Raw genomic sequence first — 56,339 nt, 5'->3', positions numbered from 1 at the left:
GGCCGCCAGCTCCTCGCAGGTCGCAAGGTTCGACTTGCCGAAGGCGCTGTCTTGATAGACCACCGCGATCGACTGGATGCCGAGGGTCGAGAGGTGGCTGATGATCTTGCGCAGCTCCAGGTCGTAGCCCGCGCGCACGTGGAACAGGTAGCGGTTGGTCTTGGTGCGAAACGAGGTGGTGCCCACCAGCGGCGCGAACATCGGCACGCCGGCTTTCTCGGCCAATGGCATCGCGGCCGCGAGGTTGCCGGTGGCGACGTAGCCGGTGAGCGCGAAGACCTTGTCTTCATCGATCAGTTTTGCAGTGTTGACGGCCGTCTTCGCGGGGTCGTAGGCGTCGTCATACGTGACCAGTTCGATCTTGCGGCCATTGACGCCGCCCGACTTGTTGACGCGATCGAAGTACAGCTTGATGCCCGCGCGGTAGTCGACGCCGAAGTCCTTGGCCGGGCCGCTGAACACGGCCGACTGGCCGATGCGGATGGTGGTGTCGCTCACACCGTTCGTGCCGTTGTCCGCGCGTGCCGACCGCAGCAAGCCCGGGCCGAGCGCCAGGGCCGCGCCGCCAGCCACCACCGCGCGCCTTGAGATCGAAAGCTTCATGCGTCGTTTGTCTCGTTGTCTTTTATGGTTTTGTCGCCGCTGCAGGTTGCCGACCCTGCGTGCCTCAGGCGGTCTGGATGTCGCCGGACTGGATGCGCTTGACGCCCTTGGCGGCCATCTGTTTCCACGCGGCGGCCAGCGAGCCATTGAGGTCGATGCCACGCGTCGCGTCTTCGATCACATAGGCCTCGAAGCCGGCCTTGCGCGCGTCCATCGCGGTCCAGGCCACGCAGAAGTCGGTGGCAAGGCCGGTGACGAACACGGTCTTGATGCCGCGCGCCTTGAGGTAGCCGGCCAGGCCGGTGGCCGTCTTGTGGTCTGCTTCCTCGAAGGCCGAGTAGCTGTCCATCTCCTTGTGGAAGCCCTTGCGGATGATGAGTTGCGCGGTCGGCACCTTCAGCTCCTTGCCGAGCGCGGCGTCTTCCGTGCCCTGCACGCAATGGTCCGGCCACAGCACCTGCGTGCCGTAGCTGAGCTTGGTGGTCTCGAAGGGCTTCTTGCCGCTGTAGGTGCTGGCGAACGATGCGTGGCCCGCCGTGTGCCAGTCTTGCGTGACGACGATGTTCTCGAACGCCGGTGCCAGCGCGTTGATGACCGGAATGACCTCGTTGCCGCCCTTCACCGCGAGCGTGCCGCCGTCGAGAAAGCAGTTCTGCACATCGACCACGATCAGCGCCGCCTTGCTGCCGGGCTTGATCTTGCCGGCCGCGAAAGCGCTGAGGCCGAAACTGCCGAGGCCGCCGACCAGGCCGAGGGCGGCGGCGGATTTCACAAGGGTTCTGCGTTGCATGGCGTGGACTCCGGTGGGTTGAGGAAGAAATTCAGGGACTGAAAAATTCAAACGCTCAGGTAGGCACGGCGCACTTCGTCGTTGGCTGCCAGCTCGGCCATCGTGGCGTGGTAGCGGATCTGCCCCTTCTCCAGCACGTAGGCGCGATCGGACACGAGTTCCGCAAAGTGCATGTTCTGCTCCGACAGCAGGATGCTCACGCCCTGCGCCTTCAGCTCCAGGATCATGTTCGCCATCTGCTCGACGATGACCGGCGCCACGCCCTCGGACGGTTCATCGAGCAGCACGAGGTACGGGTTGCCCATCAGCGTGCGCGCCACGGTCAGCATCTGCTGCTCGCCGCCGCTCATGCGGCCGCCGGGGCGGTTGGGCATTTCGCCGAGATTGGGGAACAGCTTGAACAGGCGCTCGGGCGACCACAGCGGCGCGTCGGTGCCGTCGGCCCAGCGGCGCGCGGGCTGCTTGCCGACTTCGAGGTTTTCCATCACCGTGAGGTCGGTGAACACGCGCCGGTCTTCGGGCACGAAGCCCAGGCCCAGGCGCGCCGCGTGGTGCGGCTCGCTCTTGGAGATGTCGTGGCCAAGAAAGCGCACCGCGCCGCGACGCTTGGCGAGCATGCCGATCAGCGCCTTCAGCGTGGTGGACTTGCCCGCGCCGTTGCGGCCCATGAGCGCGACGACTTCGCCGCGACGCACATCAAGGTCCACGTCATAAAGAATCTGCGCGGCGCCGTACCAGGCGCACAGGGCCTTGGCTTCCAGCAGGGGTTCGTGCGTGCTCATGCCGCTTCTCCAATAGCTGCCGCTTTTTCGGCGATCTTCTTCTCGAAGGTCTTGCCGGTGCCGAAGTACACCTCCTGCACCTTGGGGTGGTCGCGAATTTCCAACGGCTTTCCCTGCGCGATGAGGCGACCGCGCGCCAGCACGATCATGCGGTCGGCATACGCGAACACCACGTCCATGCTGTGCTCGGTGAACAGCACGGCCATGCCGCGCTGGATCACGAGGTCCTTGGTCAGCGCCATCAGCGAATTGCGCTCCTTGGGGGCCATGCCGGCGGTGGGCTCGTCCATCAACAGCAGCTTGGGGCTGTTGGCCATCGCGATGGCGAGTTCGACGCGCTTCACGTCGCCATAGGCGAGCACGCTGCAGGGCCGGTCAGCCTGCGACTTCATGCCGACCTGGTCGAGCAGCGCCAGTGCTTCGTCGCGCTTGTGGTCGGCCGCGCGGCTCCACATCGAGAACAGCTTGCGGTCGTGCGAGAGCAAGGCCATCTGCACGTTCTCGACGACGGTGAGCGACGCAAACGTCTCGGCGATCTGGAAGGTGCGGCCCACGCCCTTGCGCCAGATCTCGCGCGGCTTGCGGCCCACGAGTTCCTGGCCGTCGAGCGTGATCGAGCCCTGGTCGGCCTTGAGCTGGCCGTTGACCATGTTGAAGGTGGTGGACTTGCCTGCCCCATTGGGGCCGATGAGTGCGAGCAGCTCGCCGGGCGGCAGCTCAAAGCTGATGCCGTCCACGGCCTTGACGCCGCCGAATGATTTGCCGAGGTTGGTGACTTTGAGGAGGCTCATGCTTTCACCTCCTTGACCTTGGCTTCAGCATCCGCATCGGGCTTGGGTGCACGCCACCGATCCGTCAGTTGCTTGATCGAGCCCGCGATGCCCTGCGGGAACAGCAGCACCAGGATCAGGATGATCGCGCCGAGCATTGCGCGCCAGTAGTCGGTGTTGCGCGCCACGGTGTCGTGCAGCCAGGTGAAGGTGATGGCGCCGACTACCGGGCCCGCCAGCGTCTGGATGCCGCCGAGCAGCACCATCACGAGGCCATCGACCGACTTGCCGACCGACAGGCTCTCTGGCGAGATGCTGCCCTTCGAGAAGGCATAGAGCGCACCAGCCAGACCGGCCACCGTGCCCGCGATCACGAACGCGGCCCACTGCATGCGCTTGACGTCGATGCCGATGGCATCGGCGCGCAGCACCGAGTCGCGGCCCGCGCGCAGCGCATAGCCGAAGGGCGAGAACAGCACGCGCCGCAGCCACCACACGCCGAAACCGACGAGCACCAGCGTGAGCCAGTAGTAGGCCTGCTTGTCGGAAAGCCACTCGGAAGGCCATACGCCCGTCAGGCCATTGCTGCCGCCTGTGAAGCTGTCCCATTGATAAGTGATGGCCCAGGTGATCTGCGCGAAGGCCAAAGTGAGCATCGCGAGGTACACGCCCGAAAGCCGTACCGCGAACCAGCCGTAGACCAAGGCACCGAGCGCCGCCACGATTGGCGCGGCGATGAGTGCAACTTCCATCGGCAGGTGCAGCGCACGCACCAGCAACGCGGCGCCGTAGGCACCAAGCCCGAAGTACGCCGCATGGCCAAACGAGTGCATGCCCGCCGGACCCATGATGAAGTGCAGGCTGGTGGCGAAGAGCGCGGCGATCAGCAGGTCGATCATCAGCACCAGCGTGTAGGGTGAGTTCACCGTCAGCAGCGGCAGCACGGCGAGCATCAGTGCCAGCACGGCGGCAGCGACAAGGTAGGCATTGCTCGGTCGGCGCAGCGGCTCTTCCTGCATGCCCACGTAGCGGCTCGGTGCCTGCGGTCGACCGAACAGGCCCCAGGGGCGCCACACCAGCACGATGGCCATCACGAGAAAGTCGACCATCAGCGTGAGCTTGGAGAAAGACACGTCGATGCCGAAGATCTGCACCACGCCCAGCCAGATGCACACGGCCTTGATCTCGGCGATGAGCAGTGCCGCCACATACGCGCCAGGCAACGAGCCCATGCCGCCCACCACCACGACCACGAAGGCGGCGCCGATGGTGTTCAGGTCCATCTCCAGCGTGGCGGGTTCGCGCGGCAATTGCAGTGCGCCGCCGAGGCCGGCGAGCAAGGCGCCGAGCGCGAACACGGCCGTGAACAGCCAGGCCTGGTTGACGCCCAGCGCGCTGACCATTTCGCGGTCTTGCGTGGCGGCGCGCACCAGCGTGCCGAAGCGCGTGCGCGTCAGCAGCAGCCACACGAGGCCCAGCACGAGCGGGCCGACAACGATCAGGAACAGGTCATAGGTCGGAAACTGCCGGCCCAGGATTTCGATGGAGCCCTTGAGGCCCGGCGCACGCGGGCCGAGCAGTTCATCGGGGCCCCAGAGCCACAGCACCGCATCCTTGATGACGAGCACCAGCGCGAAGGTCGCGAGCAACTGGAACAGCTCGGGCGCCTTGTAGATGCGACGCAGCAGCAGCACTTCGATGAGCGCGCCGAGCACGCCGACCGCCACCGCCGCGATCAGCAGCGCGGGCCAGAAGCCCAGGCTCGAACCCAGCTTGTCGACGAGCGTGTACGCCAGGTAGATGCCGACCATGAAGAACGAACCATGGGCGAAGTTGACGATGCGCGTCACGCCGAAGATCAACGAAAGGCCGGCCGCCACGAAGAAGAGCGAGGACGCGCCGGCCAACCCGTTGAGCAACTGAACAACGAAGCCTGAGAAACTCATTCAAAAATCCTTGGTGGACGCGGTATTCATTCGCGAGGGCCGCCGCGCGCGGCCGCCCGAAGCGGCCGGCCCGCCCCCGGTAGGGGGTTGGCGAAGCGACACGAAGTGCGCGCAGCCTGGGGGCGAGCAACAATCAATCCGCAGGGCGCATCTTTTTCACTTCTTCATCCGAAGGCTGGAACTTGGCGCCGTCGAGGTAGACGTAATCGACCATCACGCCCTTGCCGCCGTCGTTCTTGGTCTTGCCCACGTACGCGCCCATGGTGGACTGGTTGTCCTGCGCGCGGTAGCTGATCTTGCCGAAGGGCGAGTCGACCTGCAGGCCCTTGAAGGCGGCGACGAGTTTTTCGGTGTCGGTGCTGCCGGCCTTCTTGATGCCGGCGGCGATCGAGTGGATGGCGCTGTAGCCGACCACCGAGCCCAGGCGCGGATAGTCCTTGAACTTGGCCTGGTAGGCATCGAGGAAGGCCTTGTGCTCGGGCGTCTTGACGCCGTTCCACGGGTAGCCGGTCACGATCCAGCCGTTGGGCGCTTCGTCCTTCAGCGGGTCGAGGTACTCGGGCTCGCCGGTCAGCACGCTGACGACTTCACGGTCCTTGAACAGGCCGCGCGTGTTGCCTTCGCGCACGAACTTGGAGAGGTCGGCGCCGAACAGCACGTTGAAGATCGCGTCGGGCTTGGCATCGGCCAGGGCCTGCACCACGCTGCCCGAATCGACCTTGCCCAGCGGCGGCGCCTGCTCGGCGACGAACTCGACGTCGGGCTGCGCGGCCTTCAGCAGCGTCTTGAAGGTGGCGACCGACGACTGGCCGTATTCGTAGTTGGGGTAGACGATGGCCCAGCGCTTCTTCTTGAGCTTGGCGGCCTCGGGCACCAGCATCGCGACCTGCATGTAGGTGGAGGGGCGCAGGCGGTAGGTGTACTTGTTGCCGTTGCTCCAGACGATCTTGTCGGTGAGCGGCTCGGCGGCCAGGTAGAAGAATTTCTTTTGCTTGGCGAAGTCGGTCAGCGCCAGGCCGGTGTTCGACAGGAAGGCGCCGGCCAGCACGTCGACCTTTTCGCGCGAGATCAGTTCTTCGGCCACGCGCACGGCATCGCCGGGGTTGGCGTTGTCGTCGCGGCTGATGAGTTCGATCTTCTTGCCGTTGATGCCGCCCTTGGCGTTGATCTCGTCGACCGCCAGTTCCATGCCCTTCTTGTAGGGCTCCAGGAAGGCGGGCTGCGCCTTGTAGCTGTTGATTTCACCGATCTTGATCACGCCCTGCGCATGCGCGGGGACAAGGGCCGCTGTGGCCAGCGTGACGACGGAAGCGGCGCAGAAAACATGGCGCAATGGAATCATCGGGAAGCTCCTTGGGTTCGAACAGAAAACACGATGCTGTGATGGCGGGAAGGCGGTTCAGCGAAGACCGTCTTCGCCTTTGATCTCGCTGGCCTGCAGGCCGCCGATGCGCGGCAGCGGACGGCCGCTGTCGGTGACGGCCACGGCGACCACGATTTCGTTGGCGCGCGGTGCGTCGGACACGCGGGCTTCGATGGCGTCGAAATGGCTGCGCACGAAGGCGGCGTCCTTGTGGCCGAGCGGCACGTCGATGGCGGTACCGAGCGTGCCCTGCTTCTTGGCCGAAGGCACGAGCGCGGCGCCCTTCTCGACGGCCACGCGCAGCGGTGCGCCGAGCTTGGGGTGCAGGATGGCGGCGGCGTGTTCAAGCTCGCCGCGTTCGCCGACGATGGCGGCCTTGCCGTAGCTCTGCGCCTGGCCTGGCTCGATGCCGAGCGCCTTCACGGCCTTCTGGCCGAGCAGTGCGCCAAGCTCTTCGCCGATGGCGATGAGTTCGTCGAGGTTCTCGCTGTAGCGGCCGGCGTAGGGGTTCTCGATGACGGCGATGGCTACGGCGCGGCGTGTGGGCGGCGAGACGTCGCGGCCCATTTCCTTGCGGGTTTCATCGACCTGGATGACGAGCTTGCGGATGTTGGCGGTCATGTTCTGTGTTCCTTGTCTCTGTGTGTGCGGGTTCAGCGCAGGCCGTCCCACTTGCTGATGTCCTTGGCGAGCAGGCCACCGACACGAGCATGCACGCGGTAGCCGGTGCTCATCGCGAGGATGAAGACGATCTCGTCCGCAGCGGGCGCACCCGGCACGCGCACTTCGATCGCGTCGAACTGGCCGCGCACGTAGCTGGCGTTGATGTTGGTGAGCGGCACGTCGAGCGCGGCGCCGGGCGGGCCGACCTTCTTGGTCGAAGGCACGATGGAAAGTGCATTGGCGGGCTGGCCGGTTTTCTCTTCGGCCTTGCCCGCTGTGTAGGCCGCGCGGCTGCCCTTCCAGCCGAGCAGTTCGCGCATGGCATAACCGCCGGGCACATGCCACAGCGCACCGTGTTCCAGCTCGCCATCGGCACCGACGATGGCGCCCTTGCCGTAGGTGGCGATCTGGTCGAGCGGCACATCCATGGCGGCGTGCAGCTTGTGCGCCATGTCGACGCCCACCGGGTCGAGCAGCGCCATCATCGGCAGGATGTCGGGCTCGTAGCGGCCGGCGAAGGGGTTGGTCAGCACGGCGCCGATGGCACCACGCACCAACGGAGTTTCGGCACGTGGTCCGAACTCGTGGTGGATGTGCTCGACATGGGTGAAGACGCGACGGATTTCGATCATGAAAAAGAACCTTGCTTTTCGTTAAGCAAATACTGAACCAACTGTCTTGGGCAGCTTGCTCTTGAGCGCCTTCGAGCATAAGGGCTCGACAAGTCGCCACTGCCCCTGACAAACGAGTAGAACGGCCCACACGAGCCCGCCTTTTTGCAGCACCTTCGCGCAGATCGCGCCCGTATCGAGTGCGCTCTTGACCTGCGACGGTGCGAGCGGCGGCACGTCGACGGTGACGAGGGTGTCGCCCAGGTCGCTGTTGTCCTTGCATTCGCTGGCGGGACGGCGGCGGATGGCTGCGTCGTCGACATCGACGGCATTGGCGATCACGGTGGCGGCCGCATCGGCCTGCGCGGCGGTGGCGGCCAGCACCGTCACGCTGTCGGCGATGCCCAGCGAAAAGCTGCGGCCGCGCCAGCCGCTGGTGGCCACGCCGCGCACGGGCTGGTCGGCGTGCAGCTCGAACTGGCCGTCGGTGGTGAGCAGGCCGCTGTTCTCGCGCCAGTCGAAGCGAGCGATGTCGGCGAAGACACCGACGCGCGCGCTCTGGCCGGGCGCGAGGTGCAGCGCGATGTCGCCGCCATTGTTGATCCACGCGCGATCGATGCCGGGGCGCTCGTAGAAGGGCATCAGCTCTTGCGCGACGGCACCCGCGACCGCCGCCATCGGCGTGATGAACATGGGCGAGAACGCGGCGCAGGCATCCCACATGCGGCGTGCGACAACGCCGCGCGGGCGCAGCTTGTCGGTGACCGGCAGGCGCAACAGCGGCAGCTCTTGCACCAGCTCTTCGAGCACATGGGCGAAGCGTGCCCAGGCCGCGTCGTGCGCGGCCGCGACGGCATACGGGTCGCCATGCGCCTCGGCCACGATGTCGATCGGGCCGTGGTTGAAGTGCCAGCGGTCGTTGTCGAGCGCTGTGCGTTGGGCGGTCATGGCTCGCCCCCAGGGGTCGCGCATTGCTCCCTCCCCCGCTGGGGGAGGGTTGGGGTGGGGGCAAGCGGCGTACCCATCGGGCGCCCTGCCCGCCCCCATCCCAGCCTTCCCCCAGCGGGCGAAGGGGCAAGAGCCATGGCGCGCATCGACGCGGGCATTTTTCAACCCAGCATCGGCGCGTGGCCGAGCGGCCACGGATTGGCCTCGTCCACAACGAGCCACTGCCGCGCAACCGGTGCGCCGTCTTCCTGCCACGCCCCGCGCGCAAGCGCCTGTTCGAGCGAGAAGATGTGGCCCATGTGACCACCGAGCGCCTCGTAGTCGTCGCGCCGCATGCTGAACTCGATGGGCGCCACGATGGCCGGCGTGGGCACGGTGCCGAAGCTGTTGTCGGGCATGCGCATGACATCGGCCATCACGGTGATGCCGCCGCCGGGCCACACATAGGCCGGCGCACCGCCGCAAGTGACGTTGACCAGCGCGCGCTTGATGGCGCGCGTCAGCAGCACGGGGTTTTCGGTGACGCCCGCGCGCAGGCTGCCGCCGGCGCCGCCGAGAAACAGCACGGTGCACAGCGAAGGCTCGCAGTTCTCGCCGATGCGATCGACGATGCGGCGCACTTCCGCCGGCATCTCCTGCTCGATGGGCTTGAGCGCCTCGTCGAGCACGTACCACTGCGCATGCTCGCCAGTGGTCGATGTCATCAACAGACGCAAGCCGGGGCGCGCGACACCCTCTTCCCAGCCTTCGATGATCGCGAGCGGATCGGCGATGTCGGTGCCACCCCAGCCGTTGCCCGGGTTCGCCACCTGGAAGTAACGCCCTGGCGTGGACTTGCGGCCCAGCATCTGGATGCCCGAAGGCGCCATGTCGAGGCAACGGCCGGCCTGGTGCTCGGTGAGCACGCCGGTGATGTGGTCGTCGACCACCACCACCTCGTCGGCCACGCCCGCGAACTGGCGCGCGAAGATGCCGACCGCCGCCGAGCCGCAGCCCACGCGCATGCGCTGCTCTTCGACGCCGTTGACGATGGGCGCCTTGCCGGCCTGGATGACGAGGGTGGAGCCACCATCGATGGTGCACTCCACGGCCTTCTTGTTGCCCAGGAACTGCATCAACTCGGCCGTCATGCGGCCCTCTTTCTTGCTGCCACCGGTGAGGTGGTGCACGCCGCCCAGCGACAGCATCTGCGAGCCGTATTCGGCCGTGGTGACATGGCCCACGACTTCGCCGCGATACCGCACGTTGGCCTGCTCGGAGCCGAGGAAGCGGTCGGTGTCGATCTTCACCTTGAAGCTGCAGTAGCTGAAGATGCCTTCGGTGACGACGGTGACCATGTCGACGCCACGGGCTTTGGAAGCCACGATGAAGGGGGCAGGCTTGTAGTCGGGGTAGGTGGTGGACGAGCCCACGCCGGTGACGAAGACTTCGTCGGCGTGCAGCAGGTCGCCGTTCCAGTCGGGTGCTGCGTCGGCCGCATCGGCTGTGGAAGCCTCTTCGGTTGAGCGATTGAAAGGCACCAGCGCGGGTGCATCGGCCGCGATCGCGCGGCGAAGCAGCACCACGGGGTCGACGCGCACCAGCACGCCGTCCTTGTTGGCATAGCGGTCGCAGGCGCCCGTGCGGCCGTCGGAGATCTGGCACAGCACCGGGCAGGCGTTGCACTCGACCTTGGCCGTGCTCATGCGCTCGTTGCGCGGCGGCGCCTTGCCGAAGGCGTTGCTGCCGGCTTCGGCGACCACCGGCATGTCCATGCCGGGCAATCCGTCTGTCTTGGTGTGTTCTGTCATCGGGGCGATCTCGTGGGCGTGTGTCGGGCAATACCGTGCGGCGAGGGTTGCAACAAACGTGCCGTCTGCCCGCTTGTGCGGCGACTGCCGTTTGTGTAGCATTCCCTACACTTTCATGTTGCGTTCACTACATTGGAGATCAATGTAGCAAACGGGCCCGATGCTTGCAATGGTGTTTTCTCGTGGGATTTATCGGGGTTTTTCCGACCAACGACAATTGGCGGGCTGGAGCCGGTTGACGGCCGCCGCCCTGCTGGCGAGCATTCCGGCTCCGTATTTTTCTGTTTCCAACCAACTGAGTTCCGTATGAGTGCATTCAGCGAAGAACGCGTCCTGAGCGTCCACCACTGGACCGACCGCCTGTTCACCTTCACCACCACGCGCGACCCGGCGCTGCGCTTCTCGAACGGTCATTTCACGATGATCGGCCTGAAGGTCAACAACAAGCCCCTGCTGCGCGCGTACAGCATCGTGAGCCCCAACTACGAGGAGCACCTCGAGTTCCTGAGCATCAAGGTCGAAGAAGGCCCGCTCACCTCGAAGCTGCAGCACATCCAGGTGGGCGACACCGTGATCGTGGGCCGCAAGCCCACCGGCACGCTGCTGATCGACTACACGCTGCCGGCCAAGCGCCTGTACCTGTTCGGCACGGGCACCGGCCTTGCACCGTTCATGAGCATCATCCGCGACCCGGACACGTATGAGAAGTTCGAGCAGGTCATCCTGGTGCACGGTGTGCGCCAGGTCGACGAACTGGCCTATCACGACCTCGTGACCGACCACCTGCCCAAGCACGAGATCCTGGGCGAGATGATCGAAAAGCAGTTGCTCTACTACCCGACGGTCACGCGCGAAGAGTTCCGTAACCAGGGCCGCATCACCGACCTGATCGAGAGCAACAAGCTCACCGACGACCTGGGCCTGCCGCCGCTGAACGTCGAGGAAGACCGCGTCATGCTGTGCGGCAGCCCCGGCCTGCTGGTGGACCTGAAGCACATCCTCGAAGCGCGTGGCTTCAAGGAAGGCAACACCTCGACGCCGGGCGACTTCGTCGTCGAGCGCGCCTTCGCAGAGAAGTAAGCCAAGAGACGCCGCGCGCACGATGGCCGAAAGCCGCTCCACCGCCAAGCCCAAGCCCCAGCGCCGCACCGGTGTGCGCGAGGCGGCGGCGCAGGCCACGCGCGACAGCATCCTGAAGTCGGCGACCAAGGTGTTCGCCAAGTACGGCTACGACGGCGGCAGCGTGGAGAAGATCTCCAAGGCCGCCAAGTCGTACGACCGGATGATCTACTACTACTTCGGCAGCAAAGAGGGGCTGTTCATCGCGGTGCTCGAAGGCATCTACCAGCGCATGGACGATGCCGAGGCCGCCATCGCGCTCGATGCGAGCCGCCCCGTGGAAGCCCTCACCGAAGTCATCCGCTTCGTGCTCGGCTACTACCGCAAGAACCCCGAGTTCGTGACGCTGCTGAACACCGAGAACCTGCACAAGGGCCGGCACATCTCGAAGTCGCTGCGGGCGCGCGAGTACTCGTCGCGGGCGGTGGCGATCATTTCCGAAATCCTTGCCAGCGGCTCTTCGCAGGGCCTGTTCCGCAAGGACCTCGTGGCGCGCGACATCTACCTCTTGATCGCGTCCACCGGCTATTTCTACACCTCCAACCGGCACACGCTCACGGCCTTCCTCGGCGAGCCGCTGGAGTCGGCCGAGGCGATCACGCACTGGGAAGACTTCGTGATCGAGACCGTGCTGCGCACCGTGCGCGCCGACGACATACAAGACAACAACACCCCACCCCACGACGAGGACACCACGAAATGGCAGAAATCGCAGCCGGCGCAAAGTCGGGCAAGGTCGTCATCAAGAACATAGGGCTGCTGCTCTCGGGCGACATCGACAAGCCCATCCTCGACGCCGACACCATCGTGGTGAACGACGGCCTGATCGTCGCGGTCGGCAAGGAGAAAGACTGCGACCTCGAAGGCGCGCAGACCGTCATCGACGCGCGCAAGACCTGCGTGGCCCCCGGCCTGATCGACAGCCACGTGCACCCGGTGTTCGGCGACTGGACGCCGCGCCAGGGCCAGATCGGCTGGATCGACTCGACCATGCACGGCGGCGTGACGACCATGATTTCGGCGGGCGAGGTGCACCTGCCCGGCCGGCCGAAAGACATCGTGGGCCTGAAGGCGCTGGCCATCACCGCACAGCGTGCCTTCGACAACTTCCGCCCCGGTGGCGTGAAGGTTCTTGCCGGCGCGCCAGTCATCGAAAAAGGCATGGTCGAGAGCGACTTCAAGGAACTCGCCGAAGCCGGCGTGGGCCTGCTCGGCGAAGTGGGCCTGGGCTCGGTGAAGGCCGGCTACGAGGCCAAGGAGATGGTGGCGTGGGCGCGCAAGTACGGCATCCAGAGCACGATCCACACGGGCGGGCCGTCGATTCCCGGCTCGGGCCTGATCGACAAGGACGTGGTGCTCGAAGCCGACGCCGACATCATCGGCCACATCAACGGCGGCCACACCTCGCTGCCCGAGGCGCATGTGTGCGAGCTGTGCGAGAAAAGCTCGCGCGCCATCGAGATCGTGCACAACGGCAACGAGAAGGTTGCCATTGCAGCGGCGAAGGCTGCCCTCGAATTGAAGTGCCCGCACCGCGTGATCCTCGGCACCGACGGGCCGGCGGGCTCGGGCGTGCAGCCGCTGGGCATCCTGCGCATGGTGGCGATGCTGTCGTCGATCGCGAACATTCCGGCCGAGCTGGTGTTCTGCTTCGCGACAGGCAACACCGCGAAGATCCGCAAGCTCAACTGCGGGCTCATCGAGGTGGGCCGCGATGCCGACTTCGTCTTCATGGACCGCGCGCAGCATTCGCCCGCGCCGGGCCTGCTCGAAAGCGTGCAGCTCGGCGACATTCCGGGCGTGGGCATGGTGATGATCGACGGCCTCGTGCGTTGCGGCCGCAGCCGCAACACGCCGCCCGCGACCGAGATTCCGGTGGTGGTGTCGGGCGCGCACTGAGAGCGTCAGCGCGTCCTCTTTCTCCTTCCCCCTCTGGGGGAAGGTTGGGATGGGGGCAGGCAGAGCGCCCGATGGATGCGCCGCGTGCCCCCACCCCAGCCTTCCCCCAGCGGGGGAGGGAGCAAGACGACTACTTCGCGCGAAACACCAGATAACGCGCCGACAGAAAGTTGGCGCCCATCCCCGCGACGCTGCCCACCGCCACGCCCAGCGCGGCGGCCCAGCGGCCTTCGACCCAGTGCAGCGTCAGCACATAGGCGCCGTAGTTCAGCACGGCCCCCGCGACCATGGTCGCCAGGTAGCTGAAGTACTCGCGCCAGATCGAACCCTGTGCCGAGACGCGCGCGGCAAAGGTGTAGCGGCGGTTGAAGGCCCAGGTCGTGGTGGCGGCCGCCAGGAACGAGATCACCCGCGCCACGTACCAGCCGAGCATCGGCGCCAGCAGGTACAGCAGCACCACGTCGACCACGAGGCCGATCACGCCGACCACGGCGAACGAGAGGAACTCCCGGCCGATCTTCATTACCGTTGCTGCGTGGTGCGGTCGCGCACGCCCGGAATGGCCAGGTAGCTCAGGCGCTTGGCCTCTTGCCGGCCGAGCGTGACGGTGTGCATCACGATGCCGCACACGAAGGACAGCATCGCTGCCAGCATCGCGCCGGTGGACAGCACGGCCGTGGGCAGCCGGGGCACCAGGCCGGTGTGCATGAAGGTCATGAGCAGCGGCACGGCCAGCGCGACCGATGCAATCATGAGCAGGGCCGCGATGATCGAGAAGAACTGCAGCGGCCGTTCGCTCACGAAGAGCTTGCAGATGGCCTTGAGGATGCGCCAGCCGTCGCGGTAGGTCGACAGCTTGCTGTGCGAGCCCTCGGGCCGCGTGCTGTAGGCGGTGCTTTCCTCGGCGTAAGGCATGCGCAACTCGAGCGCGTGCACCGTGAGCTCGGTCTCGATCTCGAAGCCGCGCGACAGCGCTGGAAACGACTTCGCATAGCGCCGCGAGAACACGCGGTAGCCCGAGAGCATGTCGGTCAGGCCGCCGCCGAAGAGCTGCACCACCGCGCCGGTGAGCAGGCGATTGCCGAAGCGATGGCCCTTGCGGTAGGTCAGCGCGTCCTGGCCGTCGTCGACGCGGTTGCCGACCACCATGTCGAGGTTGCCGTCGACCAGCCGGTCGATCAGGCGGCGCGCGGCGCCGGTGTCGTAGGTGGCGTCGCCGTCGACCATCACGTACACGTCGGCTTCGACGTCGGCGAACATGCGCCGCACCACGTTGCCCTTGCCGGGCGAAGCCACGCGCGTGACGATGGCGCCCGCCGCGCGCGCCACAGCGGCGGTGTCATCGGTCGAGTTGTTGTCGAAGACATGGATCTCGGCCTCGGGCAATGCCGCGCGAAAGCCCTCGATCACCTGCGTGATGGCCAGCGCTTCGTTGAAGCACGGGATGACGGCGGCGATGCGCAGTGCGGCGCCGCTGCGACTCACGAAAGTTTCGGCATCGGTCATGGTGCTGCGCTCGGAAGGATGCTGTAGGCCCGGCTGCCGTCTTTGTCGAGCAGCAGGTGGAAGTGGGTGTCGAAGCCGGGCCGCGCGGTGAAGATCGGCACCATCTCCGGCGACATGACGATGGCGGCAAAGCCCTGCTGGGCCAGCTTGCGCGCCATGTCGGCGGGCGGCAGCAAGAGAAAGTCGGCGTAGCGCCAGGGGCCGAGCGTGTCGCCCCAGATCGGGTTCGGGCCGTAGTAGATCGCCTCGCTCAGCGCGATCTGGTAGACCCGGCCGGTGGCGTTGCGGCGCATGTAGTCCATGACGGCATAGCCCGGCACGTTCTTGCGCAGGAAGGCTTCGCGCGCTTCGGGCTCGGGCGAGATCATCGACACCTTGAGAGCCGTCTGGCGTACCGACACGGCCGCCAGCACGGCCAGCAGCAGCACGGCCACCCAGTCGCCGACGCGGGCGCCGGAGCGCGCGGTGTTGCGGCTCATGGCGCCGGTCGATGCGGTGTTGGCTTCAGCGGCTGGCGTGCGCTTCGCACCGAAGATGCGGCGCACACCCGCTGCGATCCATCCGAACAGCACCTGCCAACCCACCGCCGCCGTCATCGCGAGCAGCGGAAACGAGGCCATGAGGTAGCGCGGATAGCGCGAGGTCACGGCCCAGACCACCACCGAGTACAGGCAGAACCAGCCCGCCGCGCGCACTGCGCCAGAGCGCTTCCAGAACACGCTGAAAGGCGCCAGCACCACGAACCAGATGAGCGCATTCGGCATGGCCGCATGAGCGCGCACGTCGTCGACCTGCCGCACGTAGTCTTCAGGCACCCACTCGGTGAAGCCGAACACGCGGGCGCCGATGGGAATGAAGGGATCGCCGGTCATGACGGCGTTGCGCGCATACCAGTACACGCACGGAATCACGAAGCACAGCAGCGCGAGCGCCCAGACCTTGGGCCTGCGCTCGTGCCAGACGACGAACAGCGCGACCAGCGGCAGGAAGACCAGCGCCTGGTACTTCGAGCCGGCCGCCAGCCCCAGAAAGAACGCAGCCAGCGCCAGCCAGCGGGCACCGCTGTGCACGGGCTCGGATTCGCGCCACCACCACAGCGACACGCAGGCCGTCAGCACGAAGAGCGCCACGCCCATGTCGATCAGCGCGTTCGAGTAGTCGCCAAGCCCCAGCCAGATGGCAGCACCGACGAGGCCGGTGAGCCGGCTGGCATGCAACGTGCCCAGGCGCAGCACCATCACCACCGACAGCGCACCCGCGAGCCCGTTCAGGAAGTGCGGCAGCACGTCGTCGCCCACCTGCAGCGCGGCGGCATAGAGCAGGTTGTAGTTGTACGGGAACCAGGGGTAGCGCAGCCACGCATGGATGCCCAGCGAGCCGTTCTGCGCGACCTCGCGCGCATAGGGCAAGTGGTACATCAGCTCGTCGAAGGCGGCGGGCGGTGCGAGCGGCGCGACGAGTGCGGGCAAGGCGACCAGCGCCAGCGCGACCATCGCGACGCGGTCGAACCATGTCCATGGCGCGACGACAGCACCGGCGCGCAGCACACGCCGCTCGCGCAACCACGCGGGCAGTTGCAGCGCGGCGGCCACGACACCGGCCGCGACCAGCGCGAGCGTCGCCTCGACCTTGAAGACACCGAAGATGGCCAGTGCCTGGAACACGCAGATGAAGAAGCCGACACCCAAAGCCACGGCCACGGCGGCTTCGAGCCACGCGTCGCGGCGCGGCGGTGGCGCCAGGCGGGCCAGCACGGTGCGACCGGCACCCCAGCAGCTGACAACGAAAACCACCAGTGCCGCGTAGTGCGCGGCTGCAAACATCAGCTTCTGAATAACAACTCCCGGTGCCGGTCGGCCACGCCGGCCGGCAGGTTCAAAGGACGTTCAAAGATTGGGCGCCAGCAGGCGCTCGAGATCGGATTCGCTCTCCTTGCGCCGCGCGGCCTGGTCCTGCAACTGGTCGTGCCCGATCTTGCCGACGTTGAAGTAGGTCGAGTCGGGGTGGCTCAGGTAGAAACCGCTCACGCTGGCGGCGGGCATCATAGCGAGGCTTTCCGTCAGGGTCATGCCAATGTCCGCGCACGCCAGAAGGTCGAACATCGGGCGCTTCACGCTGTGGTCGGGGCAGGCCGGATAGCCGGGCGCGGGACGGATGCCGCGGTATTTCTCGCCGATCATGTCCTCGTTGCTCAGGCCTTCTTCGGGCGCGTAGCCCCAGAAGTCGGTGCGCGCGCGATGGTGCAGTGCCTCGGCGAAGGCCTCGGCCAGCCGGTCGGCCAGGGCCTTGAGCATGATGGCCGAGTAGTCGTCCAGGTCGTCGATGAAGTACTTCTCTTTCTTCTCGACGCCCAGGCCGGCGGTGACGGCGAACACGCCCACGTAGTCCTTCAGGCCGCTGTCCTTCGGTGCGACGAAGTCGGACAGGCAGCGGCTGGGGCGCATGACGCCGTCGATGACCTGCTTTTCGGTCTGCTGGCGCATGCCGTACCAGGTGAGCGCAACTTCGCTGCGCGTCTCGTCGGTGTACAGCTCGATGTCGTCGTCGTTCACCGTGTTGGCGGGCCAGAAGCCGACGATGCCGCTGGCGCTGAGCCAGCGGCCTTCGATCAGCCGCTTGAGCATGCGCTGGCCGTCGGCGTACACGCGCACGGCCTCGGTGCCGACGACTTCGTCCTTCAGGATGGCGGGGAACGGGCCGGCCAGGTCCCAGGTCTGGAAGAACGGGCCCCAGTCGATGTACTTGGCCAGCTCGGTGAGGTCGAAGTTCTTGAAGACGCGGCGGCCGATGAACTTGGGCACCGGCGGCGTGTAGTTCGACCAGTCAATGGGCGTCTTGTTGGCGCGCACCTTGGCCAGCGGCCACATCGGCACCTGCTTCTTGTTGGCGTGCTGGGTGCGCACCTTCTCGTAGTCGGCGTTGATCTCGTCGATGTACGCGGTGGCCTGGTCGCTCAGCAGCGACTGCGCCACGCTCACGCTGCGCGAGGCGTCGGGCACGTAGACCACGGGGCCTTCGTAGTGCGGCGCGATCTTCACGGCGGTGTGCACGCGGCTGGTGGTGGCGCCGCCGATCATCAGCGGGATCTTCTTGATGCGGAAATGGTCGTCGCGCTGCATCTCGCCGGCCACGTACTGCATTTCTTCGAGGCTCGGCGTGATCAGGCCCGACAGGCCCACGATGTCCGCGCCCTCGACCTTGGCACGCGCCAGGATTTCGTGGCACGGGACCATCACGCCCATGTTCACCACTTCGAAGTTGTTGCACTGGAGCACGACGGTCACGATGTTCTTTCCAATGTCATGCACGTCGCCCTTCACGGTGGCGATGATGATCTTGCCCTTGGTGCGCACGTCGCGGCCAGCGGCCTCGTCGCGCAGCTTTTCTTCCTCGATGTAGGGCAGCAGGTGGGCCACGGCAGACTTCATCACGCGCGCCGACTTCACCACCTGCGGCAGGAACATCTTGCCGGCGCCGAACAGGTCGCCCACGATGTTCATGCCATCCATGAGCGGGCCTTCGATCACGTGCAGCGGACGGCCGCCCTTGGCCAGGATCTGCTGGTAGGCCTCTTCGGTGTCCTCGACGATGAAGTCGGTGATGCCGTGCACCATGGCGTGCGACAGCCGCTGGTTGACGTGCACCGGGGCCTCGGGCGTGCCGCGCCATTCGAGGCGCTTGCTCTCGTCCTTGGCGCCGCTCTTGGCGGTCTCGGCGATCTCGACAAGGCGCTCGCCGGCATCGGGGCGGCGGTTGAGCACCACGTCTTCCACGCGCTCGCGCAGGATCGGCTCCAGGTCGTCGTACACGCCGACCATGCCGGCGTTGACGATGCCCATGTCCATGCCCGCCTGGATCGCGTGGTACAGGAACACGGTGTGGATGGCTTCGCGCATCGGGTCGTTGCCGCGGAAGCTGAAGCTCACGTTCGACACGCCGCCCGACACCTTGGCGCCCGGCAGGTTCTGCTTGATCCAGCGCACGGCTTCGATGAAGTCGACCGCGTAGTTGTCGTGCTCCTCGATGCCGGTGGCAATGGCGAAGATGTTCGGGTCGAAGATGATGTCTTCGGGCGGGAAGCCCACCTCGTCGACCAGGATGCGGTAGGCCCGCTCGCAGATCTCGATCTTGCGCGCGTAGGTGTCGGCCTGGCCCTTCTCGTCGAAGGCCATGACCACGGCGGCGGCGCCGTAGCGGCGCACCAGCTTCGCCTCGTGCTTGAACTTGTCCACGCCCTCCTTCATGGAGATGGAGTTGACGATGCCCTTGCCCTGGATGCAGCGCAGGCCGGCCTCGATCACGTCCCACTTGGAGCTGTCGACCATCACCGGCACGCGCGCGATGTCGGGCTCGCTGGCAATGAGGTTCAGGAAGCGGACCATGGCGACCTTGCTGTCGAGCATGGCCTCGTCCATGTTGATGTCGATGACCTGGGCGCCGTTCTCGACCTGCTGGCGCGCGACGGCCAGGGCCTCTTCGAACTGGCCGTTCAGGATCATCCGCGCGAAGGCCTTGGAGCCGGTGACGTTGGTGCGCTCGCCGATGTTGACGAACAGCGTGCCCGCGCCGATGGCGACCGGTTCGAGACCGGACAGCTTCATGGGAGGGGGAACAAAAGCGGAAGAGGGAGCGGGAATCTGGGACATGGCCTCACCTGCGGAAAAGTCAAACAGGCGAGCGTCGTTGTCGCCCCAAGCCTGACGGTTTGCCTCTGTGGCAAGCCGCTGCAACGCTCCTTGGGAAGTCGCGTATTTTAGGTCGATTCGGCCAGCCCCGGGGAAAACCCCAGTTTCCATTTCGGCGTCGATCCACAGAATGCGGCCACCGTTTCCGAACGAACGTTCGTGTTTTTCAACCAACGTAAGGGAGAGCGCCGAATGGCCAAGAAGTGGAATGCCCGGCTGCAGCATGCAGCAGCCCATCCGATGCGCGCCGTGGCGCTTTGCTGCGGCCTCATGGTCGCGGGAGCCCTGGCGCACAACGCCCATGCCGCCGCCAGCGGCAGCTCGACGCTGGTGCAGGCCCGGGCGACATCCGACGAGGCCAGGACCAGGTACCCGATCGTGCTGGTCCATGGCCTGCTGGGCTTCGACAACCTGCTGGGCGTCGACTACTTCTACGGCATTCCCGGCAAGCTGGCCGGCGCGGGCGCCAAGGTCTACGTGGCCCAGGTGTCGGGCACCAACACCTCGGAGATTCGCGGCGAGCAGTTGCTGCAGGAGCTCAAGACCATCCGCGTGCTGGAGAAGAACCCCACGCTCAAGTTCAACCTGATCGGCCATTCGCAGGGCGCGCCCACGGTGCGCTACGTTGCGGCGGTGGCTCCGGACATGATCGCCTCGGTCACCTCGGTGGGCGGTGCGAACGGCGGCTCGAAGGTGGCGGACCTGCTGGCCACGCTGCCCGATGGAAGCATCGCCCAAGGCGTGGCCGTGACCGCCATCGGACTGCTGACGAACGTGATCGGCTTCCTGTCGGGCAAGGACCCGAGCCAGTTGCCCGAAGTGCCCCTGAACGCCCTCGCCTCGCTGACCACCGCGGGCGGCGCGGCCTTCGACAAGAAATTCCCGCAGGGGCGCCCGGTCGCGGGCTCCTCATGCGACGTCAAGAGCGGCGCGGCCGTGGTCAACGGCGTGCGCTACTACTCGTGGTCGGGCGTCTCGACCGGCTTGAGCCTGTTCGACCCGAGCGATGCGGCCCTCTCGGCGCTGGGCACCCTCTTCTTCTTCGGCGAAGCCAACGACGGTCTGCTCGCGGCCTGCACCACCCGCTTGGGCACGCACCTGGGCGACTACCGCCAGAACCACCTGGACGAAGTCAACCAGGTGCTAGGCAACACCCACGGCAGCCAGTTTCCGTACTACGAGAAGAAGCCGCCGGACATCTTCAAGGACCAGGCCGCGCGGCTGAAAAGCGCGGGCCTCTGAGGGCGCGGGCATGCGCAGGCAGTGGGCTTTCTGGGCCGTCGGCGGGGCGCTGCTGATCGCGGTCGGCGGCGGCTGGTTCGCCGCCGGTCCTGAAGCGATCGACGCGCCGCAGGCGCCCGGTCGTGACGTGCTCGCCGCCGCAGCCGCGCCGAGCCCCGAGGCTCGCCCGGTGCAGGCACCCGCCGCCCCCGACGCGCTGCTGACCAGCGACCTGCTCTCCGTCTTCGACAAGGTGCTCACCGAAGCACAGGCCGACAGCAAGGCCGCCCTGATGGCCAGGGCGCCCGCCCTACTCGCCAAGTACCTGCGCGAAGACTGGCGCGTGCGCGCGCTGGGCCTGCTGGAGCGCTACATCGACCTGCAGGAAGCCTTGCAGGCGATGCAGCCGCCCACGCCCGGCGACCCCGCCAACCTGCGCCGCAGCCTGCAGGCGCGCGAGGCGCTGCGCCGGCAGTACTTCGCGCCCGAGGAAATCGAAGGCCTGTTCGGCGAGCAGATCCGGCAGGACAGCTTCATGGTGGAAAAGATGGAGCTGCTCGCCAACGCCGCCCTGACGCCCGAGCAGCGGGCCGCGGCCCTCGCGAAAAGCGAGCAGGCCTGGCTGTCGCCCGAGCAGCGCGAGGTGCGCAAGGAGTCGGTGGCGCACGTCGACGTGATGCGCCAGACCGAAGCGCTGGACGCGCGCGGCGCCAGCCCTCAAGAGCGTTTTGCCGCGCGCAGCGAGGCCTACGGCTACGAAGTGGCGCGCGGCCTTGCGACGCTCGACCAAGAAACCCAGGAGTGGAATGCCCGCCTCGACCGCTACGCCGGCGCGTCCGAAGCCGAGCAGGCCCAGTTGCGCGAGACGCTCTTCAACGACACCGAGCGCCTTCGCCTGAGCGGGGCCCTGGCGATGCGCTCGGCTGCCGCGTCCAAGCCGGCGCGGCAAGGTGGCTAAGTAAGCGCAGGCTTACGCGGGCTGCGCTTCGCCCATGGCCGAGGCCGGCAGGCCGAACACGCGGTCGAAGGCCCAGTTGAAGACGAAGGTGTAGACCAGGAAGAACACCACCAGCCCCAGGTCCATCACCAGCGCCTGCCAGAGCGACACGCCCAGGCCCCACGCGAACATCGGCACCAGGAAAGCGATCAGCCCGCCCTCGAAGCCGATGGCGTGCGCGATCCGGCGGCGCACGCTGCGGCCGCGCACGGCCTGGCGCGACTCCCAGCGCTCGAACAAGGCGTTGAAAACCAGGTTCCAGATCACCGCGATGACCGAAGCGGCCACCGCCAGCATGCCCGAATGGCCCAGCCCGGCGTCCGTCATCAGTGCAAGGCCGGCACTGGCGGCCACGATGGCGATCCCTTCGTAAAGGGAGATGTAAACGATGCGACGCTGAATGCCCTGCATGACTTGCTCTCTGAAATGTTTGACTGCGATGGCTGGACTTTATTTGCTATTTACTGATATAAAAAGTTAACTTATTTCAGTTTTATTGATAGATAGGCGCCATGGCCTTCTCCAGTGACAACGTCGAAGTCTTCCTGACCGTGATCGACCACGGCTCTTTTTCGGCCGCCGCGCGAGCCCTGCGCAGGGTGCCGTCGGCCGTGAGCATGGCCATCGCCAACCTCGAGGCGGAACTCGATCTGCGGCTGTTCGACCGCAGCGGCCGCGAGCCCCAGCCGACCGCCGCCGCCCGCTCGCTCGAACCGCAGGCGCGGCTGCTGGCCGCCCAGCTCAAGCAGTTGCAGGTGCAGGCGCTGGCGCTCACGCAGGGGCTGGAAGACCGGCTCACGCTGGCCATCGCGCCCGAGCTGCTGGCGGCCCCCTGGAGCGGCCCGCTGTCCGAACTGGCGCAGGAATACCCGCTGCTGCAGGTGGAGGTGCTGGCCGCGCCGCAGGCCGATGCGCTGGACCTGCTGCACAGCGGGCGCGCGCAACTGGCACTGGTGTTCGAGCGCCCCAGCCTCGACGGCCGCGAGGGTTTTCAGGAAGTCGGCAGCGACACCATGGTCGCCGTGATGGCGCCCGACCATCCGGTGCTGCTCGCGGCCCAGGGCGAGCGCCTGCGCGAAGAGCACCTGACGAACACCCGGCAGATCGTCGTCGCCGGGCGCGACCTGGCCACCAGCGACCCGCGCTTCGTGTTCGCGCGCCACGTCTGGCGCACCGACAACGCGCTGGCCGCGCTGAGCCTGATCACCGCCGGGCTCGGCTGGGGCTGGCTGCCGCGCAACTTCGCGCGGCCGCATGTGGCGGCCGGCGCGCTGGTCGAGATTCCGTTCGAGAACCTCAGCAACGGGCTCGACCTGTGGGTCGACGTGGTGTGGTCGAGGGAACGGCCGTTGGGACTGGGCGCCCAGCGCTTCGTGGCGCTGATCGCACGCGACCGTCAGGCGGGCATCGGCGTCCAGCCCAAGACCGAATGACCGAACGGCGCTGCGGCCTGTTCAGTGCCGATGATGCCCACCCGGCCCGCCGCCACCACCGTGCGGATGCCCGCCCCCGCCACCGGGCCGACCGCCTCCCGGGTGCGGATGCGGCATGCCGGGCGGTGGCCCGGGCCGGAAACCCGGCTGCGGCCGGGGCGGCCTGAAGCCGGGGTCCACGGGCGGACGCGGCCCCGGCCCCGGACGAAAGCCCGGTCCCGTTGGACGGAACCCGGGCCCCGGCTGCCACGGATGGGGCTGCCATCCGGGCCGCACGGGCGGCGGTGGCCGCCAACCCGCCACCGGCGGCGGCGGACGGTTGCCCCACCAGCGCCGGTCGCCGTACCAGGACCGGTCGCGGTAATAGTTGGACCAGTAGCTGCCGATCACGAAGCTGACGATGGGCACGCCGATCACCGCGCCATAGGCGGCCAGCGGCACGCGCTGCTCCTGGTACGCGTAGTCGAGGCTCTTCGCCCAGACCCATCCGCGCCCGCCATCGGGCAGCACCACGTCGCACCAGCCATAGCCGTTGGTGCAGCCGACCACTTCGAGCGATTGCCCCGGCGCAAGTCGCGCCACCAGCGGGTAATCGCCCGAGGGCCCGGCCCGCAGATTGACCGTGCCGCGCGTGAAGGCCTGTTGCGCCGAGGCCGCGAGCGGCAGGACCAGGGCAAGCGCGCCGATGCCGATCCAACGCGAAGCGAATGAGGGGTTCATGGCTGACTCCTGTGCAGGCCAGCGTAGGCCGTGGGCCAAGAGCCTGTCAATCAGCCGTCACCCCGCCCGCCCAGCTTTACCGACAGGCAGCCCCTCCCCTTCGCGAAACACCGAGGAACCGGCTCCGCCGGGCCTCAGGTGTTGCCCCCGGTAGGGGGAAGGAGAAGCGACACGAAGTGCGCGCAGCCTGGGGGCGAGCCAAATTCAGGCGGCTTCGCGGTAGAAGCCGGCGTTGTTGCTGCCCAGCGCCCGGCCCGGGACCGACGCCACCGCACGGCCGATGGCCCCGATGTGATCGGGCGTGGTGCCGCAGCAGCCGCCCACGATGTTCACCAGACCCTCGGCCGCGAACTCGTGCAGCAGCCGCGAGGTGACATCCGGCGTCTCGTCGAAGCCGGTGTCGCTCATCGGATTGGGCAGGCCCGCGTTCGGATAGCAGCTGATGAAGGTGTCACCGGCCACGCGCGCCAGTTCCTGGATGTACGGGCGCATCAGCGCCGCGCCCAGCGCGCAGTTCAGGCCGATGGCCAGCGGCTGCGAATGGCGCACGCTGTGCCAGAAGGCGGTGACGGTCTGCCCGCTCAGGATGCGGCCCGAGGCGTCGGTCACGGTGCCGCTGATGATCAGCGGCAGGCGCTGGCCGCTGTTGTCGAAGTACTCGTCGACCGCGAACAGCGCGGCCTTGGCATTGAGCGTGTCGAAGATGGTCTCGACCAGGATCACGTCGGCGCCGCCTTCGACCAGCGCTTCGGTCTGCTCGTAGTACGCGGCGCGCAGCGCTTCGAAATCGACATTGCGCGCGCCCGGATCGTTCACGTCCGGGCTGATGCTCGCCGTCTTGGGCGTCGGGCCGAGGGCGCCGGCCACGAAGCGCGGCTTGTCCGGCGTGCTGAACTTGTCGCAGGCCGCGCGCGCCAGCTTGGCGGACTCGAGGTTCATCTCGCGCGCCAGGTGCGCCATCTTGTAGTCCTCCTGCGCGATGGTGGTCGCGCCGAAGGTGTTGGTCTCGATCAGGTCGGCGCCGGCCGCAAGGTAGGCCTCGTGGATGTCGGAGATGACATCGGGCCGCGTGAGCGACAGCAGCTCGTTGTTGCCCTTCACGTCGCGCTCGAAGTCCTTGAAGCGCTCGCCGCGGTACTGCTCTTCGGTGAGCTTGAAGCGCTGGATCATCGTGCCCATGGCGCCGTCGAGGATGGCGATGCGCTGCGCGAGGATGCCGGGCAGCGCCTGGCCGCGGGTATAGATGAGTGGCTTGGTCATGTCCGCGATTGTAAAAACCCCGGGCTGGCCCGCCCCCCAGGCGGGTCTTGGCGCGGGCCCGGTCGCAGCGTCAGCCCGGCTCGCCGGCGATCTCGGTCAGCGCCCGCACGAAGCGTGCGTTCTCCTCGTCGGTGCCCACCGACACCCGGATGAAGGTCTCGAAGCCCGGCTCCTTCCAGGGCTTGACGATGATCCCGCGCGCCAGCAGCGCCTCGTTGACCGGCCCGTTCGGCCGTGCGAGATCGACGAACAGGAAGTTGGCCGCCGAAGGCGCCACGCGCAGGCCCGGCAGGACGGATGCGGCCAGGGCGCGAAGCTGCGCCGCCAGCACCTCGCGCTGCTGGACGGTGCGCGCCACGGCCTGCGCCATGAAGGCCTCGTCGCCCCAGGCTGCGAGCGCCGCGGCCTGCGCCGCCAGGTTCACGTTGAAGGGCGTGCGCACGCGGTCGAGCAGTTGCACCAGCGCCTCGTCGGACGCGATGCCGTAGCCCACGCGCAGGCCCGCCAGGCCCCAGGCCTTGGAGAAGGTGCGCAGCACGATCCACGGCGAGCGGCCTTCGTCGGCAACCTGCCGCGCGCGCAGCATGGCCAGCACGTCGGGGTAGCCGGGCGCCAGCCGCGCGTATTCGTAGTAGGCCTCGTCCACCACCAGCAAGGTGCCCGCGGGCACCGCCGCGAGCAGGCGCGCGAAATCATCTGTATCGAACATGCAGCCGACCGGGTTCGAGGGGTTGGCCAGCATCACCACCTTGGGCCCGCGCGCGAGCGCCGTGCACCAGGCATCGACATCGAAGCCGAGTTCCGGCGTGAGCGCCAGCAGCTCGACCTGCGCGCCCATCATGCGCGGATAGATCTCGTGCAGGCCGAAGGCCGGGCGCTGCGTCAGCACCCGGTCGCCCGGCGACAGCAGCGCCTGGCACAGCATCTGGAGGATGTCTTCGGAACCGTTGCCGATCACCACCTCGCCGGGCTGGGCGCCGGTGCGTTCGGCAATGGCCGCGCGCAGCGCCGTGCAGTTGGCGTCGGGGTACGTGCCCGCGCGCGCCGCCAGGTCGACCAGCGCGCGCGCCACCGCCGGGCTGGGGCCGTACGGGTTCTCGTTGCTCGCGAGCCGCGCGATCTCGGTGACGCCGTAGCGCGCGCGCACGGCGTCCGAGGACAGGCCCGCGTTGTAGGCCGGAAGCGGCGTCACTTCGGGACGCGCGAGTGCATGGATGGTGCTTGTGTTCACAGGTCGAATACCTTGCCGGGGTTGAGCAGATGAAGGGGATCGAGCGCCTGCTTGATGGCGCGCATCGCGGCCAGTTCGTCGGCGCTGCGGCTTGCGCCCAGGTAGGGCTTCTTGTGCAGGCCGATGCCGTGCTCGGCCGAGATGCTGCCGCCGCAGGCTTCGACCTGCGCATAGACCATGCGCTCGAAGGCCTCGGCCTCGCCGCCGATGGCCTGGCCGTCGGTCGTGATGTGCAGGTTGCTGTCGCCGACGTGGCCGAAGAACAGCGAGTGGTGCCCGGGCCAGCGCGCATCGAGCGCCGCACGGCAGTCGTCGGCGAAGCGGCCGATGGACGCCATCGGCAGGCTCACGTCGAGGTTGATCGGCGGATGCATGTGCACCGGCAGCTCGGCGGTGGCCTCGCGGATCTTCCAGAAGGCGCCCGCCTGCGATTGCGACTGGGCGATGGCGGCGTCGGCCACCACGCCCTCATCCATTGCGTCGGCCAGCGCCTCTTCGAGCGCGTCGCGCAGCGCGGCCTCGTCCTCGCCGGTCACGTCGACCAGCACCTGCAGCGGGTGCGCCGCATCAAAGGGCTCGCGCAGTTGCTGCCAGCGCAGCGAGGTCTGCACGAAGTCGCGCCACATCAGCTCGAAGGCCGCCAGCGCGCCCGGAAAGCGCGCGCCGAGCCGGCGCAGCAGCACCAGCGCGGACTCGAAGTCCGGCAGCGCGACCAGCGCGGTGGTCTTGGCGCGCGGTGCCGGATGCAGCCGCAGCAGCGCGCGCGTGATCACGCCCAGCGTGCCCTCGGCACCGATGAAGAACTGCTTGAGGTCGTAACCCGTGTTGTTCTTGAGCATGGGCCGCAGCATCGGCAGCACGCGGCCGTCGGCCAGCACCACCTCCAGGCCCAGCGCCTGCTCGCGCATCATCCCGAACTGCAGCACGCCGTTGCCGCCCGCGTTGGTGGAGAGCGCGCCGCCGATCTGGCAGGAGCCGCGCGCGCCGAAGTCGACGCCGAACAGCAGGCCCTGCGCGGCCGCCGCCTCCTGCACCGACTGCAAGGTGGCGCCGGCCTGCACGGTCAGCGTGCCGGCGACGGCATCGATCGATTCGATGGCATTCATGCGTTCGAGCGACAGCGCGATCGCATCCGCGCACGGCACCGCCGCGCCGGCCAGCCCGGTGAGTCCGCCCTGCGGCACCACCGGCACGCGGTGCTCCGCGCACAGGCGCAGCACCGTCGATACCTCCTGCGTGTCGCGCGGTCGCACCAGCGCCAGCGGCAGCACGGGCGGCAGGCCGCTCCAGTCGCTGCGGTGGCGTTCGGCAATAGCCTCGCCGGTCAGCACCTGGCCGGTGCCCAGGGCCTCGCCGAGGGCGGCGAGAAAGCCCTCGTGGCTCATTGGCGACGGCTTTCGACGAAGTCGAGCACCGCTTCCAGCATGCGCCGCACGTGCGGCTGCACGCCGGCGGCCACGGCCGGCAGGTAGTCGAAGGGCAGCGCCTCCTGCATGTAGCTGGACTGCGTCATCTCCAGCTGCACCGCATGCACGCCGCCGGCCGGGTTGCCGTACTGGCGCGTGATGTGGCCGCCGGTGAAGCGGCCGTTGAGCACGCCGGTGTAGCCCGTGGCCGATGTCGCGATGCCCAGCAGCGTTTCGGCCAGCGCCGGATCGCAGCTGATGCCCTTGCCGGTGCCCAGGTTCAGGTCGGGCAGCTTGCCCTCGAAGAAGCGCGGCAGCACCGAGCGGATCGAGTGCGCGTCCCACAGCGCGATGGTGCCGTGCGCGGCCTTCAGGCGGTCGAGCTCGGCCTGCAGTTGCCGGTGGTACGGCACCCAGATCGCATCGCGGCGCGCGGCGATTTCTTCATCGCCGGGCACGTCGGCGGCGTTCGCGTAGATCGGCGTGTCGTCGAAGGTGTCGACCGGGCACAGGCCGGTCACGCTCTGGCCCGGGTAGAGGCTTGCGCCATCCGGCGGGCGGTTCAGGTCGACCACATAGCGCGAGTGCGTGGCCGCCAGCACCGAGGCGCCGAGCGCATCGGCAAAACCGTAGAGCTGTTCGAGATGCCAGTCGGTGTCGGGCACGTGGCGCGCCTCGTCGGTGAAGCGTGCGGCCAGCGCGGGCGGCACGTGCGTGCCGACGTGCGGCATCGAGATCAGCAGCGGGCGCGTGCCCTGGCGAAAGCGGAACGCCGGTTCGGTGGTGGTGAAGGCCATGGAATCAATCCTTGAGAAGTTGGGTGCGCGCGGCCACGAAGGCGGCTGCGGCAGCGTCATGCAGCGTGTGGCGTCCGGCCACGACGCGCGCGCGGCCCACGGACCAGACGCTGTCGATGGCGGAGGTGCGGTGGCTCGCGAAAACGTGGGCCGAAAGCATGTCGGGCGCCGACAGGCCCTGCAGCGCGAGGTGCGCGGCATCGAGCACGATGAAGTCGGCCTGCTGCCCCACGGCCAGCCCGGCTACGGCGCGGCCCGAGGCCTGCGCGCCGCCCTGCACCGCTTCGAGCGTGAACGCGGTCGCGACATGCGGCTGCGCCGCGCTGGCGCCGACGTTGCGCTGGCGCCGGGCCAGTCGCTGGCTGTATTCGAGCATCAGCAGTTCTTCGGCCGCGTTGACGCTGGCATGGCTGTCGGAGCCCACGCCCCAGGCGCCGCCATGGCTGCGCCATTGGGGGAAGTCGAAGATGCCATCGCCAAGGTTCGCTTCGGTCGTCGGGCACAGGCCCGCGACCGCGCCGCTCTTGGCGGCGTACTCGTACTCGGCGGCGTTCATGTGCGTGGCGTGCACGAGGCACCAGCGCGCATCGACTGGCGCGTGATCGAGCAGCCATTCGACGGGGCGCAGTCCGCTCCATTCGACGCAGTCGTCGACTTCCTTCGTCTGCTCGGCGATGTGGATGTGGATGGGCGCGGTGCGGTCGATGGCTTCGAGCCCCGCGATCGCATCGCGCAGCGCCTCGGGCGGCACGGCCCGCAGCGAGTGCGGCGCCATGCCGAGCCGTGCACCTTGTTCGTCGCACACCGGCTTCAGTGCGTCGAGCAGGCGCAGCATCGAGTCGGTCGAGCGGACGAAGCGGCGCTGCCCTTGCGTGGGCGGCACGTCGCCGAAGCCGCCGGTCTGGTAGAGCACCGGCAGCAGCGTGAAACCGATGCCGACCTTGCGCGCGGCACGCAGCAGCGCAAGGCTCAGGGTCGCGTCGTCGGCATACGGACGGCCATCCGCATCGTGGTGCACGTACTGGAACTCGCACACGCTGGTGTAGCCGGCTTCGAGCATCTCGGCATAGAGCCAGGTCGCGATGGCTTCCATGTGCTGCGGGCCGAGGCGCGCGGCAAAGCGGTACATCAGCGTGCGCCAGCTCCAGAAGCTGTCGTGCTGCTCGGCGCGGTGCTCGGTCAGGCCCGCGAAGGCGCGCTGGAAGGCGTGCGAATGCAGGTTGGGCATGCCGGGGATCACCGGGCCGGTCGCCACCTGCGCGCCGGCCGGCGGTTGCGCGGCGGACTGCACCTGCGTGAGCTGGCCGGCATCGTTCCAGGACAGCAGGACGTTCTTCGTCCAGCCTGCGGGCAGCAGCGCGTCGGCTGCGAAAAGTGTGCGCGTCATGCAGCGTTCTCCAGGGCGATACAACCTTGCCGCACGACGGTGCGCGCGGGCTTCTGACCGAACCAGTAGGCGAGCTCGGCCGCTTCGCGTGCGTTCCACAGCACGAAGTTGGCGGGCATGCCGGGCGCGATGGCGCCGTGCGTGTCCTGCAGGCCCAGCGCGCGCGCGGCGTGCACGGTCACGCCGGCCAGCGCCTCGGGCACCGTGAGGCGGAACAGCGTGCAGGCCATGTTGACCATCAGCAGCAGGCTCAACGCCGGCGAGGTGCCGGGGTTGTGGTCGGTCGACACTGCCATCGGCACGCCCGCGGCGCGCAGCGCGGCGATGGGCGGCAGGTGCGTGTCGCGCAGCGTGTAGTAGGCGCCGGGCAGCAGCACGGCCACGGTGCCCGACTGGCGCATGGCCTCGATGCCCTCGGCCGACAGGTGCTCGATGTGGTCGCACGACAGCGCGCCGTAGCGCGCGGCCAAAGCGGCGCCGCCCATGTCGGAGAGCTGCTCGGCGTGCAGCTTGACCGGCAGGCCCAGCGCCTTCGCGGCCTGGAAGACCTGCTCGGTTTCGGCGAGCGAGAAAGCGATGCGCTCGCAGAACACATCGACCGCATCGACCAACCCTTCGGCGGCGAGCGCGGGCAGCATTTCGCGACACACGAGGTCGATGTAGTCGCCGCTGCGGCCGGCGTACTCGGGCGGCAAGGCATGCGCGCCGAGGAAGGTGGTGCGCACGGTCACGCCGTAGGCTTCGCCCAGGCGCCGCGCCACGCGCAGCTGCTTGCGCTCGTGTTCGAGCGACAGGCCGTAGCCCGACTTGATCTCGATGGCGCAGACGCCATCGGCCAGCAACTGTTCGAGCCGCGCTGCGGCCTGCGCGAAGAGCGTGTCTTCGTCGGCCTCGCGCGTGGCGCGCACCGACGAGACGATGCCGCCGCCGGTCTTGGCCACTTCTTCGTACGTGGCGCCTGCGAGCCGCATCGCGAATTCGTTGGCACGCTGGCCGCCATAGACCAGGTGGGTGTGGCAATCGACGAGGCCCGGCGTGACGAGCGCACCGCCGCCATCGCGCGGCGCGAGCCCCGCGAATTCAGCGGGCAGCGCATCGCGTGCGCCGACCCAGCGAATCGCGCCTTGCGCGACCACGATGGCGGCTTCTTTGTCGACATCCAACGCCACGCTGGGGGCAGCACCGGGCGCGAGGCGCAGGCCGGTCCAGAGGCCATCGGCCGAGGGAAATTCGCTTGCGGTTTTCATCTTTTTTATTCCTCCTTCAAGTCAGGTCAGGTCAGTCCGGCACGACACGAACCACCAACAGCCGCGCGTCTTCACGCGCAGGCGTGGCCTGCCAGGCCTGCGCCGTGTCGGCCCAATACTTGCCATCGCCTTCGCGACAGGCCTCGTCGTTCAGGCGCCATTCGCCACGCAGCGCGAGCAACACGCCGTGCGGTGCGGGCTCGATGGCAGAAGCGCTGTCGAGCACGCGCACGTCGGCGCACCACTGTCCGCGCCGTGTCATCACATTGAAGTCGTTCGATGCGCCGCCGAGCAGCGTGCAGTCGATCGCGTCGTCGCCGCTGAAGGCGAAGGGCTGTTGCGGCACATCGAGCCGGTGGTCGATGCGCCCGTCGTGCGTGAAGAGGCGCACGCCATCGCCTTCCAGCAGCATGATGCTGCGGTCGATGCCCGCGAACACCGAGAACGGCCCGGCCGCCGCGATGGTCGCGATGCTCACGCGCCAGCCGAAGCTGTCGAGCCCCGCGCCCTGCGGCCAGCTCGCGATTTCCTGCGTGGTGCCGCCCCCGTTTTTCCACGGCATCGCCGGCAGCGTGGAACGAGAAAAACGTTGCACGTTGCTCATGACCGCCCCTCTTGCCCCTTCCCCTTCCGGGGGAAGGCTGGGATGGGGGCAGCGCCCAACGGGCGTTGTGAATGGGTCGAGGCCGTCGTGCCCCCACCCCAACCCTCCCCCGGAAGGGGAGGGAGAAATTCAAAGAATGCGGAACACACGCTCATCGCATCAACCCGCCCTGGCGCAGCTTCTGCTCGAAGTGCCGAAGAATCAGCGTCATCGTGCCCGTGAGCACGAAGTACACGAGCGCAATCGCCAGGTACACCTCCAGCGAGCGGTACGACACGCTGATGATCTTCTGCCCCTCGTGCATCACGTCATGGATGGTCAGCAGCGACACCAGCGCCGAGTTCTTGATGAGCGCGATGAACTCGTTGCCCAGCGGCGGAATCATGCGCACCACCGCCTGCGGCAGCACGATCTGGCGCATCGCCACGCCGGGCGTCATGCCCAGCGATTGCGCCGCCATGGTCTGGCCCTTGTCGATCGACTGGATCGCGCCGCGCACGATCTCCGACACATAGGCGCCCGAGTACACGCCGAGCCCCAGCACGCCGCACAGAAACGCCGGCAGCAGGATGCCGAAGTGCGGCAGGCCGAAGAACAGAATGAACAACTGCACCAGCAGCGGCGTGCCGCGAATCGCCGCCACGTACGCGGTGCACACGCCGTAGATCCAGCGCCGCTTCGGGTTCAGCCGGCCGATGCCGACCAGAAGGCCCAGCACGCAGCCGAGCGCCAGCGCGCAGGCGGTGATCTCCACCGTGACCAGCGCGCCGCGCAGCAGGTCGGGCCAGCCTTGCCAGACGGGCGAGAAATCGAGATCCATGGCGCGCTTACTTGGTGGTGGCGCTGAACCACTTCTTCACGATCTGTTCGTAGGTGCCGTCCGCCTTGAGCTTCTCGATGGCGCCGTTCACGGCCTTGGTCAGCTCGGGCGTGTCCTTGCGAATCGCCATGCCGTATTCCTCGGTGGTGATCTGCTCGGGCAGCACCTTCAGGCCGGGGCGCGTGCGCACGTACTGGTAGGCGGCGGGCTTGCCGGTGACGGCGGCGTCGGCACGGCCGATGTCCACGAGGTTGAACATCTCCTGGTTCTTCTCGACTTCCAGCAGTTGCACTTGCGGGTACTTTTCCTTGGTGAAGGAAACCGACTTGGTGCCCACCTGCACGCTGACCTTCTTGCCGTTGATGTCGGCCGGCACCTTGATGGCGGTGTTGCCTTCTTTCACCATCACGACCAGGCCGCCCGCGTAGTACGGCACGGTGAAGTCGACGACCTTCTTGCGCTCGTCGGTGATGTAGATGCCCGACACCGCCATGTCGAAGCGCTTCGAAATGAGGCCCGGCACGAGGCCCTTGAAGTCGATGTCGATCCATTCGATCTTGCGGCCCAGCGTCTTGCCGATGGCCTCGACCAGTTCCACGTCGAAGCCGGTGCGCTTGCCGTTCTCCACGAACTCCATCGGCGGGAAGGTGGCGTCGGTGGCGACGCGCAGCGGCTCGCCCTGGGCTTGCGCCAGGCCGGCAAGGCCGAAGAAGGCAAAGCCGGACAGTGCGACGGCGGCAACGGAGACAAGGGTACGGCGGGTGTTCATGGTGAGGGGCTTTCGAGGTTTTGAAGAAGAGAAAGATGCAGCAACGGCCTACTGCAGGGCACGCGAGATGCGGGCCGCCGTGACGACGGTCATGTGGAGCAACGCAGCTTCCATGCCCTCGACGCGCGTGAGCGGCGCCATGAGCGTGATGGCGCCGCGCAGGCGTCGGCCCGAAGCCAGCAACGGTGCGCTCGCGCCCCAGACGCCGGCATCGACCTCGCCGTGGGTCACGGCATGGCCGGCCTGGCGGATCGCGTCGAGTTCGGCGGCGCGCGCGGAGCGGCGCTCGGGGCTTTCGTCCAGCCCGTCGAGCAAGGCATCGCGCTGGTCCAGCGGCAGATGGGCCAGCAGGCACTTGGCGCTGGCGCCGTCGCTGGCCGGCACGCTGCGGCCCCGGTCGAACGAGCAGCGCAGGGAATGCTCGCTGTCGATCATTTCGAGGCACACCACGCGGTCGTTGACTGCCGTGACCAGCGCCACGCTTTCATGGCTTTGCTGGGCCAGCGTGCGCATGTCGGCGCGGGCCGCCATGACAAGGTCGGAGTTGCCGTCGAAGCCGCTGGCCAGTTGCACGCTCACCGGGCCCGGCGAGTAGCGCCCGTCCGACTCCATCACGAAGCCCCAGCGCCGCAGCATGGCGATCTGCCGGTACAGCGTGCTCTGCGACAGGCCGGTGGCCTGCACCAGCTCGGCGGCCGTCATCGCCACCTTGCTTTGCGCCAGCACCGACAGCACGAAGAGCGCGCGGTCGTTGTGGGCGGGGGTGTCGGTCGGGAACGTCATCGGGGGCAATCGCGGGATGTCGGGAGTAGAACCGGCGTGCAGTATCTTGCTCGCCGTTCTCACTTCCAAGCCTTGATTCCCACTTGCTGGGAATAGGCGCGCTTTTTCTTTCTACCTTCGTCTTACCTTCTTGCTGCCGCGCTCAGCCTATGAGCAGCGGAAAGCGCGCATCGTCCATCGGTGCGCCGGCCGGCAGCACCTCGGCCAGACCGGGGAAATCGGGCGAGGTTTTCCAGCTTCTCGGCGCATGGCGGATGTCGTCGCCCATGAACCGCACCGAGAACACGCGGCGCCGGCTCGGGCCCTCGACGCCGGCGGCCGCATGCAGCGTGAGCATGTGGAAGCAGACGAAATCGCCGGGCTCGATGTCCCAGCCGACGATGGGAAAGCGCTCGCGCGCGCCCTCGATGTCGGGCAAGTCCTGCAGGCTGCCTTCGGGGAACCACTTGGCGTGGTTGTCCATGAAGGTGCGCGGCATCAGCCACGGCCCCTTGTGGGAGCCGGCCACGAATTCGAGCGTGGCGGCGCGCGACACCGGATCGACCGGAATCCACATGCTGATGTTCTGCTCGCCCTCGATGTTGTAGTAGGGCTGGTCCTGGTGCCACGGTGTGCGCTGGCGCGTGCCGGGCTCCTTCACGAGCAGGTGGTCGTGGTACAGCCGCACGGTCCGCGAGCCCATGAGGCGCTGCGCGAGTCGCGCGAGCGGCGCCTCGAAGATGAAGCGGCGGAAGGCGTCGATGTCCTGCCAGTTGCAGAAGTCCTCGAAGAAACGGCCCGGATCATCGGGCCGGCTCGCCACCTTGGCGCGCGGGCTGGGCGCCGCGAGGTTCGCCTCGATGCCATCGCGCAGCAGCGCCAGTTCATCTGGCGTGAGCAACTGGCGGATGCAGACCGCGCCGTCGCGCTGGAACTGCGCGACCAGCGCGTCGTCCACGCGTTCCTGCACGCGGCGCTGCAGGTCGGGGGCATCGAAGGTCATCGTCGGGTCTCCTTGTTTGGGGGTGTGTCGGGGACCCGCTTTTTTACTTCACTCGCCGGGCCTACTTGATCATCGGCAGCTTCAGGCCCTGCTTCTTCGCCGTCGCCACCGCGATGTCGTAGCCCGCGTCCGCATGGCGCATGACGCCGGTGGCCGGGTCGTTGAAGAGCACGCGCTCGATGCGCTTGGCGGCAGCGTCGGTGCCGTCGCACACGATCACCACGCCCGAGTGCTGCGAGTAGCCCATGCCCACGCCACCGCCGTGGTGCAGGCTGACCCAGGTGGCGCCACCCGCGGTGTTGAGCAGCGCATTGAGCAGCGGCCAGTCAGACACGGCATCGGTGCCGTCCTTCATGGCTTCGGTCTCGCGGTTCGGGCTGGCGACCGAGCCGGTGTCCAGGTGGTCGCGGCCGATGACGATGGGCGCCTTCAGCTCGCCGTTCTTCACCATCTCGTTGAAGGCCAGGCCGGCGATGTGGCGTTCGCCCAGGCCCAGCCAGCAGATGCGCGCGGGCAGGCCCTGGAAGCTGATGCGCTCGCGCGCCATGTCGAGCCAGCGGTGCGTGTGCTTGTTCTCGGGGAACAGCTCCTTGATCTTGGCGTCGGTCTTGTAGATGTCTTCCGGATCACCCGAGAGCGCCACCCAGCGGAACGGGCCCTTGCCCTCGCAGAACAGCGGGCGGATGTAGGCGGGCACGAAGCCGGGGAAGTCGAAGGCGTTCTTCACGCCTTCGTCGAACGCGACCTGGCGGATGTTGTTGCCGTAGTCGACCGTGGGAATGCCCATGGCCTGGAAGTCGAGCATGGCCTGCACGTGCACGGCGCACGACTTGGCTGCCGCCTTCTTCAGCGCGTCGTGCTGCGACACGTCCTTCATCGCGGCCTGCCACTGCGGCACGCTCCAGCCCGAGGGCAGGTAGCCGTTGATCAGGTCGTGCGCGGAGGTCTGGTCGGTCACGAGGTCGGGCTTGATGCCGCCGGCCTTCGCGCGCTTGACCAGTTCGGGGAGGATGTCGGCCGCGTTGCCCAGCAGCGCGATCGACACGGCTTCCTTCGCGTCGGTGTGCTGCTTGATCAGCTCGAAGGCGTGGTCGATGTCGCGCGCCTGCTTGTCGACGTAGCGCGTGCGCAGGCGGAAGTCGATGCTGCTCTGCTGGCACTCGATGTTGAGCGACACCGCACCGGCCAGCGTGGCCGCCAGCGGCTGCGCGCCACCCATGCCGCCCAGGCCGGCCGTCAGGATCCACTTGCCCGCGAGGCTGTTGTTGTAGTGCTGGCGGCCGGCTTCGACAAAAGTCTCGAAGGTGCCCTGCACGATGCCCTGGCTGCCGATGTAGATCCAGCTGCCAGCAGTCATCTGGCCGTACATGAAGAGGCCCTGGCGGTCGAGTTCGTTGAAGTGCTCCCAGTTGGCCCACTTCGGCACGAGGTTCGAGTTGGCCAGCAGCACGCGCGGTGCGTTCTCGTGCGTCTTGAACACGCCGACCGGCTTGCCCGATTGAATCAGCAGCGTCTCGTCGTCGTTCAGTTCCTTCAGCGACGCGAGGATCTGGTCGTAGCACTCCCAGTTGCGCGCGGCGCGGCCGATGCCGCCGTACACCACGAGGTCTTGCGGGCGCTCGGCCACCTCGGCGTCGAGGTTGTTCTGCAGCATGCGGAACGGCGCCTCGGTGAGCCAGCTCTTGCAGTTGAGCTCGCTGCCGCGCGGCGCGCGGATCACGCGCGTCGGGTCATGGCGCGGGTCGGTGGCGTCGGGGTTGTTGAGGGCGAATTTGTCGGGAGCGTTCATGGTGTGGTTCTCCTATCTGGCGATCTGTTGATCTGTCGGGTGAGGTTTTACGAGCGGCTGGGCAGGATGTCGAGCAGCGCGGCCGGCAGCTCGGCCTTCAGCGCCCACTGGCGCATGGCTTCGATGTCGGGAGCGAGGTAGCGGTCGCGTTCGAGGAAAGCGACCTTCTGGCGGATGGCGGCGAACTCCGCTTCCACCAGTGGCGAACTCTTGAGCTTGCGCTTGAGTTCGATGCCTTGTGCGGCGGCCATGGCTTCGATGCCGACCACCACCGCGGTGTTGTTGACCATGTCGCCCAGGCGGCGCGCGGCGAAGGTGGCCATCGACACATGGTCTTCCTGATTGGCCGAGGTCGGCAGGCTGTCGACGCTGCCCGGATGCGCGAGCGACTTGTTTTCAGACGCGAGCGCCGCGGCCGTGACCTGCGCGATCATGAAGCCGGAGTTGAGGCCGCCATCGCGCACCAGGAACGGTGGCAGGCCCGACAGGCCGCTGTCGAGCAGCAGCGCCAGGCGACGCTCGGAGATGGCGCCGACTTCGCTCACGGCCAGCGCAATGATGTCGGCCGCGAAGGCGACGGGCTCGGCGTGGAAGTTGCCCCCCGAGATGACTTCGCCGGTGTCGCAGAACACCAGCGGGTTGTCGGATGCGGCGTTGGCTTCGATGACCAGCACGCGCGAGGCATGCACGAGGTTGTCGAGGCAGGCGCCCATCACCTGCGGGATGCAGCGCACCGAGTACGGGTCCTGCACACGGCCGCAGTCGGCGTGCGACGGCACGATCTCGCTGCCGTCGAGCAGCGTGCGCACCGCGCCTGCGACGGCGATCTGGCCGGGCTGGCCGCGTGCGGCGTGGATGCGCGCGTCGAAGGGCTTGATCGAACCCTGGATGGCTTCGAGCGACAGTGCGCCCGACATCAGCGCGGCAGCGAAGACGTCTTCCGCGCCGAACAGGCCGGCCAGTGCCAGCGCGGTCGACACCTGCGTGCCGTTGAGCAGCGCCAGGCCTTCCTTGGGGCCGAGCACGAAGGGTTCGAGGCCGATGCTGCGCATCGCTTCGGCACCGCTGACCTTCTTGCCGTCAGCCAGCGTCGCTTCGCCTTCACCGATCAGCACGCAGGCCATGTGCGCGAGCGGCGCGAGGTCGCCCGATGCGCCGACCGAGCCCTTGCACGGAATGCTCGGCGTCACGCCCGCGTTGAACAGCGCCAGCAGCGCATCGACCAGCGCGGGCCGCACGCCCGAGTGGCCACGCGCCAGGCTCACGGCCTTGGTCGCGAGGATCATGCGCACCACCGGCGGGGCCAGCGGCTCGCCCGTGCCCACGCTGTGCGACAGCACGAGGTTGCGCTGCAGCTCCGCCAGGTGGTCGTTGCCGATGCGCGTGCTCGCGAGCTTGCCGAAGCCGGTGTTGATGCCGTAGACGACCTGGTCGTTCTCGACGATGTGGCGCACCGCCGCTTGCGAGAGCGCCATGCCGTCGCGCACCGACGGATCGAGCGCGAGTTGCACGCCGCCGGCCTGGATGCGTCGCAGCATCGCAAGATCGACCTTGCCGGGCGTGAGGGTCAGGGTGGTTTCTGGTTTGGCGGTGTGATTGCTTGGCATGTGAACCTGTCTATACAAGTGGTTGCGAGAGAAAACGTGGGTCTCTGGGGACGAAAAAAACTAGCCGGAGCTTGGGTTGCCGTCGGCTCGAAAACGGCTGCCCAGGCTGTAGCGCGAAGCGGGATGCAGACAGCGCACCCATGTCACGGGCGTGGTGCGAATCCAGGTGCGGCGCGTCAGCAGCAGGCAGGGGTCGGTGGGCGTCATCGCGAGCCGGGCGGCCTGTTCGGCGCTGGGCAGCACGGCGTCGACGACGTGTTCGATCTGGTCGAAGGGCACGTTGCGCAGCAGGTATTCGCTGGGCGGCGTGCCGCTGAAGTCTTGCTCGAGGTAGTCGGGCACGACCTGCGGATTGACGTAGCGTTCTTCGAGCTGCACGGGCGTGTCGTTCTCCCAGTGCAGGCAGGCGCTGTGGAACACCGAGTCGCCGGGGCGAAGGTCGAGCCATGCGGCCACGTCGGGCGATGCGGCGATGCGTTCGACGGCGATCATTTCGCAGCGGTAGTCGTGACCACGCTGGCGGATTTCGCTGGCGATGTTGGCGATCTGCAGCAGCGTCGATTGCGGCTTGTTCTCGGCCACGAAGCTGCCGACGCCGGCCACGCGCACGATGCGCCCCTGTTCCACCAGTTCGCGCAGCGCGCGGTTCACCGTCATGCGCGCCATGCCGAACTGGGCGACCAGTTCATGCTCGGAAGGCAGGCGGTGACCGGGCGGCCACGTGCCGTCCTGGATCTTGCGGGAGATGTGATCCTTGACTTGCGCGTAGAGCGCGAGAGTGGGCAGGTCGCGTTTCATCGTGCTGTCGGTCAATGCTCCGCAGCAGCCATCGACTCCGCGCGAATCTCTTCAGTCAGCCGCGCCTTGATTTCCATGAACTCCGGCGAGGTCTTGATCGTGTAGCTGCGCGGATGCGGAAAGTCGACCGCGATCTCGGTCTTGATGCGGCCCGGCCGCGCACTGAACACCGCCACGCGGTTGGCCATGAAGATCGCTTCGTCGATGTCGTGCGTGACGAACAACACCGTCTTCTGCGCCGATTCCCAGATGCCGAGCAGCAGTTCCTGCATCAGCACGCGGGTCTGGTTGTCGAGCGCGCCGAAGGGCTCGTCGAGCAACAGCATCTTGGGGTCGTTGGCGAGCGCGCGCGCAATCGCCGTGCGCTGCTGCATGCCGCCCGAGAGCTGCTTGGGGAAGTGGTGCTCGAAGCCGCGAAGACCCACCTTGGCGATGAAGAACTCGCTGCGCTCCTTCTGGTCGGCTTCGCTCATGCCGCGCTCGCGCAGGCCGAAACGGATGTTCTGCGCCACGGTGAGCCACGGAAAGAGCGTGTAGCTCTGGAACACCACGCCGCGGTCGGCGCCGGGGCCTTCGATGCGCTCGCCGTCGAGCATCACCTGGCCGGTGGTCGGGAAGTCGAGCCCCGCGACGATGCGCAGCAGCGTCGACTTGCCGCAGCCCGACGGGCCGAGGATGGTGACGAAGTCGTTCTCACGCACCTCGAAGTCGATGGGCAGCAGCGCTTGCGTGCTCTGGCCCTTGTTGCCGGTGAAGACGCGCGAGACGCCCTGGATGGAGAGTTGGTTCTTCACAGTGCGGCCCATGCAAACAGACGGCGGTTCATTGCCTTGAAAGCGAAATCGGACAGGAGGCCGATGACGCCGATCACGATGATCCCGAAGATGATCTGGCCGGTGTTCAGCAACGCCTGGCTGTCGGTGATCATGTGGCCGATGCCCGAGGACGAGCCGATCAGCTCGGCCACGATCACGTAGGTCCAGGCCCAGCCGAGCACCAGGCGCAGCGTCTCGGCGATGCCAGGCGCGGCGCCCGGAATGAGCACCCGCGCGACGATGCCGCGGTTGTTGGCGCCCAGCGTGTAGGCCGCTTCGACGAGGTCGCGGCGCGCGCCGCCCACGGTGACGGCCACCATCAGCACGATCTGGAAGAAGGAGCCGATGAAGATCACCAGCAGCTTCTGCATTTCGCCCAGGCCCGCCCAGAGGATGAGCAGCGGGATGAAGGCCGAGGCCGGCAGGTAGCGGCAGAAAGAGACGAAAGGCTCGAAGAAGGCCTCGACGGTCTTCCAGGTGCCCATCGCCACGCCCAGCGGCACCGCGAACACGGCCGCCAGCAGAAAGCCGCCGAACACGCGCCACACGGTCATGCCGATGTCGTTGATGAAGCCGTACTCGGTGAAGAGCAGCCAGCCCTCCTTGACCATGGTCGGCGGGCTCGCCAGGAAGGTCGGCGACACGAAGCCGCCGAGCGTGGCGAGCGCCCACACGACCACGAACAGGACAAAGAAGCCCAGGCCCAGCAGCACGCGCGCACGCGCACCGATGGGTTCGAGCGGCGCGAACGCGCGACGGCGTACGGGGGCCACGGGCTTGGACGAGGCGGTGGTGGGCGCGGGTGCCATGCGAGGCGCCATCTGCGGCATGGCTTTACTTGACGAAGCTTGCATCGAAGGTCACGGTGTAGTCTTCAGGCGCCTTGCGGATCACGCCGGCTTCCAGCAGGATGGCCGCGGCTTCCTTCATGAAAGTGGTGATCTCGCCGGAGAAGAATTTCTGGTTGGCGGCCTTGTCCTGCCAGCGCAGGTAGGCCGAGGACTTGGCGAATTGCTCGCCGCTTTGCTTGACGGCCGAGCCCATGAGTTCATTGGCCTTGGCCGGGTCGGCCTTGATCAGGTCGAGCGCGTCGAAGTACGACTTGGTGAGCGCGGCGGCCGCCTTGGCGTTGGCCTTGAGCCAGGTGGGCGCGCAGCCGACGGTGTCCATCACCATCGGGTAGTCCAGTGTGGTGGCCAGGATCTTGCCGGCGGCGGGGTTGGCGCGCACGGTCGAGAGATACGGCTCGTAGGTCATGGCGCCGTCGTTCTGGCCGGCCACGAAAGCCTGCGCGGCGGGTTGCGGCTCGAGCGAGACCACCTTCACGTCCTTCAGCGTCATGCCGTTCTTGCTGAGCATCCAGGCCAGGCCGAAGTACGGCGCGGTGCCGGGGGCGCTCACGCCGATGGTCTTGCCCTTGAGGTCGGCGAAGGTCTTGACGTCGTTGCGCACGGCCAGGCCGTCGGCGCCGTAGGACTTGTCCATCTGGAAGATCTGCACGATGGGCACGCCGTTGGCGTTCCAGGCCACGTGCGTCTCGACCGTGGTGGCCGCGCACTGGATCGCGCCGGAGGCGAGCGCCAGGTGGCGGTCTTTCTGCGGGATCATCTTGAGTTCGACGTCCAGCCCGTTCTTCTTGAAGATGCCGGCCTTGTCGGCCAGCGAGAGCGGCGCGAAGCCGGTCCAGCCGGACATGCCGAGCGAAATCTTCGTTTCCTGGGCGGCGGCCGTTCCGGCCATGCCCGCTGCACACACACCTGCTGCCAGCAGCGAAGCGACTTTCACAACTACCGTCGTCTTGACCATGGGTACTCCTGGTTCTGTTCTTTGAGAGATGGCTCGGCGATGCACCCCGGACTCCGGGCTGCGCTCGCCTCGCATTGTTGCCAAGCGCCCCAACTTGTATATACAGGATAACCCGGAAGGTCTCTTTCGGTGCATGCCTGAGGGAAAATGCACCAGATTGCTGTCTATACAGGAAAGGCGGCGGGACGGAGGCCACTGTTGCAAACCTCGTGCCACAGTCATATCGGTGTCGCTGGGGGACAATCGGCGCCTTCCCTTTTTTCGCCCTCGCGCCCTGTCGCGTTCGCTGCCTGTGTCCTCTCTTGCTCCCCATCCCCTCGACGACGCCCCCGGCAGCGCAGCACCCGCCGACATCCTTCACGAAGTCTTCGGCTACGCGCAGTTCCGGGGCGCCCAGCAGGACATCGTCGACCACGTGGTGGCGGGCGGCGACGCGCTGGTGCTGATGCCCACGGGCGGCGGCAAGTCGCTGTGCTATCAGATCCCGGCCATCGCGCGGCAGCGCGCGGGGCATGGCGTGTCGGTGGTGGTGTCGCCGCTGATCGCGCTGATGCACGACCAGGTGGGCGCGCTGCACGAAGCCGGCGTGAGCGCGGCCTTTTTGAATTCCACGCTCGACTGGGAACAGACGCAGGACGTCGAGCGCCGCATGCTGCGCGGCGAGATCACGCTGCTGTATGCGGCGCCCGAGCGGGTGAACACGCCGCGCTTTCTGTCGCAGCTCGATTCGCTGAAGGAGCGCGGCAAGCTGTCGCTGTTCGCGATCGACGAGGCGCATTGCGTGAGCCAGTGGGGCCACGACTTCCGCCCCGAGTACCGCGCACTGACGGTGCTGCACGAGCGCTATGCGGGCGTGCCGCGCATCGCGCTCACGGCCACGGCCGACGACCTGACGCGCGCCGACATCGTCGAGCGGCTGCAGCTCGAAGAGGCGCGCCAGTTCGTCTCCAGCTTCGACCGGCCGAACATCCGCTACACCATCGTCGAGAAAAAAGACGCCACCACGCAGTTGCTGCGCTTCATCGAGCGCGAGCACGAAGGCGATGCCGGCGTGGTCTATTGCCAGTCGCGCAAGCGGGTGGAAGAGCTGGCAGTGACGCTGCGCGACGCGGGCATCAACGCCCTGCCCTATCACGCGGGGCTGGATGCGGCGGTGCGCCAGAAGCACCAGGACCGCTTCCTGCGCGAAGAAGGCGTGGTGATGGTCGCGACCATCGCCTTCGGCATGGGCATCGACAAGCCCGACGTGCGTTTCGTCGGCCACATCGACATGCCCAAGAACATCGAGGGCTACTACCAGGAAACCGGCCGCGCGGGCCGCGACGGCGGCCCCGCCGACGCCTGGATGACCTACGGCCTGAACGACGTGGTGAACCAGCGCCGCATGATCGACGAGAGCCCGGCCGGCGAAGAATTCAAGCAGGTGATGCGCGGCAAGCTCGACGCGCTGCTGTCGCTGGCCGAGGCGAGCGACTGCCGGCGCGTGCGCCTGCTGGGCTACTTCGGCGAGAAGAGCACGCCCTGCGGCAACTGCGACAACTGCCTGAACCCGCCGCAGGTGTGGGACGGCACCGATGCCGCGCGCAAGCTGCTCAGCACCATCTACCGCGTGCAGCAGCTCAGTGGCATCAGCTTCGGCGCAGGACACGTCATGGACATCCTGCGCGGCAAGTCGACCGAGAAGGTCAAGCAGTTCGGCCATGAGCGCATCAGCACTTTCGGGCTGGGTGCGGAGTTCAGCGAAGTGCAGTTGCGCGGCGTGCTGCGGCAACTGATCGCCACGGGCGCGCTGGCGGTGGACGCGGAAGCGTTCAACACGCTGAAGCTCACCGAAGGCTCGCGCGCGGTGCTCAAGGGCGAGGCGGCGGTGACGCTGCGCGAGTCGATCTCGTCACCGACGGAGCGCAAGTCGCGGCGCGAGAAAGTCGCCAAGGGCGCGCCTTCGCCGGCGGCGGCCAAGCTGGACGACGTCGGCAAGAAGCGCTTCGAGGCGCTCAAGGCCTGGCGCGCCGAGGTCGCGAAAGAGCACAACCTGCCGGCCTACGTGATCTTCCATGACGCGACGCTGGCCTCGATTGCCGAGCGCGCGCCGGCCACGCTCGAAGACCTGCAAGGCATCAGCGGCATCGGCACCAAGAAGCTCGAGGCTTATGGCACCGAAGTGCTGAGGGTCTGCGAGGCGTTCTGACACGGGCCCGGCCATGGACACCCGCCAGATGCGCTGCATTGTTGCGGTTGCCGAGGCAGGCAGCCTCACACAGGCGGCCGAACGGCTCGGCCTGGCACAGCCGGCGCTCACACAGACGCTGAACCGGCTGGAGCAGGAGCTCGGCACGCGGCTGTTCACGCGCACGCGCCGCGGCGCCGCGCTCACGCCGGCGGGCCTGGCGATCATCGATGACCTGCGCGCCAGCCTCGCCTACAGCGACACCGCGGCCGAACGCGTGCGGGCCATGAGCGCCGGGCGGGCCGGCCGGCTGACCGTGGGTTTCGTGACGCATGCGGTCTACGAAGTGCTGCCGAACGCCTTGCGCCGGCTGCGCGCCGAACATCCGCAGCTCGACGTGGTGCTGCGCGAGATGAGCAATGCCGAGCAGGTGGCGGCGCTGGAGGGCGGCCGCATCGACATCGCGCTGCTGCATCCGCCGGTGTCGGTGAATGCGCGGGTGCACGAGTTGCGGCTGGGCGAAGAGGCGATGGTCGCCGCGCTGCCGGCCGACTGGCCGCTGGCCGACGACGGCTGCGTGTCGCTCGCCGACATCGCCCGGCACGGCCTGGTGTGGTTTCCGGAAGAGCAGATCCCCGCCCTGCGCGCCCAGTTGCTCGGCGCGCTGCGCCGCGCCGGCCATGAAACGCGGGTGGTGCAGGACGCCAATCGCACGCTGACGGTGCTGGCCTGCGTGGCGGCGGGCCTGGGCTGGTCGCTGCTGCCGCGCTCGGTGCGCGCGCTGCAGCACGAGGGCGTGCGCTATGCCGAAGTGCGCGATGGCGTGGGACTGCCGGCCTTCGAGCTGTCGGCGCTGTGGCTGGCGCGGTCGCGCCCGACCTTCGCGGACGCTTTCGCCGCGTTGCTGCACGGCTAGAAGGCGAATCGGGGCGAAGCGGGCCGCATCGGGGCCTGCGTCATGCGCCGTCAATCCATCTGGATCTTGTTGTCCTTCGCGAGCCGGGTCCACTTGGTGATCTCGGCGCGGCGGAAGCTGTCGAGCTCGGCCGGGCTGGAGCCGATGACCTCGGCGCCGAGCGCTTCGAGCCGGGTGCGCACCTCGGGGTCGTTGAGCGTGGCCGCGAATTCCTTCGACAGCCGCTCCACCACGGGCGCCGGCGTGCCGGCCGGCACGAACACCGCATTCCATTCGTAGACCTCGTAGCCGGGCAGGCCGGCCTCGGCCACGGTGGGCAACTGTGGCAGTGCGTGCGCATGGGTCTTGCCGGTCACGGCCAGCGCGCGCAGCTTGCCGCCCTGAATGAAGGGCAGGCTGGACGCAAGGCTGGCGAAGAACACGGGAACGTGCCCCGACATCACGTCGGTGAGCGCCGGACCGCCGCCCTTGTAGGCCACGTGCGTCATCTGGACGCCGGCCATCGAGGCGAACAACTCGCCCGCCAGATGCTGCGCCGAACCGTTGCCCGACGAGGCGTAGTTGATGCCGCCCGGCTTCGCTTTTGCCTGTGCGATCAGGTCGGCGACGCTCTTGATCGGTGCCGACGGGTTCACCACGAGCACGTTGGGCACCTTCACCAGCAGTGACACCGGCGCCAGTTCGCGCAGCGTGTCGAAGGGCATCTTGCGCAGCGCGGGGTTCTGGGCGTGGTTGGAGGCGTCGAGCATCACGGTGTAGCCGTCCGGCGCGCTCTTGGCGACCAGGTCGCCGCCGATGGCGCCACCGGCGCCGCCGCGGTTGTCGATCACCACCGGCTGGCCCAGCCTGGCCGAGAGCTTGGGCGCGATGATGCGGGCGACCGCATCGACCGTGCCGCCCGGCGGATAGCTCACGACGAGCCTGACGGGCTTGGCCGGCCATGCCTGGGCATGCACCGACAGCGCGGCCAGCAGCAAGGCCGCGCCCGCGCAAGCACGGGGGATGGCGCGCCACAGGCGCGCGCGAGAGAGTTCATGGGGCATCGATGTCTCCTGTCTTGAATTTGAACAATTGCGCGGGCGTGTCGACCAGGATGCGGCGACGCGCGGTCTCGTCGGGCACCCAGTCGGCCAGCAGCGCATGCGCGGCGGCGTAGTTCGCGATCTCGCGGTGCTGGGTGTGCGGCCAGTCGCTGCCCCACACCAGGCGCTCGGGCCCGAAGGCCTTCAGCAGGGCCTGGGCGGCATCGCGCGCGGCCGTGGCGGCCGCTGGTGCCGTCACGGCAGGCCAGTTGCGGTAGGCGGCCGACAGCTTGACCCAGACCCGTCCGCACGCCGCGGCGCCGAGCAGCCACGCAAAGCCTTCGTCCGCGATGGCGGGGGCCGACTCGGGCCGGCCGAAATGGTCCACCACCAGCTTGCAGCCGGCGTCGAGAAGGGGCTGCGCCACCTGCGCCAGATCGCGCGATTCGCGGTGCACCTCCACATGCCAGTCGAGTGCGCGCACACGGGCAAAGAACTGCGGCCACTCGGCGCGCGTGAAATCAGGAAGCGGCAGGCCCACGAGATTGAGGCGGACGCCGCAGATGCCGGCCCGGCCCATGGCGTGCAGCGCGGCATCGTCCACCCGGGGATCGAGCACCGCGACACCGCGCAGGCGCTGCGGGCAGGCGCGCAGCGCATCGAGCAAGAAGCCGTTGTCGGTCCCGAGAAAGCTGGGCTGCACCAGCACCGCGTGCGAGACGCCGTGCGCGTCGAGCAGCGCGAGATATTCGGTCAGCGTGGCGTCGTGGTCGGGCACATGGCGCCGCTGTGCCGCCAGGGGCAGGCCACGCGCGAACACATGGGCGTGGCTGTCGATGGCGGCAATGGCTGCGGTGGGCACGGTGTTGTCTCTGTCGGAATCGTTGTGCGTCCGCAGAGTGCGAACGTGGGCGAGTATCCGCAGGGCAACAGCCGTTGGGAACGCGTTTGCGGGTTGCGTTTGGATAAGCCGCGCTTATGACGCGCGCCCCGACAGCGCGCGCGTCGCGCCGTTGCCGGTCAGTTCGGCAGCACCACCGGCACCGGGCGCGTCAGCAGGTCGACATACAGCTCGAAGAAGCGCGCGTTGTCGAACTTCTTCACCACCGTCATCTTCTGCAGCGTCGGGCCTGAGGGCTGCGAGGCATAGCCGATGGAGCGGCCGTTGTCGGCGGCGCCCGGTTTGGCCACCACGTCGACATAGCGCTCCACCGTCTGCGTGGCGTAGGTCGGGTCGAGCAGGTAGGCCAGGGTCAGCGTGTCCCAGATGTTCTGGGTGTAGTTGGGGTTGGTCTCGAAGCCGTTCTTGCCGTCGAAGCCGTAGCCGTTGAGCTTCTGGAACACGTCCGTCACGGCAGTGGGCTTGGCCGGGTGCGCGATGCGGTCGTAGATCGGCTTGGTCAGGAACACGGTGTCGGTCACGTCCAGCGGCACCACCACCTGCGGGATCGGCAGCCGCACCACGAACTGCGCGGCATCGGGGTCGAACCACCAGTTGAACTCGGCCGCCTTGGTGGTGTTGCCGGGCACGTCGATGGCGCCGCCCATGTAGATGATCTTCTTGATCAACGGCACGATCTCGGGGTTCTGCTTCACGGCCAGCGCGATGTTGGTGAGCGGGCCGATGGCCAGGATGGTGATTTCGTTCGGGTTGGCCTTCACGGTGTCGACGATGAAGTCGACCGCGCTCTTGCGCTGCAGCGTGGTGTGGGTGGCGAAGCCATCGGGCGAGGGCTTGAGGTCGGCGTCGCTCTTGGGCTCGGGGCCGCCCCAGGCGCCCAGGTAGCCGTCACCGCCCGCGCCCGCGGCCATTTCGGCCTGCACGTCGGCATAGGTGTGGTTCAGCGCGTAGTTCGCGCCCGAGTAGATGCCGATGCGGTTGCCCACGCCGAGCCGCTCGACCGACATCAGCGCATCGGCCACGCCCTGCTTGAGCCACTGGTTGCCCGAGACCACGCTGATGCCCATGACCTGGACCTTGCCCGTGGCCTGCAGTTGCGCGGCCATGACGCCGAGCTGGCCGTCGTCGCTCATGGTGTTGTAGTCGCTGTCGATGAGGATCTTCTGCGCGGTAGTGCCCGGCGCCCCTCCGAATCCAAAGCCGCCCCCATCGCCCCCGCCGCCGCAACCCGCCAGTGCCGCGATGACGACGACGAACATCGTCCCGATCCATTTGCGCATCTTCTGCTCCTAAGAATTTGGTTTTCAGTCGAGGAACGCTGAAATACAAACGTTTGCGCAAAGCTTTGCGCAAACGTTTGCGAAACTCTAAGGCGCTTGCCACGGGCGTGGCAAGCGCCGTGGCCTAGGGGTTTTCCGCGAGGGTGGGGGGAGAAGATCAGCCCGGGTTGGGAAGCGGCTCGAGCAGGCGGTTGTGGCGCAATGGCGACTGGTCGATCAGGAAGGGCATCTCGGCCTCGGCCGGCTGGGTCTTCTCGATGCCTTGTGTCGCCGCCTTCGTCGCTCGTGCAGGGCAGGAGCCTGTGCTGCGCAATGCAAGGGCTGCGGCCAGCCGGGCTTCGTTCGGGTCGCCGAGCTGGTGGTCGTAGTCGTCGGACACGGCGCAGTTGGGCGTGAAGCCGTCGCCGTAGTCGCCGAAGCCCAACTGGTTCACGCCCTTGACCTGGATCGCGAAGTAGGTGGTGCCGCAGTTGTCCTGTGGATAGAAGCCATAGGGCTTGCCGCAGGTGGTGCCACCGACGAGGTTGACCGTGACACCCACGCCGCGCAGGCTGTTGATGACCGACTCGCTGGCCGAGCAGGTCTGCGAGCTCGTCAGCACGGTCACCCGGGACAAGCCGAGCGTTGGCAGGGGCGCGCGGGCGTTGCTGGTGGTGCTGTAGAACGGCATCTGGCTCTGCGCCAGCGAGAAGCGGAACGGGTTCTTGTCGTTGAAGGTCAGTTGCTCGAAGGTTTTGCCCGCCGTTGCCGACGGCGCGGCGATCATGTAGGCCAGCCGGCTGGCGATGGCGAGCTGGCCGCCGCCGTTGTAGCGCATGTCGAGCACCAGATCCTGGATGCCGCCCGGGCTCCCATTGAAGAAATTCACCGCATCGATGAGCTGCTGTTCGGCGGTCGTGATGTGGTCATTGAACAGCATGTAGCCCACATGGTTGCCACCGCCCACGTCGAGGACCGTGACGTTCTGCACCGGCTTGCTCGTGACAGTGGTCGCTTTCAGCGAATAGGACGCGGCCGGTGCGCTGCCCAACTGGAACGTGAAGTTGTGCGTCTCGCCCACAGCCTTCGGCGAGAGCGCGCCGTTGATGGTGGCGGCGTTGGCCGAGCCGGTGGCGTTGACGAAATCGACACCATCGACGGTCAGCAGCTTGGCGCCGCGTTTCAGCCCGGCCAGGTCGGCGGGCGACCCGGGCTGGACGAGCACAACGCGCAGTTCGCGCGGAGGGCTGGTGGCGATGGACACGAACTCCGCGCCGTAGCTGACCGACACGCCGCCCTGCGACAACTGGCGGTACACCTCGGTGTCGTAGGTGAAGTGAAAGCGGTCCTTGGCCTTGCCCGACTGCGTGGTGGCGGTCGTCTTGAGCACGTTGAACCAGGCGACCGGCGTCGCGTAGTCGGCGGCCTTGAGGGTGGGCGGCACTTCGCCGTACCAGAGGTAGGTTTCGTCGATCCAGCCGCGCACCCAGCTCTTTTCGTTGTCGAGCGAGCCCGGGCGATCGGGGTAGGCCGTGCGGGTGTCGGGGTTGGTGCCGCTGCGCGGCGCGGCGCACAGGCCGGCCACCGTGGACGAGGGAACGATGCCGGTATCGCCGCCGGCGGCGGGTGGCGGCGTGGTGCCGCCGGGGAGCAGGCCGAGCGGCAAGCCGCCGCCCCCACCTCCGCCGCCTCCACAGCCCACCAGCAGGCTGGCCACGGCCAGCGTGACGGCCGCAGCCCAAGCCCCAGGACGCGGCAAGCGCCGCACGTCTGTCTTGCGAAAGCCCATGTGTTCCTCCTCGTGCCCGTGGTGCCGGACGGATGTTTCGCATCGGGCGACCCTGTCTGCCCCGATGCGCTCCCCGGGTTTCACACCCGTTGTTCTGTCGCTGTCTGCTGCTGTCTGCTGCTACTGCACGAACCCCATGCCGCGCGACTCGCGCACTTCAGGCTTGATGCGGTGCTCGGCCTCGAGCTGGTCGAGAAATTCGGCGGCCGAGAATTCGACCGCGAGGATATCGGTCTGCCGTTTCACGGCGGCGAAATCTCCGGGGCAAAGCTGCGGCAATTGCGCCAGCCGCGCTTGCAGGGCGCCGGTCATGAGCGCGGCATCGCCCGCGAGCGCCTCGACCACGAACATGCGCTCGCGCTGCTCCTTGGTGAGCGGCTTGAACTTGATCTTGAAGGTGAAGCGCCGCAGCGCCGCCTGGTCGAGCCGTTCGAGCAGGTTGGTGGTGCAGATGAAGACGCCGTTGAAGCGCTCCATGCCCTGCAGCATCTCGTTGACCTCGGTGACCTCGTAGGTGCGCTGCGCGCCGCGCCGGTCCTGCAGGAAGGAGTCGGCCTCGTCGAGCAGCAGCACGGCCTTTTCGTTCTCGGCCTCCTTGAACATGGCGGCCATGTTCTGCTCGGTCTCGCCGACGTACTTGCTCATGAGGTCGCTGGCCTGCTTGACGATCAGCGGGCGGCCGACGGCCTTGGCGATGTGCTCGGCCAGCGCGGTCTTGCCGGTGCCGGGCGCGCCGTAGAAACACAGCGTGCCGTGGCCGCGCGCCTTCAGCGCCTCGACGATGCGCGGGATCTCGAAGCGGGTTTCGACATGCAGCATGTCGAGGTCGTAGGTGGTGACGCTGCGGCGATCGCCACGGCCGGTGTCGAGCGTGCCCAGGGCAAGGTCGGCGTTGCGCAGTTGCCGCTCGATCAGCCCTTCCATCGAGGCATCGTCGGTGCGGGCCAGCCCCGCGAAGCGCACTGCCGTGCGGATCTGCGCGGGCGTGAGGCCCTTGCGGCCGGCCAGCTTGGCGGTGAAGGCTTCGGACACGACCACGCCTTCGAGCGTCTTCTTCACGAGCTGCTCGCGCGCGCCGGGCGGCGGCGACTTGAGTTCGAGGTGGTACGCAAAGCGACGCCGGAAGGCCGGGTCGATCTGCTCGATGCGGTTGGTGACCCACAGCGTGGGCACGGGGTTGGCTTCGAGGATCTGGTTGACCCAGGCCTTGCCGCTCACGCTGCCGCTGGTGGGCGCGGGGATCTGTTCCGCGCGGGCCATGAACTGCGCGGCCTCGGTGCTGATCGGCGGGAAGACGTCTTCGACTTCATCGAACAGCAAGGCCGCCTGCGCGCTGCCCTTGAGGAAGACCTGCGCGATCTGCAGCGAGCGGTAGCGGTCGCGGCCGCTCAATGAATTGCCGTCGCGGTCGGCGTATTCGACCTCGAAGAGTTCGAGGCCGGCCGCCTGCGCGACGACCTTGGCGAGTTCGGTCTTGCCCGTGCCGGGTGGGCCGTAGAGCAGCACGTTGACACCGGGCTCCTTGCGCGCGACGGCGGCGCGCAGCAGCGTGACGAGCATCTGCGCGTCTTCTTCGACGAAGGAAAAGTCGTGCGGCGTAAGTGCGCTCTTGGCCGAAGGCCGCGTGAACACCGCCATCAGCTCGTTCTGGTCGCGGTACTCGCGCATCAACACAGGCGGCAGCTTCTCGCTGACCTTCATCAGGTCGGCAAGGTCGGTGATGTTGTGCTCGGAGATCAGGTTCTCGACGAGGCCGATGCGTTCGAGCCGTGAGCCCGCGCGCAAGGCCTCGCCCACTTCGCTCGCGTTGACGCCTGCGATGTCGGCGATGGCCGCGTAGGCCTCGGGCGCGTTGTTGACCTTGAACTCGACCAGCAGCGAGCGCAGGTCGCGCTGGTAGCGCGCGAGCGTGCCGTAGAGCAGCAGCGCGCGCTCGGCCTTGTTGAGCTGCAGCAGGCCTGCGAGAGCATCGATGTTCTTCTCGACCAGCGTCGACTGCTTGCGCAGTGCATGCGTGAGCCAGTCGCGTGTGACGGCGAGCACCGAGAGCAGATCCTTGGGCTGGTCCTTCGCGTATTCATCGAGGTAGAAGAAGAGCGTGCCTTCCTCATACGGACCGCGCCACACGCCATGACGTTCGAGCAGCGTGCGGCCATCGAAATTCTCGACGCCCTTCCACGCTTCGTTGCCTGCGCAGCGGCGGCCGAGGAACTCGCGCAACCGCTGCAACACCGGGGCGGGCCACACCAGGTGACGGCCCGTGAGTGACAGCAGTCCGTTGATATCGCGCCGCACATTGAAGCGCGGCCCTTGCTTGGCGGCGAGCGTGAGCACGAAGTGCGAGCACATGAGCTCGAGCACCGGCGCCTCCTTGAGGCCGGGCGAAGGCAATGCCTGCCCGCGTACCGCAGCAGCCACTACATCGACACCCGCACGCTTGACCATCAGGCAACCTCCGATTAGGAAATTCGTGGAGAGACCATAACGCAGACTTTTGGCTTCGGGAAGACCGCCCAACGGTAAAAACCCTCATGGTGCGATTCCAGCCACAATGCCCGCCATGGTCGGAATCGAAGAAATCCAGCGCGCCGCAGTGCGCCTGCAAGGTCAGGTGCTCAATACACCCTGCGTCGAGTCACGCACGCTGTCAGAAATTGTTGGCGCCCAGGTGTTCCTGAAGTTCGAGAACCTGCAGTTCACATCCTCGTTCAAGGAGCGTGGTGCGTGCAACAAGCTGGTCGATCTTTCCCAGAACGGTACACGCGGCGTGATCGCCATGTCGGCCGGCAACCATGCGCAGGGTGTGGCCTATCACGCACAGCGGCTGGGGCTGCGCGCGCTGATCGTGATGCCGCGCTTCACGCCCGGCGTGAAGATCGAACGCACGCGCGGTTTCGGGGCCGAGGTGGTGCTGCATGGCGACACGCTCGACGCGGCCCGCTCGCATGCACTGGAGCTTGCGCAGCGCGAGGGGCTGACCTTCGTGCATCCGTACGACGACGAGGCCATCATCGCGGGGCAAGGCACGGTGGCGCTCGAAATGCTCGATGCGGTGCCTGACCTCGACACGCTGGTGGTGGCGGTCGGTGGCGGCGGGCTGATCGCGGGCATGGCGGTCGCGGCGCGCGAGCTCAAGCCCGGCATCGAGATCGTCGGAGTGCAGACCACGCGCTTTCCGGCCATGGTCAACGCGGTCAAGGGCACGCACCATGTGCAGGGCAAGAGCACCATCGCCGAAGGTATCGCCGTGGGCACACCCGGCGTGCTGACGCAGGAAATCATCGCGAGCAAGGTCGACGACCTGCTGCTGGTGGACGAAGGCGATATCGAGCAGGGTGTGCTGATGCTGCTCGAAATCGAAAAAACACTGGTCGAGGGCGCCGGCGCGGCGGGCCTGGCGGCGCTGATCCGGCACCCGGAACGCTTCAAGGGCAAGCGCGTCGGGCTGGTGCTGTCGGGCGGCAACATCGATCCGATGCTGCTCGCGGCCATCATCGAGCGCGGCATGGTGCGGGCTGGCCGGCTGGCGCGGGTGCGTGTAAGCGCGCGTGACGTGCCTGGCTCGCTGGCCGAAATCACGGCCACTGTCGCCGAAGCAGGCGCTAACGTCGACGAGGTTCATCACCAGCGCGCCTTCACCATGCTGGCGGCGCAGAACGTCGACATCGAGCTGGTGCTGCAGACCCGTGGACGGGCTCACCTGGCCAGCGTGCTGGCTGCACTGAAAGACGCCGGCTTCGAGGCCGAAGAACAACATTGAGAGCCGCTTGACACTCGCGGCCTGGGGGCTCGCAACCCCCTAGACCGCCCAAGGGCTACCCGCCGGTAAAATGCCGGCAGTCTGTCTATTGCGTATTCGAGGTACTTCCCGATGTCCAACCCCACTCCCGTCGATCCGAGCCATGGCGCAGCCGTCGAAAAAGACGCCGTCGAATCGGTCGTTCACCTGATGCCCCTGGTGCTCCCGCTGGCCGGCGGCGTGCTGATGCTGCTGCTGGCGTCGATCGCCGTTTTCCTGGCCTGATGGCCTGACTGACTGACAGGCTTTCGCGGCTTTGTCCGCGGGTCGTGCAACCCGCGCTGACGCACTCTCCCAAAGCGAAACGTTTTCTCAAACGGACCTCCACGCCTTTGCAGGCACGGCGCCCCGTTCGGAAAGACGATTTTTCAACTTAGGAGACTTCCGATGAACGCACCCACGATGAAGGGCCTCACCATTCAGGCGCCCTCATACGTCAAGAACGCCAAGCTGATTGCCTGGGTGGCCGACATGGCCGCACTGTGCAAACCCGAAGCCATCCACTGGTGCGATGGCAGCAAGGAAGAGTACGACCGCCTGTGCCAGCAACTGGTCGACGCCGGCACCTTCAAGAAGCTCAACCCGGTCAAGCGCCCCAATTCATTCCTCGCGGTGTCCGACCCGAGCGACGTTGCACGTGTCGAAGACCGCACCTACATCTGCTCCGCAGAAAAGGAAAACGCCGGCCCCACCAACAACTGGATGGCCCCGGCCGAGATGCGTGCCACTTTGCATCCCCTTTTTGACGGCTGCATGAAGGGCCGCACGATGTACGTCGTGCCATTCAGCATGGGCCCGCTGGGCTCGCCGATTGCGCACATCGGCATCGAGCTGTCCGACTCGCCCTACGTGGCGGTCAACATGCGCATCATGACCCGCATGGGCAAGGCCGTGTACGAGGTTCTGGGCGCCGACGGCGACTTCGTGCCCTGCGTGCATACGGTGGGCGCACCACTCGAAGCCGGCCAGAAGGACGTGTCCTGGCCCTGCAACAAGACCAAGTACATCGTTCACTACCCGGAAACGCGCGAGATCTGGAGCTACGGTTCAGGCTACGGCGGCAACGCGCTGCTGGGCAAGAAGTGCTTTGCGCTGCGCATTGCCTCGAACATGGGCCGCGACGAAGGTTGGCTGGCCGAGCACATGCTCATCCTGGGCGTGACCAATCCCAAGGGCAAGAAGTACCACGTGGCCGGCGCCTTCCCCAGCGCCTGCGGCAAGACCAACTTCTCGATGCTGGTGCCACCCGCCGGCTTCGAAGGCTGGAAGGTCACGACCATTGGCGACGACATCGCGTGGATCAAGCCGCAGGCCGACGGCTCGCTGCGCGCCATCAATCCGGAAGCCGGCTACTTCGGCGTGGCCCCGGGCACCAACATGCTGACGAATCCGAACTGCATGCGCAGCCTGAACGACAGCGTGATCTTCACGAACGTCGCGCTGACCGACGATGGCGACGTGTGGTGGGAAGGCATGGAGCAGGACGCACCGGGCAAGGCATTGCCAGCGCATCTGATCGACTGGCAGGGCAAGGACTGGACGCCGCAGATCGCGAAGGAAACCGGCGCCAAGGCTGCGCACCCCAACGCCCGCTTCACCGTATCCGCGATCAACAACCCGGCGCTCGACGACGCATGGGACGACCCCAAGGGTGTGTCGATCGATGCCTTCATCTTCGGCGGCCGTCGTTCGACGACCGTCCCGCTGGTGACCGAAGCCCGCAACTGGGTTGAAGGCGTGTACATGGCGGCGACCATGGGTTCGGAAACCACCGCCGCCGCCGCTGGCCAGCAGGGTGTGGTGCGCCGCGATCCGTTCGCGATGCTGCCATTCATGGGCTACAACATGAGCGACTATTTCCAGCACTGGCTCGACCTGGGCAAGAAGCTCGAAGCCTCGGGCGCCAAGCTGCCCAAGATCTATACGACCAACTGGTTCCGCAAGGGTGCCGACGGCAAGTTCGTCTGGCCTGGCTACGGCGAAAACATGCGTGTGCTGAAGTGGATGATCGACCGCATCGAAGGCGAAAAGACCGAAGGCATCGAACACGTCACTGGCGTGAGCCCGCGGTATGAAGACCTGAACTGGACCGGCCTGGATTTCAGCGCGCAGCAGTTCGACACGGTGACCAGCATCGACAAGGCGGCTTGGGACGCTGAGTTGAAGCTGCACGCCGAGTTGTTCAAGCAGCTGGAACACCATCTGCCGAAGGAACTGCCGGAGACCAAGGCAGCGATTGAGCAGCGTTTGGCGGCTTGACCTTCTGTATGTGAGGTCAGCCAGGCCTGTCATAGGCTGGCATTGATCTGCAAAGCCATAGAAAGAAGCCCGGTGAATTGAATTCACCGGGCTTTTTATTTGGGTTTAAGAGACCAACGACATCCTTGGCGAGCTGCTTACTGCTGAAGCTGCTGCCTTAGATGGCTCGTTTCTTCGCAATCTCTGAGATTCTGGTTCTCTTTGGTATTTGCGTACGGCCGTTAAAGCGCCCGATCTTTGGCTGAGTGTTTTGGTTTCGGTTTCCCCAATGCAAAAATCC

Annotated in this window: 49 protein-coding genes and 1 riboswitch (1 of these 50 running past the window's edge); of the genes, 11 read left to right on the top strand and 38 right to left on the bottom strand. The window is 67.2% G+C overall.

What is annotated here, in order from left to right; all coding sequences use genetic code 11:
* The 10 genes from ACSFB7_RS36570 to ACSFB7_RS36525 form a co-directional block, all read right to left on the bottom strand.
* A protein-coding gene (locus ACSFB7_RS36570) for an ABC transporter substrate-binding protein (protein ID WP_435477235.1) crosses the window boundary here: on the bottom strand, positions 1-603 show its 5' portion. 567 nt of this gene lie to the left of the window's left edge; the window shows 603 of its 1,170 coding nt (coding positions 1-603); it begins with the start codon at positions 601-603; its stop codon lies off the left edge, out of view.
* 64 nt (positions 604-667) lie between these two features.
* Positions 668-1,393, bottom strand: a complete 726-nt coding sequence (gene pncA, locus ACSFB7_RS36565; protein WP_435477234.1) for a bifunctional nicotinamidase/pyrazinamidase — start codon at positions 1,391-1,393, stop codon at positions 668-670.
* Positions 1,394-1,440: 47 nt separating this feature from the next.
* On the bottom strand, positions 1,441-2,175 hold the full coding sequence (locus ACSFB7_RS36560) for an ABC transporter ATP-binding protein (protein ID WP_093247116.1): 735 nt from the start codon (positions 2,173-2,175) through the stop codon (positions 1,441-1,443).
* On the bottom strand, positions 2,172-2,966 hold the full coding sequence (locus ACSFB7_RS36555; RefSeq protein WP_435477233.1) for an ABC transporter ATP-binding protein: 795 nt from the start codon (positions 2,964-2,966) through the stop codon (positions 2,172-2,174). The genes ACSFB7_RS36560 and ACSFB7_RS36555 overlap by 4 nt, the downstream gene beginning before the upstream one ends.
* The gene (locus ACSFB7_RS36550; protein ID WP_435477232.1) at positions 2,963-4,891 is read right to left on the bottom strand and encodes an ABC transporter permease; all 1,929 of its coding nucleotides are present in this window, start codon (positions 4,889-4,891) and stop codon (positions 2,963-2,965) included. Before ACSFB7_RS36550 ends, ACSFB7_RS36555 begins: the two co-directional genes overlap by 4 nt.
* A gap of 133 nt (positions 4,892-5,024) precedes the next feature.
* Positions 5,025-6,233, bottom strand: coding sequence for an ABC transporter substrate-binding protein (locus tag ACSFB7_RS36545; RefSeq protein WP_435477231.1), 1,209 nt, complete (start codon positions 6,231-6,233; stop codon positions 5,025-5,027).
* 57 nt (positions 6,234-6,290) lie between these two features.
* The gene (locus ACSFB7_RS36540) at positions 6,291-6,875 is read right to left on the bottom strand and encodes an amino acid synthesis family protein (protein ID WP_435477230.1); all 585 of its coding nucleotides are present in this window, start codon (positions 6,873-6,875) and stop codon (positions 6,291-6,293) included.
* Positions 6,876-6,907: 32 nt separating this feature from the next.
* A complete protein-coding gene (locus ACSFB7_RS36535; protein WP_435477229.1) occupies positions 6,908-7,549 on the bottom strand; it encodes an amino acid synthesis family protein in 642 nt (213 codons plus the stop codon).
* A gap of 21 nt (positions 7,550-7,570) precedes the next feature.
* Positions 7,571-8,476, bottom strand: a complete 906-nt coding sequence (locus tag ACSFB7_RS36530; protein ID WP_435477228.1) for a UPF0280 family protein — start codon at positions 8,474-8,476, stop codon at positions 7,571-7,573.
* Between the two features lie 161 nt (positions 8,477-8,637).
* Positions 8,638-10,266 (bottom strand): 6-hydroxynicotinate reductase, encoded by a 1,629-nt coding sequence (locus tag ACSFB7_RS36525; RefSeq protein ID WP_435477227.1) that lies wholly within the window; start codon positions 10,264-10,266, stop codon positions 8,638-8,640.
* 306 nt (positions 10,267-10,572) lie between these two features.
* On the opposite strand from ACSFB7_RS36525, the gene ACSFB7_RS36520 reads away from it, so the two are divergent.
* From ACSFB7_RS36520 to ACSFB7_RS36510, 3 genes are read left to right on the top strand one after another with little or no spacing between them, the layout of a single operon-like run.
* Positions 10,573-11,346 (top strand): ferredoxin--NADP reductase, encoded by a 774-nt coding sequence (locus ACSFB7_RS36520; protein WP_435477225.1) that lies wholly within the window; start codon positions 10,573-10,575, stop codon positions 11,344-11,346.
* 22 nt (positions 11,347-11,368) lie between these two features.
* Positions 11,369-12,139, top strand: a complete 771-nt coding sequence (locus ACSFB7_RS36515; RefSeq protein WP_435477224.1) for a TetR/AcrR family transcriptional regulator — start codon at positions 11,369-11,371, stop codon at positions 12,137-12,139.
* Positions 12,085-13,284: an amidohydrolase family protein gene (locus ACSFB7_RS36510; RefSeq protein WP_435477223.1), complete on the top strand. Its 1,200-nt coding sequence runs from the start codon at positions 12,085-12,087 to the stop codon at positions 13,282-13,284. The genes ACSFB7_RS36515 and ACSFB7_RS36510 overlap by 55 nt, the downstream gene beginning before the upstream one ends.
* Positions 13,285-13,414: 130 nt before the next feature.
* Here the strand turns inward: ACSFB7_RS36510 and ACSFB7_RS36505 are convergent, their stop codons facing one another.
* The 4 genes from ACSFB7_RS36505 to metH all read right to left on the bottom strand — a co-directional run bounded on the left by ACSFB7_RS36505 (position 13,415) and on the right by metH (position 19,391).
* Positions 13,415-13,807: a GtrA family protein gene (locus ACSFB7_RS36505; protein ID WP_435477222.1), complete on the bottom strand. Its 393-nt coding sequence runs from the start codon at positions 13,805-13,807 to the stop codon at positions 13,415-13,417.
* The gene (locus ACSFB7_RS36500) at positions 13,807-14,790 is read right to left on the bottom strand and encodes a glycosyltransferase (protein WP_435477221.1); all 984 of its coding nucleotides are present in this window, start codon (positions 14,788-14,790) and stop codon (positions 13,807-13,809) included. The genes ACSFB7_RS36505 and ACSFB7_RS36500 overlap by 1 nt, the downstream gene beginning before the upstream one ends.
* Positions 14,787-16,613: an ArnT family glycosyltransferase gene (locus ACSFB7_RS36495; RefSeq protein WP_435477220.1), complete on the bottom strand. Its 1,827-nt coding sequence runs from the start codon at positions 16,611-16,613 to the stop codon at positions 14,787-14,789. The genes ACSFB7_RS36500 and ACSFB7_RS36495 overlap by 4 nt, the downstream gene beginning before the upstream one ends.
* A 63-nt stretch (positions 16,614-16,676) precedes the next feature.
* On the bottom strand, positions 16,677-19,391 hold the full coding sequence (gene metH, locus ACSFB7_RS36490; RefSeq protein WP_435477219.1) for a methionine synthase: 2,715 nt from the start codon (positions 19,389-19,391) through the stop codon (positions 16,677-16,679).
* Positions 19,392-19,458: 67 nt separating this feature from the next.
* Positions 19,459-19,534, bottom strand: a riboswitch (S-adenosyl-L-homocysteine riboswitch).
* A 133-nt stretch (positions 19,535-19,667) separates the two neighbouring features.
* On the opposite strand from metH, the gene ACSFB7_RS36485 reads away from it, so the two are divergent.
* Positions 19,668-20,717 carry an esterase/lipase family protein gene (locus ACSFB7_RS36485; RefSeq protein ID WP_435477218.1) on the top strand — a complete coding sequence of 350 codons (1,050 nt, stop codon included), beginning with the start codon at positions 19,668-19,670 and terminating at the stop codon, positions 20,715-20,717.
* A 10-nt stretch (positions 20,718-20,727) separates the two neighbouring features.
* The gene (locus ACSFB7_RS36480) at positions 20,728-21,654 is read left to right on the top strand and encodes a lipase secretion chaperone (protein ID WP_435477217.1); all 927 of its coding nucleotides are present in this window, start codon (positions 20,728-20,730) and stop codon (positions 21,652-21,654) included.
* Between the two features lie 12 nt (positions 21,655-21,666).
* On the opposite strand, the gene ACSFB7_RS36475 is transcribed toward ACSFB7_RS36480, so the two are convergent.
* Entirely contained in the window at positions 21,667-22,104 is a 438-nt protein-coding gene (locus ACSFB7_RS36475; RefSeq protein WP_435477216.1) for a PACE efflux transporter, read from the bottom strand.
* Between the two features lie 101 nt (positions 22,105-22,205).
* Between ACSFB7_RS36475 and ACSFB7_RS36470 the strand changes: the two genes are divergently transcribed.
* Positions 22,206-23,126 (top strand): LysR family transcriptional regulator, encoded by a 921-nt coding sequence (locus tag ACSFB7_RS36470; protein ID WP_435477215.1) that lies wholly within the window; start codon positions 22,206-22,208, stop codon positions 23,124-23,126.
* Positions 23,127-23,147: 21 nt separating this feature from the next.
* Here ACSFB7_RS36470 and ACSFB7_RS36465 read toward each other — a convergent pair whose 3' ends face one another.
* The 18 genes from ACSFB7_RS36465 to ACSFB7_RS36380 form a co-directional block, all read right to left on the bottom strand.
* Positions 23,148-23,846 (bottom strand): SH3 domain-containing protein, encoded by a 699-nt coding sequence (locus ACSFB7_RS36465; protein ID WP_435477213.1) that lies wholly within the window; start codon positions 23,844-23,846, stop codon positions 23,148-23,150.
* Positions 23,847-24,050: 204 nt separating this feature from the next.
* Positions 24,051-25,106 (bottom strand): homocysteine S-methyltransferase family protein, encoded by a 1,056-nt coding sequence (locus ACSFB7_RS36460; RefSeq protein WP_435477212.1) that lies wholly within the window; start codon positions 25,104-25,106, stop codon positions 24,051-24,053.
* Between the two features lie 70 nt (positions 25,107-25,176).
* Entirely contained in the window at positions 25,177-26,337 is a 1,161-nt protein-coding gene (locus ACSFB7_RS36455) for a histidinol-phosphate transaminase (protein WP_435477211.1), read from the bottom strand.
* Entirely contained in the window at positions 26,334-27,722 is a 1,389-nt protein-coding gene (locus ACSFB7_RS36450; RefSeq protein WP_435477210.1) for an FAD-binding oxidoreductase, read from the bottom strand. The genes ACSFB7_RS36455 and ACSFB7_RS36450 overlap by 4 nt, the downstream gene beginning before the upstream one ends.
* On the bottom strand, positions 27,719-28,540 hold the full coding sequence (hutG, locus tag ACSFB7_RS36445) for an N-formylglutamate deformylase (RefSeq protein WP_435477209.1): 822 nt from the start codon (positions 28,538-28,540) through the stop codon (positions 27,719-27,721). Before hutG ends, ACSFB7_RS36450 begins: the two co-directional genes overlap by 4 nt.
* A 4-nt stretch (positions 28,541-28,544) precedes the next feature.
* The gene (locus ACSFB7_RS36440; RefSeq protein WP_435477207.1) at positions 28,545-29,927 is read right to left on the bottom strand and encodes a formimidoylglutamate deiminase; all 1,383 of its coding nucleotides are present in this window, start codon (positions 29,925-29,927) and stop codon (positions 28,545-28,547) included.
* Complete coding sequence (gene hutI, locus ACSFB7_RS36435; protein ID WP_435477206.1) at positions 29,924-31,174, bottom strand: imidazolonepropionase; 1,251 nt, start codon at positions 31,172-31,174, stop codon at positions 29,924-29,926. The genes ACSFB7_RS36440 and hutI overlap by 4 nt, the downstream gene beginning before the upstream one ends.
* A gap of 31 nt (positions 31,175-31,205) precedes the next feature.
* Entirely contained in the window at positions 31,206-31,778 is a 573-nt protein-coding gene (locus tag ACSFB7_RS36430) for a HutD/Ves family protein (RefSeq protein WP_435477204.1), read from the bottom strand.
* A gap of 151 nt (positions 31,779-31,929) precedes the next feature.
* Positions 31,930-32,598, bottom strand: a complete 669-nt coding sequence (locus tag ACSFB7_RS36425) for an amino acid ABC transporter permease (protein WP_435477203.1) — start codon at positions 32,596-32,598, stop codon at positions 31,930-31,932.
* Between the two features lie 7 nt (positions 32,599-32,605).
* Positions 32,606-33,367, bottom strand: a complete 762-nt coding sequence (locus ACSFB7_RS36420) for a transporter substrate-binding domain-containing protein (protein WP_435477202.1) — start codon at positions 33,365-33,367, stop codon at positions 32,606-32,608.
* Between the two features lie 48 nt (positions 33,368-33,415).
* Entirely contained in the window at positions 33,416-34,150 is a 735-nt protein-coding gene (locus ACSFB7_RS36415) for an IclR family transcriptional regulator (RefSeq protein ID WP_435477201.1), read from the bottom strand.
* 142 nt (positions 34,151-34,292) lie between these two features.
* Entirely contained in the window at positions 34,293-35,132 is an 840-nt protein-coding gene (locus tag ACSFB7_RS36410) for a phytanoyl-CoA dioxygenase family protein (RefSeq protein WP_435477200.1), read from the bottom strand.
* Between the two features lie 61 nt (positions 35,133-35,193).
* The gene (hutU, locus tag ACSFB7_RS36405; protein WP_435477199.1) at positions 35,194-36,921 is read right to left on the bottom strand and encodes a urocanate hydratase; all 1,728 of its coding nucleotides are present in this window, start codon (positions 36,919-36,921) and stop codon (positions 35,194-35,196) included.
* A 47-nt stretch (positions 36,922-36,968) separates the two neighbouring features.
* Positions 36,969-38,528 carry a histidine ammonia-lyase gene (gene hutH / locus ACSFB7_RS36400; protein WP_435477198.1) on the bottom strand — a complete coding sequence of 520 codons (1,560 nt, stop codon included), beginning with the start codon at positions 38,526-38,528 and terminating at the stop codon, positions 36,969-36,971.
* Between the two features lie 60 nt (positions 38,529-38,588).
* Entirely contained in the window at positions 38,589-39,326 is a 738-nt protein-coding gene (hutC, locus tag ACSFB7_RS36395) for a histidine utilization repressor (RefSeq protein WP_435477197.1), read from the bottom strand.
* An 11-nt stretch (positions 39,327-39,337) separates the two neighbouring features.
* Positions 39,338-40,132, bottom strand: coding sequence for an ABC transporter ATP-binding protein (locus tag ACSFB7_RS36390; RefSeq protein WP_435477196.1), 795 nt, complete (start codon positions 40,130-40,132; stop codon positions 39,338-39,340).
* Complete coding sequence (locus ACSFB7_RS36385; RefSeq protein ID WP_435477195.1) at positions 40,117-40,950, bottom strand: ABC transporter permease; 834 nt, start codon at positions 40,948-40,950, stop codon at positions 40,117-40,119. The genes ACSFB7_RS36390 and ACSFB7_RS36385 overlap by 16 nt, the downstream gene beginning before the upstream one ends.
* A 25-nt stretch (positions 40,951-40,975) precedes the next feature.
* Complete coding sequence (locus ACSFB7_RS36380; RefSeq protein WP_435477194.1) at positions 40,976-41,947, bottom strand: ABC transporter substrate-binding protein; 972 nt, start codon at positions 41,945-41,947, stop codon at positions 40,976-40,978.
* A 292-nt stretch (positions 41,948-42,239) separates the two neighbouring features.
* On the opposite strand from ACSFB7_RS36380, the gene recQ reads away from it, so the two are divergent.
* The gene (recQ, locus tag ACSFB7_RS36375) at positions 42,240-44,135 is read left to right on the top strand and encodes a DNA helicase RecQ (RefSeq protein ID WP_435477193.1); all 1,896 of its coding nucleotides are present in this window, start codon (positions 42,240-42,242) and stop codon (positions 44,133-44,135) included.
* Positions 44,136-44,148: 13 nt separating this feature from the next.
* Positions 44,149-45,030 carry a LysR family transcriptional regulator gene (locus tag ACSFB7_RS36370; RefSeq protein WP_435477192.1) on the top strand — a complete coding sequence of 294 codons (882 nt, stop codon included), beginning with the start codon at positions 44,149-44,151 and terminating at the stop codon, positions 45,028-45,030.
* A 50-nt stretch (positions 45,031-45,080) separates the two neighbouring features.
* Here the strand turns inward: ACSFB7_RS36370 and ACSFB7_RS36365 are convergent, their stop codons facing one another.
* The 5 genes from ACSFB7_RS36365 to ACSFB7_RS36345 form a co-directional block, all read right to left on the bottom strand.
* On the bottom strand, positions 45,081-46,073 hold the full coding sequence (locus ACSFB7_RS36365) for a tripartite tricarboxylate transporter substrate binding protein (protein ID WP_435477191.1): 993 nt from the start codon (positions 46,071-46,073) through the stop codon (positions 45,081-45,083).
* On the bottom strand, positions 46,063-46,914 hold the full coding sequence (locus ACSFB7_RS36360) for an amidohydrolase family protein (protein WP_435477190.1): 852 nt from the start codon (positions 46,912-46,914) through the stop codon (positions 46,063-46,065). The genes ACSFB7_RS36365 and ACSFB7_RS36360 overlap by 11 nt, the downstream gene beginning before the upstream one ends.
* Positions 46,915-47,072: 158 nt before the next feature.
* Positions 47,073-48,233: a nucleoside hydrolase gene (locus ACSFB7_RS36355; protein ID WP_435477189.1), complete on the bottom strand. Its 1,161-nt coding sequence runs from the start codon at positions 48,231-48,233 to the stop codon at positions 47,073-47,075.
* 157 nt (positions 48,234-48,390) lie between these two features.
* Positions 48,391-50,001 carry a S41 family peptidase gene (locus ACSFB7_RS36350; protein WP_435477188.1) on the bottom strand — a complete coding sequence of 537 codons (1,611 nt, stop codon included), beginning with the start codon at positions 49,999-50,001 and terminating at the stop codon, positions 48,391-48,393.
* Positions 50,002-50,121: 120 nt separating this feature from the next.
* Positions 50,122-52,446, bottom strand: coding sequence for an ATP-binding protein (locus tag ACSFB7_RS36345; protein ID WP_435477187.1), 2,325 nt, complete (start codon positions 52,444-52,446; stop codon positions 50,122-50,124).
* 115 nt (positions 52,447-52,561) lie between these two features.
* On the opposite strand from ACSFB7_RS36345, the gene ACSFB7_RS36340 reads away from it, so the two are divergent.
* The 3 genes from ACSFB7_RS36340 (at position 52,562) to ACSFB7_RS36330 (ending at position 56,059) form a co-directional block, all read left to right on the top strand.
* A complete protein-coding gene (locus ACSFB7_RS36340; protein WP_435477186.1) occupies positions 52,562-53,761 on the top strand; it encodes a threonine ammonia-lyase in 1,200 nt (399 codons plus the stop codon).
* A gap of 111 nt (positions 53,762-53,872) precedes the next feature.
* On the top strand, positions 53,873-54,025 hold the full coding sequence (locus ACSFB7_RS36335) for a hypothetical protein (RefSeq protein ID WP_185546130.1): 153 nt from the start codon (positions 53,873-53,875) through the stop codon (positions 54,023-54,025).
* A 162-nt stretch (positions 54,026-54,187) separates the two neighbouring features.
* Complete coding sequence (locus tag ACSFB7_RS36330; RefSeq protein WP_435477185.1) at positions 54,188-56,059, top strand: phosphoenolpyruvate carboxykinase (GTP); 1,872 nt, start codon at positions 54,188-54,190, stop codon at positions 56,057-56,059.
* Positions 56,060-56,339: the final 280 nt, after the last annotated feature.

Origin of the sequence: Variovorax raffinosi (genome assembly GCF_051216615.1) — a bacterium.
Lineage (GTDB): Bacteria > Pseudomonadota > Gammaproteobacteria > Burkholderiales > Burkholderiaceae_C > Variovorax.
The sequence above is the reverse complement of the archived record's forward strand: the minus strand, read 5'-3'. Positions and strand labels throughout refer to the sequence as shown.

What these genes read in the sequence shown, in the direction of transcription:
- pncA (WP_435477234.1), bottom strand. Translation starts at nt 1,393, where the DNA reads ATGCAACGCAGAACCCTTGTGAAATCCGCCGCCGCCCTCGGCCTGGTC.
- ACSFB7_RS36560 (WP_093247116.1), bottom strand. Translation starts at nt 2,175, where the DNA reads ATGAGCACGCACGAACCCCTGCTGGAAGCCAAGGCCCTGTGCGCCTGG.
- ACSFB7_RS36555 (WP_435477233.1), bottom strand. Translation starts at nt 2,966, where the DNA reads ATGAGCCTCCTCAAAGTCACCAACCTCGGCAAATCATTCGGCGGCGTC.
- ACSFB7_RS36550 (WP_435477232.1), bottom strand. Translation starts at nt 4,891, where the DNA reads ATGAGTTTCTCAGGCTTCGTTGTTCAGTTGCTCAACGGGTTGGCCGGC.
- ACSFB7_RS36545 (WP_435477231.1), bottom strand. Translation starts at nt 6,233, where the DNA reads ATGATTCCATTGCGCCATGTTTTCTGCGCCGCTTCCGTCGTCACGCTG.
- ACSFB7_RS36540 (WP_435477230.1), bottom strand. Translation starts at nt 6,875, where the DNA reads ATGACCGCCAACATCCGCAAGCTCGTCATCCAGGTCGATGAAACCCGC.
- ACSFB7_RS36535 (WP_435477229.1), bottom strand. Translation starts at nt 7,549, where the DNA reads ATGATCGAAATCCGTCGCGTCTTCACCCATGTCGAGCACATCCACCAC.
- ACSFB7_RS36530 (WP_435477228.1), bottom strand. Translation starts at nt 8,476, where the DNA reads ATGACCGCCCAACGCACAGCGCTCGACAACGACCGCTGGCACTTCAAC.
- ACSFB7_RS36525 (WP_435477227.1), bottom strand. Translation starts at nt 10,266, where the DNA reads ATGACAGAACACACCAAGACAGACGGATTGCCCGGCATGGACATGCCG.
- ACSFB7_RS36520 (WP_435477225.1), top strand. Translation starts at nt 10,573, where the DNA reads ATGAGTGCATTCAGCGAAGAACGCGTCCTGAGCGTCCACCACTGGACC.
- ACSFB7_RS36515 (WP_435477224.1), top strand. Translation starts at nt 11,369, where the DNA reads ATGGCCGAAAGCCGCTCCACCGCCAAGCCCAAGCCCCAGCGCCGCACC.
- ACSFB7_RS36510 (WP_435477223.1), top strand. Translation starts at nt 12,085, where the DNA reads ATGGCAGAAATCGCAGCCGGCGCAAAGTCGGGCAAGGTCGTCATCAAG.
- ACSFB7_RS36505 (WP_435477222.1), bottom strand. Translation starts at nt 13,807, where the DNA reads ATGAAGATCGGCCGGGAGTTCCTCTCGTTCGCCGTGGTCGGCGTGATC.
- ACSFB7_RS36500 (WP_435477221.1), bottom strand. Translation starts at nt 14,790, where the DNA reads ATGACCGATGCCGAAACTTTCGTGAGTCGCAGCGGCGCCGCACTGCGC.
- ACSFB7_RS36495 (WP_435477220.1), bottom strand. Translation starts at nt 16,613, where the DNA reads ATGTTTGCAGCCGCGCACTACGCGGCACTGGTGGTTTTCGTTGTCAGC.
- metH (WP_435477219.1), bottom strand. Translation starts at nt 19,391, where the DNA reads ATGAAGCTGTCCGGTCTCGAACCGGTCGCCATCGGCGCGGGCACGCTG.
- ACSFB7_RS36485 (WP_435477218.1), top strand. Translation starts at nt 19,668, where the DNA reads ATGGCCAAGAAGTGGAATGCCCGGCTGCAGCATGCAGCAGCCCATCCG.
- ACSFB7_RS36480 (WP_435477217.1), top strand. Translation starts at nt 20,728, where the DNA reads ATGCGCAGGCAGTGGGCTTTCTGGGCCGTCGGCGGGGCGCTGCTGATC.
- ACSFB7_RS36475 (WP_435477216.1), bottom strand. Translation starts at nt 22,104, where the DNA reads ATGCAGGGCATTCAGCGTCGCATCGTTTACATCTCCCTTTACGAAGGG.
- ACSFB7_RS36470 (WP_435477215.1), top strand. Translation starts at nt 22,206, where the DNA reads ATGGCCTTCTCCAGTGACAACGTCGAAGTCTTCCTGACCGTGATCGAC.
- ACSFB7_RS36465 (WP_435477213.1), bottom strand. Translation starts at nt 23,846, where the DNA reads ATGAACCCCTCATTCGCTTCGCGTTGGATCGGCATCGGCGCGCTTGCC.
- ACSFB7_RS36460 (WP_435477212.1), bottom strand. Translation starts at nt 25,106, where the DNA reads ATGACCAAGCCACTCATCTATACCCGCGGCCAGGCGCTGCCCGGCATC.
- ACSFB7_RS36450 (WP_435477210.1), bottom strand. Translation starts at nt 27,722, where the DNA reads ATGAGCCACGAGGGCTTTCTCGCCGCCCTCGGCGAGGCCCTGGGCACC.
- hutG (WP_435477209.1), bottom strand. Translation starts at nt 28,540, where the DNA reads ATGGCCTTCACCACCACCGAACCGGCGTTCCGCTTTCGCCAGGGCACG.
- ACSFB7_RS36440 (WP_435477207.1), bottom strand. Translation starts at nt 29,927, where the DNA reads ATGACGCGCACACTTTTCGCAGCCGACGCGCTGCTGCCCGCAGGCTGG.
- hutI (WP_435477206.1), bottom strand. Translation starts at nt 31,174, where the DNA reads ATGAAAACCGCAAGCGAATTTCCCTCGGCCGATGGCCTCTGGACCGGC.
- ACSFB7_RS36430 (WP_435477204.1), bottom strand. Translation starts at nt 31,778, where the DNA reads ATGAGCAACGTGCAACGTTTTTCTCGTTCCACGCTGCCGGCGATGCCG.
- ACSFB7_RS36425 (WP_435477203.1), bottom strand. Translation starts at nt 32,598, where the DNA reads ATGGATCTCGATTTCTCGCCCGTCTGGCAAGGCTGGCCCGACCTGCTG.
- ACSFB7_RS36420 (WP_435477202.1), bottom strand. Translation starts at nt 33,367, where the DNA reads ATGAACACCCGCCGTACCCTTGTCTCCGTTGCCGCCGTCGCACTGTCC.
- ACSFB7_RS36415 (WP_435477201.1), bottom strand. Translation starts at nt 34,150, where the DNA reads ATGACGTTCCCGACCGACACCCCCGCCCACAACGACCGCGCGCTCTTC.
- ACSFB7_RS36410 (WP_435477200.1), bottom strand. Translation starts at nt 35,132, where the DNA reads ATGACCTTCGATGCCCCCGACCTGCAGCGCCGCGTGCAGGAACGCGTG.
- hutU (WP_435477199.1), bottom strand. Translation starts at nt 36,921, where the DNA reads ATGAACGCTCCCGACAAATTCGCCCTCAACAACCCCGACGCCACCGAC.
- hutH (WP_435477198.1), bottom strand. Translation starts at nt 38,528, where the DNA reads ATGCCAAGCAATCACACCGCCAAACCAGAAACCACCCTGACCCTCACG.
- hutC (WP_435477197.1), bottom strand. Translation starts at nt 39,326, where the DNA reads ATGAAACGCGACCTGCCCACTCTCGCGCTCTACGCGCAAGTCAAGGAT.
- ACSFB7_RS36390 (WP_435477196.1), bottom strand. Translation starts at nt 40,132, where the DNA reads ATGGGCCGCACTGTGAAGAACCAACTCTCCATCCAGGGCGTCTCGCGC.
- ACSFB7_RS36385 (WP_435477195.1), bottom strand. Translation starts at nt 40,950, where the DNA reads ATGGCACCCGCGCCCACCACCGCCTCGTCCAAGCCCGTGGCCCCCGTA.
- ACSFB7_RS36380 (WP_435477194.1), bottom strand. Translation starts at nt 41,947, where the DNA reads ATGGTCAAGACGACGGTAGTTGTGAAAGTCGCTTCGCTGCTGGCAGCA.
- ACSFB7_RS36370 (WP_435477192.1), top strand. Translation starts at nt 44,149, where the DNA reads ATGGACACCCGCCAGATGCGCTGCATTGTTGCGGTTGCCGAGGCAGGC.
- ACSFB7_RS36365 (WP_435477191.1), bottom strand. Translation starts at nt 46,073, where the DNA reads ATGCCCCATGAACTCTCTCGCGCGCGCCTGTGGCGCGCCATCCCCCGT.
- ACSFB7_RS36355 (WP_435477189.1), bottom strand. Translation starts at nt 48,233, where the DNA reads ATGCGCAAATGGATCGGGACGATGTTCGTCGTCGTCATCGCGGCACTG.
- ACSFB7_RS36350 (WP_435477188.1), bottom strand. Translation starts at nt 50,001, where the DNA reads ATGGGCTTTCGCAAGACAGACGTGCGGCGCTTGCCGCGTCCTGGGGCT.
- ACSFB7_RS36345 (WP_435477187.1), bottom strand. Translation starts at nt 52,446, where the DNA reads ATGGTCAAGCGTGCGGGTGTCGATGTAGTGGCTGCTGCGGTACGCGGG.
- ACSFB7_RS36340 (WP_435477186.1), top strand. Translation starts at nt 52,562, where the DNA reads ATGGTCGGAATCGAAGAAATCCAGCGCGCCGCAGTGCGCCTGCAAGGT.
- ACSFB7_RS36335 (WP_185546130.1), top strand. Translation starts at nt 53,873, where the DNA reads ATGTCCAACCCCACTCCCGTCGATCCGAGCCATGGCGCAGCCGTCGAA.
- ACSFB7_RS36330 (WP_435477185.1), top strand. Translation starts at nt 54,188, where the DNA reads ATGAACGCACCCACGATGAAGGGCCTCACCATTCAGGCGCCCTCATAC.